The organism is Lutibacter profundi (assembly GCF_001543325.1).
Taxonomy (GTDB): Bacteria; Bacteroidota; Bacteroidia; order Flavobacteriales; family Flavobacteriaceae; genus Lutibacter; species Lutibacter profundi.
On sequence record NZ_CP013355.1, the window covers coordinates 576,715 to 634,385 of the forward strand.

The following is a 57,671-nucleotide window of genomic DNA, read 5'->3' on the forward strand; positions in this document are numbered from 1 at the left end:
AGTTGAAACATTGTTTGGAAGTATCGAAAACGATTTTAAATTAAAAGGACGTATTCAAGTGTCTCACGCTTTCTCACAAAACGCAACCACATCTAATGAACACAATTTAATTCTTGGTGAACCGAAAATCTCATTCTACCCAAGTTATATAAAGCAATCAGTAAAAAATAACGGAAATTTACAAGGGCAGTATAGGACTTTGCATAACAATAATGCAGAAATAAGTGGTCGGAAAAGATATCCTATTCAATATATATTTGAACCCAATTATATAGCACCTAATAATAATCAAAATGGGGAAGAAAATGTATCAACTTCATTTCTTGCTTTAAGAGAAAATACAAAATTTAAAACTAAAATTAATTATCATAATTTATTGCCAATTGAATTAGGGGCATTGTTATCAGCCATAACTTTTCATAACACAAATAAAACTAGACATAATATTGGTTTAGCAAAACCCTATGGTTTTGGTAGAGTCAGTATTCATATTAATAATATGGAAAAGGAAACAATTAAAAACTATATTGGTTTATATCAAAAAATAATGAATGACTTTACATCTAATAAAAGTTTAGGTGAGTGGATAAAGACAACACAATTAGTCGAATTAATATCAATGGCACATTTATTTATTGAACAAGATAAGAGGAAACTTAAATATATGCAATTACAAGATCATCAAAATATTAAAAAGAGACGAATAAATAGGGTTAATCATAACCCTAAAGCTTTACCATTATATTCAAAATTTTTAAATCATTCACTAGCGCCAAACAACATATCAACAATTATGAGTTTTGATATACAAAATTATACCTTAAAAGAAGATTTAGAACAATTATATAAAAACAAGGTAACAGAGATACAAAATATAATTAACAATTTAAATTCTCAATTAACGATTAAAAAACAACAATAAAATGAAAAAAATAACAACAATTATTTTGCTGCTATTTAGCATAGTTAGCTTTGGGCAAACAACAAAAAAGGATATAAAAGAGGTTAATGATAAGTTAGAATTATTAAAAAATGAGATAAAAGAAATTGATAATATCAATACATATCAACAAAGAAAATTAATTGAACTTGAAGAGGTTAAAACAATCAAAAGTCAATATAAAAACAGAATAGAAAGCATTAACACAACGCTACAAGAAGCTAAAGAACGTGAAAATAGTTTCTTAACATACATACAATGGTTCTTCACAATATTAGGAACTGTAATTTTGTTTTTTACAGGGAGTTCCTATTATGAAATGAAAGAATCAAGAAAAAAAATAAAAGAAGAAAAAGAACAACAATTTTCAGAACAAATCAACCTGAATAATAAATTATTTAGTGATAAAATTTCAGAATTAATTACCAAAAACGATACACATATTAAATCTATAGTTGATGAAAAAACCTGGGAATTTAGACTAATGGCTAAATCTAACATTATTGTAATTAATCCCAATTCTATTGATGATGCTAAAAATTTACAACCAATATTAAAATGGTTTCAAAAAAAAGAAGGTTCTATTAAGCATATTCCTGAAACTGATTTTAATATGAGCTCTGAAATTGAAAATAAAGTTAAAGAAAATGTTGATAATACAAAATTCAATATTGTATTATTAGAAAATTCTGATGGCAAATGGAACATAGATCATAGAAATACTTTAAGTACAGATCATATCTACAATGCTACGCATATAGCAGCTAACTTACCAGACAAAACAATGTTATTATATTTTGGTCCTAGAGAAGCTGGTGATTTCCCCAATCGTTCTGAAAATTACTATAATTATTTTAATTCAAGATATACTACTTTAATTGAAAAGAAAGACTTATCAGAAAAGGAAAAACAGGAATTGAATACTATTATAAGTCAAAACAAAGAAAACGTTAATAAAATTATTGACCATATTTCCTTTGCTAATACACCATCCAAGCTATATCCTAATTTAATAGATGCGTTAAAGTATATGGACATTATAAATCCAAATATAAATGCTTAAAACCCCCATAAAAACAATCCAATTTCTAGATCTCTGTTTTAACAACAGAGAATACTTTTTAGACCATATAAAAACAGAAGTAGTAGAATTTGCTTTAAACAAACAAGAACTCTTTAAAGCAATGGATTGCAATGCAGAGTATTTTCATAAAGACAAACACAAAACAAAAACAGTGGACGTGTTAATACACAGCTTACTAATAAACAACACCTTAACACTTAGAGCCTATACCCAAAAAGCCATTGAAACCTTAGATTTTTGGTTTACATTATATAAAAAAGAATTTCCTAAAAAATGTGTCAATGTAATTATAAGTACCGAGTTTTTTGAATACAAAACACTAAACCAACCACAAACCTATACCAGTACCAATTGGATTCCTTTTAACAATTGTGAACTTAAAAACAAAACCTATTACAACAAAGAGAAAAATATTAAACTAAACAACAACGAGTTTAAAACACAATTATTTGCCAACGTACTGTATGGTTTTATAGAAAAATTGGGTTTAGATACCCAAACCATAAAACTAAAGCCTAGCCATTTTACCATTGCACCAAAACACAAAAGTATTTTAGCACTTAAAACCAAAGTAGCAGGTAAAGAGATAAAAGTAAAAAAATACAGTTTTAAAACTACATTTACCAGCAATGTACAATTGCCAAGTTATTTTTCATTAGGGCAAAATATTGGGTATGGCAATGGTGTTTTTATAAGAGACAACTCAATTTCTAATATAAATCACCATGAAAAATCAAAAACTAACACTAAACCAAATTAAAAGAAATGACGTTTTAATAAAGAAATGTAAAACCTCCAAACAAATAGCGTCACTACTAAATTGTAGTGCAAAAGAATTGACACTTCATTCTTTTGAGCCTATATATTATCATTTTAAAGTACCTAAAAAAAGAAAAGGAGCGTTTAGATATATTGAAGCACCTTCACAAGAAATAAAACACCTACAACGTAAATTAAATTACTACCTACAATCGGTTTATTATCTTAACCAATCTAAAGCATCTTACGGTTATATTATAAAAGCCATTGGCCAAAAAAATACTAAAAATATTTATACCAATGCCTTACAACATTTAGGTAGTACTTATATGCTCAACGCTGATTTTAAAGATTTTTTTCATCAAATAGCACTAAATGATGTGGTGCAAATTTTTAAAAGTAAATTATTTAATTTCAATAAAAATACCGCTTATACCTTAGCAAAAATTTGCACCTATAAGGGTAGATTACCTATGGGAGCACCAACATCACCTGCTTTATCTAATTTGTACAGTATTGCTTTAGACCATGATTTAAGTACTTGGGCAACGCTTAATAAATTAATTTTTACACGCTTTGTAGATGATTTAAGTTTTTCCTCAAAAAACAACTTGTTAAACCAAACTCATTTTAAACAAATAAATAACATAGCTTTAAAATACCACCTTAATTTTAACCCCAACAAAACCAAATATTTCAGTAAAACGGATAAAAAAATTGTAACAGGTTTAGTATTAAACAATACCGTAGATATTGACAAAAGCTATTATAACGAACTTGACAAAGATATAAATCGTTTACAAAAAGTTATCGAAGTACATCATATTACAGGAAAAACCCAAGGGCTTGCCTTTCTTAAAGAATTTAAACAACAAATTATGGGTAAAATTAATTTTATAAGTACAATAGAAGGTAAAAACAGCAAACAATACCTTACGTATCTCAATAGTTTTCACAATGCTCTAGAGGTTAATAATGAGTTGGTAAATCGTTGGACAAAATTTTCTAATTACATATAATTATGCAAGTATTTATAGATACCAAACAGACAAGTATTGAAGTGCGTAACAATTCTTTTTTTATAAAAAACAAAACAACTAACCGTATTATAAGTCCTAAAAGAATTGAGAGTATTGCTATAACAAGCAATGCTACTATAAATGCTTCGGCAATAAAGCTAGCAGCAATACACGAAATACCCATCTATTATTACAATTACACAGGTGGTTTAATTGCCCAGTTAATAAGCCCTTCTTTTTTAAAACATGCCACATTAAGAAAGCAACAAGTTTTATTTATGAAAAGTAAACAAAGTATTTTATGGGTTATCGCACAACTTAACTTAAAAACAGATTTACAACTACAAACTTTAAAAAGAGCCACAAAAGAAAACAATTTTTTAAAAGAAAATTTAAACCCTATACTACAAAGTATTATAGAAAACAAAGATAAACTACAAAGTGTTACTTTAGAGTCTCCTATAATTAAAAACACTATTATGGGCATAGAAGGCAGTATAGCACGTATATATTATAAAGGTATTAATTATGTACTACCACAAAAATATCAATTTACAAAAAGAAGCAGACAACCAGGAGCAGATTATTATAACACAACCATTAACTATTTATATGGCATGACCTATAGCCACATAACAAAAGCCATACAAGCAGCAGGTTTAGACTCATTTATGGGTGCATTGCACACTACACCTTATAAAGAGAGTTTGGTTTTTGATAGCATAGAACCCTTTAGGCCCATTATAGACAGACTATTATTACAAATATGCAAAGAAGAGCTATTAGAAGATAAACATTTTAAAAAAATAGCAAATGGTTACTGGTTAAGTAGAGAAGGTAAAAAATTAATTATCCCTTTATATACAGACTATTTGCAGAGTAGAATAAAAATAGAAAACAAAGTTAGTAGCATAACAAACCATATATACTTAAACTCTAGAAAACTAAAAATACAAATTCAAAACCAAGAAAACCATGTACTTAATACTTTATGATATTACAGAAACACCCATACGCACCAAAGTAGCCAAACTACTAGAAAAGGAAGGGTATGAACGCATACAGTTTTCTGTTTTCATAGCGCCATTTAACCCAAGTAAAAATAGGCTTTGGCTTAAATTAGAAAAATTACTAGCAACAACTAAAGACAATAAAATTTTTTGTTTAAAAATAACTGAAGAAAATTTTTATAAGATAAAAACTATTGGTAAATTTGAGATAGATTTAGACTATTTATCTGGCAATAAAAGTTCTTTGATAATTTGAAAAAATATAGCTAATGCATAATAAACACATATTGCAAGTTTAAAAAAACCAGCTAATCACCATAAAACCTAACAAAAATAAAAAATAGGATATCCTAATACGAATAAAAAATTCCGATTAAAACAAATACCATCCATTACATCTAGTCCACCAATATTATATCCTAATACGAATAAAAAATTCCGATTAAAACACAACTGACACAATTTCTGTCCTGTCTACTTCTTATATCCTAATACGAATAAAAAATTCCGATTAAAACCTGTAAGAACAAGTAATAGTATTATCACCATATATCCTAATACGAATAAAAAATTCCGATTAAAACTTTAATTTTAATGTCAGCACTTCCATTTGGACCTGATATCCTAATACGAATAAAAAATTCCGATTAAAACTTTTAAATTTATTTATTTTTATTTTATTTATTATATCCTAATACGAATAAAAAATTCCGATTAAAACGTCAGCGAGGTGAGACACAAAAAGAACACACTTGATATCCTAATACGAATAAAAAATTCCGATTAAAACTTATTTGTCATTACTTCCATTCCCCCAAGCTCAATATCCTAATACGAATAAAAAATTCCGATTAAAACACCTAAGAACATAGTTATTAGTACTACTAATATCCTAATACGAATAAAAAATTCCGATTAAAACTTACGTTCAATAAATTCTTGCCTTCCTGATTTAATATCCTAATACGAATAAAAAATTCCGATTAAAACTAAAAGATAATACCTCTTTAGCCATTACTAATATCCTAATACGAATAAAAAATTCCGATTAAAACTTTATATTTCATCTTGGTCGGTAAAAGATACAATATCCTAATACGAATAAAAAATTCCGATTAAAACTTACTTAATTCAACATTAATTACAAACCATTTAATATCCTTACTAAAGAGAAGTTATATTTTGTATCGGGAAGTAACTACAGCAAACAAAAGAAAACAATTGCAATCTTAATTTCAAATATCACATTTTAAGAGAAATTTTATATTTTAAATTTCTCTTAAAATGTACTTTTATTGCCTCATTTTAATTGGAGTTACTTAATTGTATCAGTAAATAATACATTTTTAGAATTGTTATAAAATAAAATGTAGCTACTTAACTAAAAACTTCATATTTTGCAAAAGTTTATTTTTAATATCCTTTAAATTCTATGGAAGATTTCATTCTTGATATTGGCAAACGCATAAAAAAAATTAGAAAAGAAAAAAAATTAATTATAAGTCAAGTTGCTGATAAAGCAGGAGTGAGTAATGGATTGATTTCAAGAATTGAAAATGGGCGTACAATACCCTCATTACCTGTTCTTTTAAATATTATAGATGCTTTAGAAATTGAAGTGAGCTCCTTTTTTGATGGAATGCAAAAAGAGCATTCCAATAATTATATTGTTACAAGACATGATGCTTATGCTGAGATTGAAAAAGAAGTTGAAGCTGAAGGGTTTGTATATCAATTTATTTTCAATAAAAGTATGAATTCTATAGGGTTTGAAGCTGTTTTATTAGAAGTAATGCCTAACAGCAAACGAGATAAAGTGGTTACTGATGCTTACGAATTCAAATATATTTTAACTGGAGATATCTCTTATATTATTGATGAAGAAGAAATTAAGCTATCTGTAGGTGATTCTATATTTTTTGATGGTCGTATACCACATGTACCTATAAATAAAGGCAATATACCTTCAAAAATGTTAGTATTGTATTTTTACAATAAGGAATAAAACTTTTATACCCTAAAAAAAGACTGTTTAAACAAAGCTATTTATTAAGGATATTGTAGGTATTTAAAACCTAGGAATTCAAATTATAAGATATAAACCAATCAAAATTAAAAATTATGAAAAAACTATTATTCGTGCTACTGATTTTAATATCAGTAAATTCATTTGCTCAATCAAGTCCTCAAGATATAATAAACGTTTTTTTTGCCACGTATGAAAAAGATGCAGGAAAAGCGATAAAAGAATTATATGAGACCAATAAATGGACTGAAAGAATAAAGGATGACATTGATAAAATTATTGGAACAGTTAATGGATTTACGGAAAGTTATATGGGAAAATATTATGGGTATGAAATTATTACAAAGAAAAAGTTTGCTGAAAGCTTTGAATTATACTCATATATGGTAAAATATGACAGACAACCTATTCGATTTATTTTTAAATTTTATAAGCCAAACAATAAATGGGTATTATATTCATACGCACTTGATGATAGTTTAGATTCGGAAATTCAAGAAGCTGCAAAACTTTATTATTTAAAATTAGATAAAGAATAACGACCTCCAACAGTGGTATAATTCAGTGCTATACCTGATTTAAGTTCTGCTGTTTTTTTGTAAATTTAACTTGATCTCTATCCCGAAAACCCCAACGGATTTTCAATAACAAAATCAAAACCCAAAACTTAGTATGCTTAACTTCACATTACTAATTTAATAAACCTCTTTGTCTGTGTCAGGTAGAGCGCAGTCGAGACCTATGTAACTACATACTTACCGCTAAAATAAGTTTTACAATATACTACCCTCCATCTTTTTTCTTACTTCTAGCATCTGCGCATCTTTGTCAGTGTCAGGTCGAGCGCAGTCGAGACCTATGTAACTACATACTTACCGCTAAAATAAGTTTTACAACATACTACCCTCCATCTTTTTTCTTACTTCTAGCATCTGCACATCTTTGTCTAAAACTTTCTGAATGTGGATCAAAATTTGTAAATCTATCTATTCTAAACACTTCTGAATTTGCATATAAAGGAATTTTTAGAACCATTTCAGCTACTAACCGTCCAATACCTCCTGAACCTGCAACACCACAACCTGCACAGCCTGTTGCTGCGTAAAAACCTTTAAAATTTGGGAACGTTCCTACTGTATAATAACCATCGGGTGTGTATGTTGAAATTCCTGTAATGCAGTTTTTCATTCCAATTTCTTCAAACTGAGGAAAGTAATTGATAAATTCTTTTCCATACTTTTCTAAAATATCCCATTCATCATCTTTAGCACCTAAAAAATCAGAATTCGGTTGTGGATTTAATTCCTTTGGATGGAAATGTGGACTATTTTCTTCTCTTAAACCAAACAATAAAGCGCCATTTTCTGGTCTTGAATATGCCATAGCATCGGGCATTACAACCATAGGATGATTTTTAGGGAACAATGTATTAATACTCTCGGTAATCCAATAAATACTTCTTACTGCCGCCATGGGAATAGGAATATTTAATTGCAACGATAAAAGGTTAGACCAACAACCTGCTGCATCAATAATAACAGGAGATTTAATAATTCCTTTTGAAGTTTTTACTCCTGTAATTTCATTATCTTCTGAAAGTAATTCTAACACTTCGGTATGTTGCATTATTACAGCACCTTCCATTTTTGCTGCTTTTGCAAAGGCATTTGCTAACAAATAAGCATCTACATAAGAATCATCTTCCATAAAAGACGTTTTTTTAATAGCTGAAGTTGAAATCCAAGGTGCTTTTTCTTTTACCTCTTCAATACTAATTTCTTTATTTTTAATATGATGTTTATTTGCAATGGCCACTATATTTTCCAAGTTCTTAACCGATTCTTCTGAAGAAGCAATATGTAGTGTTCCTACTTTATTTCTACCTGTTAACTCACCTGTAAGTGTTTCTATTTCATCAATATTTTTATACGTTTCTTGAATTAAAGGTATCAATTCTTCTTTCGTCCTCACCAATGTCATTAAAGATGCAGCTTTAGAAGTATTACCACTTCCAATAGTATTTCTTTCAATTAATACCACTTTTTTTAGTCCTCTTTTTGCTAAATGCCAAGCTGTTGCGGTTCCAATTGTTCCTGCTCCAATAACTATTGCATCAACAGTATCTATAAGTATATCTTTCATTTGTATATTTAATTTTTGAGTTATACGCTTCAATTAAAATAATTTTTGAAGTAATTCGGGTAAGCTATCTATAATAAAAGTTGGGTTTACACTTTTTAATTGTTCTTTAGTATGTGCACCTGTAGTTACACCAATAGTAATTCCACATATTGCGTTTTTCCCTTCTTGAATATCTATAATTGAATCTCCAACTTTCACTACATTTCTAGCTTCAGAAATATGAAATAATTCCATCGCTTTATAAATCATATCCGCCTCTGGTCTCCCCTTTTCAACATCACTTGCAGTAATAAGTGCATCGTACTGGTTGCCTTCTTTCCAATTTAATTTATTTAATAATTGCAATGCTGTTTTTCTATTATAGCCAGTATTCAATGCTATTTTTACACCTCTTTCTTTTAGCTTCTTAAAAACCAATTCAGTTTCAGGAAATGTAGCAACTTCTAAATTCTGATATGTTATTTTTAATAGTTCAGAAAAATCATTAAAAATAGGTAATGACTCTACTTCATTTTTTTTAGTTGAAGGTTGTGACGCTATAATATCTTTAATTGCTTGGTGTTTTTCTTTACCGGCTCCGTGCAATAACACTTCTTCTAAAGAAAAATTATAGCCAAATTTATTGATGCTTTTTTGCAATGTTTTATAAACTACATTATTTTCATTAATAGTAGTTCCTGCCATATCAAACACAATCAGTTGAATCATTATTTAGTTATTTTATTAATAAGTTTAATTTAAAATGTAGTTTTTAATATTCTTAAGCCATTTGAATTTCAATACTTGCTACTTCCTTGTTTTTTTTATTCTTTTTAATGAAATATACCAAAGACATTATGGTGATAAGAATCCCTGAAACTGAAATTATATAAGTTCCATAAGTAAAAAATTGCAACCACGAAAGTGATGGCTGCCCAAAATTTTTATACAATAAAATGAACATGCTTCCTAAATATCCGAATGAATCTGCTATATAAATTAAAAATCCAGAGTTTCCTTTAATTTTAAAAACTGCAACCATTCTATCGAAGAAAATACAACCAAAAGGCACATAACAACTATACAATCCAAACCCCGTAAGTATCATCCAAACAAAAGGTGAAATAACTTGAATTTGAAATAACCAAGTACTAATTCCAATAAGGATTGTTCCAAAAAGTAATACGTAATGGTACATTAAAAACGCTTTCATGTTATTTTTAACAAATCCTAGCGAACCTAATATTACCAAAACGGCTATTGCTATTGGAATTTCGGCAGTAGTATAAACGCTTGCGTTGCCTTGATAGCCTAGCGCATCCCAAAGTTCACGAGCAAAATTATCTCTAAAATCTCTAAATGCAGTAAGTGAGGTGTAAAATAACACCAGTATAATTATTGGAAAAGCAAATTTTAAAAATAATTTTTTTCGCTCTTTAGGAGACATAGGAACCCGTTTTGTTTTTAATTTTTGATCCTCTTTATCTGGTTTTGGTAGTTTTTCAAGTAAAAAAGTAAAAAATAAAAAGGGTAAAATAAATAACGAACCTGTTACAAAAGGCATCCAATATTCTGAAATATGCCAATTATCCATTATATATTTACCAATAGTTTTTACAAACCCTGATGAAACTATAAAACTTGAACTTAAAGCAACTCCTAAAATTTCTGTAAAACGTCTTCCTTCTAAATAGGAGAATACAATTCCCCAAACCATACCAAGAGGCAATCCATTTAAAAACATAAAAATAATATTGTAGGGCTTTGGTGTAATGGCAAATAAAAGCAAGGCTAATTCAGCAATAAAAATCATTATCACTAAAAACAAACCTCTTCTTTTTGGTTTTAATTCAGAAATAACTTTAATTCCAATAAATTTTGAAAGCATATAGCCTAAAACTTGGAAAATAATCAACAATATTTTATAATCTATCCCCCAATAAGAAATAGCTTCAAATGTTGCAATGGTAAAAGGTTTACGAAAAGCATACATGCAAAAATACACACCAAAAGAGGCTATTACGGCATGTATTATATTGTATAATTTAGATTTTGACATATAGAAATTCAAAAAAAACAAACCCACCGCATAAAAATAGTAATGTGATGGATTTGAAACACTGAGAAATTAGTGTGTAATTGAAATAATTGGTGTTCCTAAATTGCTTTCTTTACTATCAACACCAATAATTTTTAAGATAGTTTCAGCAATTTGGTTGGTGTAAATTTGTGGGGAATTTTCAATTTCTCCTTTTGCTTCAATGTTAGGTCCTAATACTGCTAACCAAGTTTCATTAGCCTGTTTAACATCTTTTCCATGGCTTGTCCATAATGATTCTGGTTCGGCACCAACACCTCTACCGTGATCTGTTGTAATTATAAAATACGTATTGTCTTTATAAAAAGCATCATTTTGAACATAATTCCATAAATCTTCAATCATAGTATCTGTAGTATACAAAGATTTTATGTACATATCAAAAAGTCCACCGTGAGCAAAATCATCCGTTTCACCATAAGCTATGTACACTATTTTTGGATGATTTTTCTTAATATATTCTTTCGCATAGTGATGCGTAAACATATCCAACCTAACCGATTCCCAAATAATGGGAGCTTGTCTCTGGGTTTCATTTAAAAAGATTTCTCTTTCAGTTAAATGATTACCTGTTGCATTCATATAACCCGCATTTACAGGAACGCCACTTCTTTTATCATTAATAATATATGGAAAAACATCCCAGCTAGCAAAAGCTGCAACTTTGTTTTTATATTGAGGTTGTTGGTTTAATGTTTCTAAAATAGTTACATTCTCATTATAAATTTTACTGTTACTTGTAATGTGTTCATCATCTGCTTGTCCTGTTAAAATTTCGTTATAACCAGGGTATGAAAACACCATGTTATTGGTTAAATTAACAAAACTATTTTTAGTTCTATTTCCATAAATTTGTCCTTTTTCAACTAAAGTACTCCAAAAAAAAGGCATTAATTTTTTTCGTTTTTCTTCTAGCGTTTTCCCTCCAAACTTTTTTAAAAGTTCTTCTTTTTTATGTGTGTACTTTTTGTTGTCTAGTAGAATTGTATCTATACCTGTAAATACTTCTTGCCATCTTACCCCATCTAAAGTGATAAGAATAACATTTGGCGTTTTTGTTACTTCTTGCGCATATATACTTCCAAAAAATAGCAATAAAAAATGGCTTAATATTATTTTTTTCATATTGTTGTTTTAAATTTATGTGAAGAAGTACCCTAAAATAATTGAATTTTACGATACTTCATATTAAAATAAAGCGTTCGTTTTAAAAAATTAATTTACTTATTTTTCCCACCAACCTTTTACGTTTATATCATCACTACCCATTTTACTAACTGCGTTTTGATAGTTTTCAGTATTTAAAGTTTGCTCATTATCAGGATATAAAAACCGAACTGGTACTTGATTGTTGTTCACATTATCCTGTCCAGGGACAATAAATGAAGGAAATCCTGTTCTTCTAAAATCATACCAACTCTCTAGTCCTACTAAAAAAGAAGCCAACCATTTTTGAGTCATAATAGTTTCTAAACCACCATCATAAGCTACACCTTCTTGAGATAAATAGGTTTCAAAATCTTGACTTGTATTCCAATATTCAAATGAAGCAATCACACCATTTTCATAGAATGTTTTAGCATCTTCTAAAATAAACCCTTTTTGAGCGGCTTCAGCTAAAATAAATTGAACTTCAGCATATTGCATTAAAGGCGCTTCTACAGCATCTGGAGCATCATAAAAAAACGATTGATTTAATCTAGAAACATTATTAGCACCACCATTAAATGTTGAAGCATTATCTTCACTTAAACCATTTAGCATACCCGCAAATAAATTGGGGTCATCTTCTTTATTATCTGTTGGTTGAAACCAGCTAAACAATCTGTTATCTTCAAAATCTTTTAATAGTGTTTCGCTCGTTTTACTTAATCTATGCTCATCAAAACCGCCAATTCTGCCAATACTTATTGGCCAAGAATCTACTTGACTGTTTGCTGCATATTTTAACACCGCATTATCTGCATTACTAGTAAAAATCATACCTTCTGTAACAATTTGTCGTATTTCAGCACTCACATCTTTACGCTTAGAAACACGCATTAAATATCTCAATCTTAATGAGTTTGTTAATTTTCTCCATTTCAAAAGGTCTCCATTGTAAAGTAAATCTCCACCAAGTATTGGTTGTCCTTGTTCTAATAATGTTTCAGCGGTAACTAAATCGGCTAAAACACCTGTATATATCTCTTCTTGGCTATCATAAACTGGTGTGAAATTGCCATCAGTTTGTCCTTTTATAGCTTCAGAAAAAGGTACATCTCCCCAATTATCAGTTAAGTTTGAATAAATCCAAGATCTTAATACAAGTGCAATACCTTCATAACTTGTATTTTTAGAGGTTTCATTTCTACTAATTTGAAGAATTTGTTCTATTTCAGAAAGATTTCCGTAATAATGATTCCATAAACCACTTTCAGAACCCCAATCGTATCTATCAAATCCTGTGAAATTAATTTTTGCTGTAAGTTGTGAAACTATATTTCCATTATTCCAACCTGTTAATGCATTTCTACTAACCGTACTTGAAATTACTGTTGACAATAATAAATTTGGAGTAACTACTTCTGGTTGGTTAGGGTTCGTATTAATTGCTTCAAAATCGTTTGTACAATTACTAAGCAATAGCAATACTGAAATTAAAAATAAAAAATTATATTTTTTCATTGTTCTATTATTTTTATTATTAAAATTTAACATTTAAATTAAATCCGTAACTTTTTGAACTTGGAGTTGCCATATCTTCAACACCGGGTACTACTGTGCCTCCGTTAAAAGATAAAGTTTCAGGATCAAAATGCTTATTTTCTGTCCATAAGGCTAAGTTTCTTCCAACTACTGAAAGCGTAATAGCTTCAAATGGTGTTTTATGAATTAATTTTGATGGTATTTGGTAGCTTAATTTAACCTCTCTTAGTTTTAAAAATGAAGCGTCAAACATACCTACTTCTTCATTCCCTCTATTATATTTCCACCAGTAGTAATCTCTACCGCTTAATCTAACATCATTAGGTCTGTATGAACCATCTGCATTTTGAATAACACCTTCTGAAATAATTCCATCTTCACGTCCTACAACTGTAAAATCCATCATACCTGAAGTACCTCCAATTAAAACTGTTCTAGAATTTACAACACCACCTTGTCTCCAATCAAACAAAACACCCAACTCAAAACCTTTGTAAGAAAATGTATTTTGAAAACCTAACATAAAATCAGGATTAACATTTCCTAGTTTTTTAAGATTTGGATCACGTAAGGAAAATCCACTTTCATTATGAATTACTTGTCCGTAAAATTCACTATTAGGGTCATTAACTTCCACAAAACCAGTACCGTAAACATCTCCAACTCTACCACCCACTTTGGCTAATACTTGAATGTAGTTTTCTGAAACTTGGTAAGTATCTAAACCATCAATTAATTTTTTAACAGTTCCTCTATTACTTGAAAAATTTACAGCGGTATTCCATTTAAAACTATTTTTTAATTTTAGAGGAGTTGCATTAAGCACTATTTCTATCCCTTTATTTTCAATTTCACCTGCATTAATAATTCTTGATTGAAACCCTGAAGTTATTGAAACTGGCAACTCTAAAATTTGGTTTTTAACACTTGATTTGTAATACGTTACATCCAACCCTACGCTACCACTAAACAAACGTATGTCTGCTCCAAACTCATAAGATTGAGATTCTTCTGGTTTTAAATTTTCATTTTTCAATATTGAAGAAGCACTTACACGTTGTTCACTTCCAAATGGTTCGTCAAAAGAAAACGTATTTCTTAAGTTATATGCATTTGTATCGTTCCCTACAATAGCCCAACCTGCTCTTACTTTTGCAAATGAAATTACTGAAGGAAGCTCAACCATATCCGATACAATGGCACTAAGACCAACTGATGGATAAAAATAAGAGTTGTTATTTTTAGGTAAAGTACTAGACCAGTCGTTTCTTCCAGTAATATCTAAGAATAAGAAATTTTTGTAGGATACATTTATAAATGCATACAAGCTATTTACTGTTTTAGTATCGTCAAATTGAGTTTTAGATAAAGGTTCAGCGGCATTTTGAAAGTTAAATATCCCTGGAACGGATAATGAATTAGCACTAATTCTTCGATATCTATTTTCTTCTTTTCTATGATTTCCTCCAAATGAAGTTCCTAGTTGAAAATCTTCATTTATTTTTTTACTATATGAAAGTAAGAAATCTGTATTTTGTTCTTTTGAATAAATCATATCTTCACGATATTGACCATTTGCAAAACGTTGTGTACTAAATGCACGTTTACTAACTCTTAAATCGTTACCATAATCCATCCCTGATCTTAACATCAATGTTAAATCATCAGTAAGGTTTATATCAACTTTAACATTTCCTATAATACGATCTTTATCAAATGCATTGGTATTTTCAAACATGGTAAAGTAAGGATTGTCATGCCAGTTATAATTGTAATTAAACTGCTGAAGTCCTTCTAAACCAGGTTGCCAATAGTCTTTTAAAGAGTTCATATCTATTTGACGTCCAAACCAAACCCATAAATACATAATATTTTCTGTACCATAAGAGTTATTAGGTCTGTTTTTACTATTACTGTTAATATAATTTACAGATGACGATACCTTTAACCATTCCTTTAGTTTATAAGAGCCGTTAAAAGCGTATGTTCTTCTGTTATAATCTGTGTTTGGTAATATCCCCTCATTTTGTAAATCTGTATAAGAAATTCTTAAATTACCATCTTCATTACCACCAGTTACAGCAACATTTGTAGTTATAGTGTAACCTGTTTTAAAAAAATCTTTAATATTGTTGGGTCTAGATATCCAAGGAGTTGCAGTTGCTTCATCTGTAAAATTACCATTTTCATCTCTTGGTCTTACTGCAAAATCACCTGCTCTTAAACCACTAGATGTTGGACTGTCATGTTGCACCACTAATCTACCATCAAGCCTAGGCCCCCAGCTTTCATCAATATTATCATTAGTTCCGCCACCAAAACCATCAAAAAATTCAAATTCACCACCTGCACCTTGACCGTATTCATTCTGATATTTTGGGATTCTAAGTGCCGATTCAAAAGTAACATTCTGGTTGTATGTTACCCCAATTCCTCTACTTCCTTTACCTGTTTTAGTTGTAATTAAAATTACACCGTTTGAACCACGTGAACCATAGAGAGCTGTTGCATTTGGTCCTTTTAAAATAGTCATAGATTCTACATCATCAGGGTTAATATCCTGTGCACCGTTACCGTAATCTGTTTCTAAATTCCCTTCCGATCTATTACTAATAGTGTTGTTGTTAATTGGAATACCATCTACCACAAATAACGGAGAATTTTGTCCTGGAATTAAAGACCCTTCACCTCTAATGGTAATTAATGATGTAGATCCAACTCCTGAGCTACCTCCAACAACTTGTACACCTGCAGACCTACCTGAAAGTGAATTCGTAATGTTTGTTTCTCTTGCTGAAGTCATTTCTTCTCCTTTTAGTTCTTGAGCTGCATAGGTTAACGCTTTTGTTTCTCTTTTTATACCTAATGCAGTAATCATAACTTCCTCTAATGCTTCAGATGAAGCTTCTAAAATTATACGGCCTAAATCTAACACTTGATTTTGTACTAAATTTACCGATATAACTTTATCACTATAACCCATAAAGGTTATTAGTAATTCATAACTTCCTGGTTTTACCCCAGAAATTTGAAATTTCCCATCAAAATCTGATGTAGTACCATAATCTGTACTTTTTAGATAAATTGTAGCTCCGGGTAACGGAGAACCTGAATCTAGAATAACACCTTTTATTGTTGCTGAGCCATTCTGAGCGAATACACTTGATGCGACAAAAAATAGCATCAAATAAATGTAATTAGTTAGTTGTTTCATTAGCCAAATAAATTGATATTTTAATATTAGTTAAAAATTATACCGCAAAATTGACTAAATATTCACTATGAGTAAACTTTTTTATGTTATTGAATGATTATTATAACTTTCAATAAGAGTTAATTAAATGTTAATAAAACTTGATAGATTAATAAAATATTATGTAATATTTCAAATTTAAACTATCTCTAGTTTACAAAATTCAATTCATTTATGAGGTATTTCGCAGTACGTATGTAAAAAAGATACTATTATATTTCACAAATTTTCCTGCTCTAAAAGTGCGTTTTTAAAATAATGAGAAATTTTATTTTAACATCTCTCTAAAAATTTTAATCGAATCTATACCTTTGAAAATCTCTCATTAAAAAATAACTGAAATTTTATACTTCATGTACAATTCTCCTCTTCTAATCTATTTTAAAAAAGAAAAGTTATTGCTATGGTTTCAAAAAGTAATTTTTTAAGCTTAATTATCAAATAAGTATGCTACATAGAAATATTTTGTACTTTAACAAAATTGAAGTATTAACTTCAAAAAATTAAAAATAACGTATTACAACAACTTATTTTTAGGCAAAATAAATGATGTTAACATCTCAAATTACACCTACTGAAGTTCAAATAGCTCAACTAAAAAAGAATACTAAAACAAACCTATTGTGATGCTTAACATTTTAAAATTTAAAAAGTACTCTACAACAAATGAAACAGAACAAGAAGCTTCTGTTATCCATTTTTTAAATATGATTACTGTATCTGAATATCAAAAAATAGTAACTAACCGCTCTATTGCTTTAGAATATGTTGGTTTAATTGCTTGTAAAACTACACTGTAATGGAAGAATTTAAAACACACTACCGTACTTGCAATCTTTGTGAATCTATGTGCGGACTAGAAATAAAATACATGGATACTACGGTAATTTCAATAAAAGGAGATAAAAAAGATCCTTTAAGTCGAGGTCATATCTGCCCAAAAGCTACTGCTTTAACCGATTTATATACCGATAAAGACCGACTTAAAACACCTATTAAAAGAACAAAAAATGGTTGGGTATCTATTTCTTGGGAAGATGCTTTTGACGAAATTGAAACAGCGTTAAAACGTATTCAAAAAAAATATGGGAAAAATGCTATTGGCTCCTATAGAGGCAATCCAACGGTACACAATATTGGATTAATGTTATTTGGTGCTCCTTTTCTACAAAGTTTAGGCTCAAACCAAAAATATACGGCAACATCTATTGATCAATTACCACATCATTTTGCTTCACTATATATGTTTGGGCATTATTTAATGTTGCCAATACCCGATATTGATCGAACAGATTTTATGCTAATTATGGGTGGTAATCCGGCTGTTTCTAACGGAAGTATTATGACTGCTCCTGATTTTGCAAACCGATTAAAAGCCATTAAAAAACGTGGAGGAAAAGTAGTGGTTATTGACCCACGGTATACTGAAACTGCTAAAATTGCGAACAAACATCATTATATAAAACCTGGAACAGATGCTTTATTATTGTTAGCACTTATTCACGTAATTTTTGAAGAAAACTTATTGAATTTGGCACATCTTAAAATGCATACAAATGGATTAGAAACCATCAAAGAAGTTGCTAAAAACTATACGCCAAAAAAAGTAGCAACAATTATTGGTTTTACTTCGGAAGAAATTCAGCAATTAGCATATGATTTTACCGCTTCAAAAACAGCCGTTTGTTATGGGCGATTAGGATTATCTACACAAGAATTTGGCGGATTGTGCCAATGGCTTGTAAATGTTTTAAACTGTATTACTGGTAATTTAGATAGTGAGGGTGGTGCTTTGTTTACAAAACCTGCTATTGATATTGTTGGCCTGTCTAAAATGACTGGAAAAACAGGTAGTTTTAATAAACGACAAAGTAGAGTTCATAAATTACCTGAATTTACAGGTGAATTTCCTGTTGCTACGCTTGCCGATGAAATTTTAACTCCAGGAGAAGGACAAATAAAAGCTATGATTACTATTGCTGGCAACCCTGTTTTAAGCGCTCCAAATGGTAAACAACTTGAAAAAGCATTAGAGTCGCTAGAATTTATGGTTTCTTTAGATATTTATTTAAATGAGACTACAAAATATGCTACTATAATTTTGCCAACAACAACTGGGTTAGAAACACCGTTATACGATTTGGTTTTTCATCAATTTGCTATTAAAAATACGGCTAAATATTCCGAAGCGCTATTCGAAAAAACAGCTGAACAAAAGCACGATTGGGAAATTTTAAAAGAACTAACAAAGCGTTTTACAGGAAAAGAAAATTCGCTAAATTTAGAACAAACATTAGATTATATGTTGCAGTTTAGTAACTATAAAAATCCTAAACTCTCAATTTCTACACTAAAAGAACATCCTCACGGAATAGATTTCGGCTCATTAAAACCGCAATTACCCAACCGTTTATTTACTACTGATAAAAAAATAGAATTGGCACATCCCCTATTTATAGCAGATTTAGAACGCTTAAATAAAAAATTAAAGTTGTTAAAAATCAACGCAATTTCAAAATTTCCTTTTTCTTTAATTGGTAGGCGTCATTTACGTTCAAATAATTCTTGGATGCACAATAGCATACGTTTGGTAAAAGGAAAAAACCGTTGCACACTACTTATAAATCCTATTGATGCAAATTCTTTAAATTTAAAGGAAGGACAATTTGTGAAAGTATCATCTGATGTTGGTCAAGTTAAACTTCCTATTGAAATAACTAACAATATAATGTATGGTGTAGTGAGTATTCCACATGGTTGGGGGCATCATAGAAAAGGAACCAACATGAAAACTGCACAACAACACGCCGGAATAAGTTTCAACGATTTAACCAATGAACAAAACATTGATAACTTAACCGGAAATGCTGATTTTAGTGGAACAAAAGTTAAAATTGAAGGAGTTAAAGGGGTTTAAATGGGGTTAAACTTACCTTCAATTTTAACTTGATTATTGAGTAGCCAAAGCTAAACCTTTAATGGCTGAAGCATCTGTTGGTTTATTCAGTAATACTTTTTGAAACAATACCTTTGCTTCTTTTTTATTTCCTAATTGAAGATTACTCCAAGCGTACATTAACAAACCATCATAATCAAACGGGTATAAATCTGCTACCTGTTTAAAATAAGAAATAGCCTTATCATATTGTGAATGGTTGTAATAAATAGTACCTAAATAGTACATTGCCTTTGTGTTATGAGGTGAGTTTTCTAATATTTGCTTGTATATTTTTATTACCTCATCCCAATTTCCTAACGCAGCAAAAGGAGCTATATATCCAAATTTTGGCTCATCAGCATACGGCATTAATTCAATGGCTTTTTTATAAAAAATAATAGACTCCTTAAAATTCCCTGCCATATAATTTAACCACCCTAAACGTAAATTTGTTTCATAAGAGGTATCTTTATAAACTGCTTTTAGTTCATTGGCTGCTAATTTATAATCTCCCTTGGCTTCTAACGTATAACTATTGCTAAACGCTTTTTGTAAATTTAAAAAAGTAGTTTGTGCATTAACAAACGGACTGGTAGTTAAAATAAATAGTCCTATAAACAATGTTTTTCTTAAAATTTCCATATAATTCCTGCTATAATATTTTGTTGGTTAAAATTAAATATTTTTGATGTTATTTCCTGATTTTGATTGCTGTAATTATCTTCCATTTCCATAAAAGAGTAACCTATTTTTACAATGGCGCTTTTAGTATAAAATTGAAGTGTTAAACCATATTCACTCAAAGCGGTTTCAGTTTGGTTATATATAATAGCACCATTATTGGCTATAAAATTTCGTATATCTCCAATATTTCCATAACCGGTAATTGACATTTTTTCAGTATTTAAGGTCAATCCTCCTGTATAAACTAAATTTGAGTTTGAGTTTTCATTTTGATATTGAATAGCACCAAAAGGCACTAATAAAGTACTTCCTAATGGATATAGTGACAACGTGTACCCTCCTTGAAATTGGTTGTAACCATTTAAATTTGATACAGAAACATTTACGGTATTTCTCACGTAATAAGAGGCTTTAGTTAAAGCGCCTCCAAATACAAAATTTGAATACCTTACAGTTGGAGATGTTGAAGTGGTTGTACCTCCTCTTGGGTCTCTTCCACTTAGCTCATTATCAATATTTAAATTATCGTAGTTACCAAATAGAATATTAAAGTATGTATCTAAGTATAATCTATTTCCTAAAGCAACAGTTACATTTGCGTAGTAACGTGTTTCTGTTCCTTTGTATGCTTTGTTCACCAATTCTCCTGATACATTTTCTTGTTGAAATGAGGCTGTTGGCAATACAGAAATACGTTGATAAAAATTAACTTTTTTTGAAAGTGGATGACTCATTCCCAAAGAAAATAACTGATAATTTTCAGTAAAATAACGAATATCTCCTAATTCTGATGTCTCAGCTGTTTCCAATAATTTATTGTAATCTAAATTATTTGTTGCCAAAACACTAAAATCTATAGCAGTTACAAAAGGCAAGTCTAACTTAATTTTATCTTGTAAACTTTTAGATATTTTGGTATAAAATAATCGAGATTCCAACGCTAAACCTCCAAACCTATATGCCCAGTACAAATACTCTTGCACAACAACATCATAAGAGTCAATTTTATTCGCTGCCTCTAAAAATTTAATTGCACGTAACATTTTTCCTTCTTTATAATATGCAATTCCCATGCGCACCTTTAAATAATAAAAATCAATTCCTTCGGCTCGAGATTTCTCGCCTAGTTTTATTAATGATTTCCAATCTTGTTTTAAATATAATGCATACGATGTACTGTCAACTTGTTTAAATGACAAGGGTGCTTTTTGTGCATTGGCTGTTGTTACAACAATGCATAATATCAATGTTAATAAACTCTGTTTACCCATTTTAAATTAATTTTAATTCTTTTTTTTGTGTTACTCTCAATATCAATTTCAGTATTTTTATGAACTGTAATAGCAGCTGAAAAAAGTTCCTTTTTATTACTTCCTATAATTTGAGACTTCAGTGTTATTTTTTGAGGATTAAATAGTTGATCTGTTTCTTTATAAGACAAACTATAATTTCCTTTTAGAAAAATTTTTATTGGTACCAAAAAATCTTGAAGTGTTAATAGCGGAAAACGATATAAATGATGTACAGGAAATTTTGTTTCTACTAAAAGATCATTGTATTCACTTAGAACTACTTTATAAAAAGCACGGTAAAAATAAAACAAAGCGCTTTTTTTAGACCCCACATAATTGAGTGCTGAAAATGTTTTACCATTATTTTCATAATACATTTTTGCTCCAGTTTTCAAACAAACAAGTGAAGAATGGTTGTAAATATCAATTTCGTTACGAATAAGAAAGGTATCACTAATTCCATCATCTGTTTTTATACTTAATTTAAACTCATCTCCCGGATTCCATTTAAAAGCAGTTTGTAATATTGAAGATGTAGCAATATTAACTATGGTTTCATTCTCTTTAGGAATTCCTTTTTGTACAAACCCAATGTTAGATGTACTTTCTACTAAATATTCAGATAGTGGCCAAAAAATAGTTGCTCCACCAATTATTGCAGAAGATTGTAATTGAAAATGCAAATGAGGATACGGAGAACGACCTGAATTACCACACTTACCAATGTACTGACCTTCAACTACAAAATCGCCTATATTTACTTCAATAGTTCCTTTTTTTAAATGACTTAATTTTGAAAACAAATAAGTATCGTGTTGTATTACTACCGTATTACCCCAATTTTGATGTAAGTTAGTAGCGCCAATTTCATTATCTTCAACAGTATTAACTACTGCAACTACTGTTCCTAAAGCAGGTGCAACCACAGGTTTATCATAACAAAAATAATCGCTTAATAACAGTCCGTCTCCTAAATATTCTTTCCCTGATGTTTCATCTTTTATAATAAAATCCCATGCGTATTTAAAAAATTCTTTGTGTGTATATTTTCCCTCATGACCCTGATTTACTGTCCACTTCCCCATAAAAGGCAGACGTATTGGCATAGTAAAAGCCGCATATTCTTTTGCGGGTTGGCTATGATATAAATAGGCGTTTGTTTCTGGGTTTTTTTGTTGAATTACAGTTAATATGGGAGGGATTGTTTGATTGTAACGTATTTTAAATGCATATAAAATACCAATAATTACCATATTAAAAGGCAGTGAAAAAACCGATAATTCGAAATAAGAGAATAACCTATCTGAACCTATTGTAGTTACAACCAAAACGGGTATTAACAACAAATTCCATAAAAATGATTGTCGTGATGGAATTAAAAAATAACCGCCAATAGCAATAGCCGATAAAATAAAATTAAATCCGTAATACGTATAATTTAATGATCCTGTATACATCCCCAAGAATGAATACAACCAAAAGGCTACAAAAAAACCAATTAATGAAAACAAGAAATTTATACGTGAGTGAATTATTAAACCTATTGCAATAAGGATGCCTGCCAAAATATTAAATTGAAAAAATATAGCTCCTAGCGATAAAAAATATGTATCAAACCCAGTATCTTTAAAAAAATTATTTAAACCATCAACTATAACAACAAGCGTATTTCCTCCTAATTTAAAAAACATATTTGAAGGATATAATGCTTCTGTATTAAGTGCAATTCCTGAAAATGATGGAAAGGCCAACAACAATAGCCACATGGCTAGCAAAAACGGAATACTCAAGAACGGTAAGCCGTATTTTGCAAATAACCCCATTAAAAAAACAGTGCTAAAAAAGGCAATAGCACCACCCATTACAATTAACAACAATACTTCTAACCCCGGCGAAAAATAAGTACCAACACCTAACCCAACCAATAAAGCATTGAAACTAAATAAGCCTTTTTTAAGTGTTACAGGTGAATAACCCAAAACTTCAGCTAAAGTAACAGCAGTTATAACAGCTATTAAACCACTTAAGCCAGTCCACCAATCAATAAAACTTACAACAAGTAAAATTGTTGCTAAAATTTTATTCCCAGTGAAAAATATTTGTGAGTAGCTTGTTAAAATAGCTTCTCCTAAAAAACGGCTTTTACGTATTAATTTTTGCTTCATTTATTGATTTACTTTTTTTGAACTTCTATCCGTCATTGCGAACGCAGTGAAGCAATCTGTTACTTTTGAACTACAATTTAACAGATTACTTCGTCGCTTATGCTCCTCGAAATGACGTTTATTTTAAATGTTTAGGTACTAATTCCTGTCTTCTAAATACTTCTTTATCTTCTGCTTTACGTATCAAATGCACCTCTCCTTGTTCATCAATTAAAACAATATTTGGGCGATAGGTTATAAACTGCATCCACTGTGTCATGGTATAAGCTCCCACACGTTTTATAACAAAATGGTCTCCTTTATTAAGCATTGGAAAGTCTATATTTTTCCGAATTACATCAATATTCATACATAAAGGGCCGTAAATTGTAGTAGGTTCAGACTGGAAAGTTGTTTCTTGTACTGGATAAATTTCGTGATCATACCAAAAAGCGGTAAACATTAAATTTACACCCGTATCAATAATCATTGCTCTACGCCCATCAGCTAACCTTTTATTTGCTAAAACGGAACCTGCTAGCCAACCAGCATCATCAATTAACGCTCTACCTGTTTCTAAAATAAGTGTTGGTTTTTCGTTATTTGGAAAACTAGCAGCTGTCATGGCTGTAGTAATAGCATGTGCATAATCATCAAAACTTGGAGTGGTATCCGTTGCAGGCATATAAGCACCTTGCAAGGTATTTTGTGATGCAAAACCGCCTCCAGCATCAATATAACCTATACTTGTTTGAAAACGATCAAATATTTTATTTGCCAAAGCTGCTAATTTTTCAATTGCAGTAGCATAAGCTTCAGACATGGTAATGTAGGTGCCAATATGAATATGCAATCCTACCAAATCTATTTTTCCTGTTGAAAGAATTCTATTCACAGCATTCCAAGCACTACCATTTTCATAATTAAACCCAAAACGATCCCATTGAGGGTAAATTCCTGTATCCATATTTACTCTAATAGCCACTTGCGGACGCTCTTTTAACTCATCTATTAAACCAATAATTGTATATAATTCATCAAAATGATCAATATGAATTAAAGATTTATTATTAATTGCTCTAATTAAATCTTTCTCACTTTTATCAGGGCCATTAAAAATAATTTTATTCCCTGGTATGTTGTTATCTAGTACTTTTTCATATTCAAATCCTGAAACCACTTCTGCCCAAGCGCCTTCTTCATGAAAAATACGACAAACGGCATCTAAATAATTGGTTTTGTATGACCATGCAAATTGCACTTTTGGATAACGTGTTGAGAAAGCACGATAAGCCATTCTGTACGTTTCTCTAATTGTTTTTTCAGAAAGTATAAATACTGGTGATCCATATTTTTTAATAATGCCATCAATTGGCACATTATCTATGGTACTAATTGGATTTAATTTTTTGATAGTTCCAAATTTATTTGGAATTCCTTCTACTACTTTTCTTAATATTGGACGTTCGTATATTTTTTTACTCATTTTTTTAGTTTTTATAATTCACCTAACATTATTATTTTCTCAAAATCTTTTATATCGCCAATTAAATCCCATGAATAGCGTATAAACATTTTACCATATTCATAAGTTTTTAGAGGTTTCACCTTTTTACCCATAGCTAACTGGCATATCATTTCAGGAATATTTTGTCCTGCTCCAACAGCTAAATATACCCAAGCAGGTATACGTGGGTTTATTTCAATAAGGTGATATTCACCATCATCAGTTTTTATCATTTCTAATTCCATAGCACCACGCCACTTTGTTTCATTAATAATATTGTGTGTAATTTTCAACAAACGTTCATCATTCAATGTTATACCTCCCCACGCTTTACCTTTATCTGTAATGTATTGTTTACGCATGGCAACAGCGGCAATAGTATTCCCTTCACCATCACCCAAAGCTATTACATTCACTTCAGTACCTTTAATTGCTTGTTGCACCACAACAGGAAGTCCCCATTTTGATGATAATTGATTGAAATAAAAAACAGCCTGATTGTAATTATCAACTTTATAGGCTTCGTAAAATTTACCTTTAATAAAATATGGGTAAGATATTTCATTTGGTAAATCAGCCAATTCATTACTGCTTAAAACAGCTTTACTCTTTGGAACAGTAATTTTATATTTTTTTGCAAATTCAGGTAAATTATCTTTTTGTCGTTCTTCAAATTGTTTTAACGTTGGCAAAAAAGTATGAATTCCCATTTTTAACAACGTATCACTAAATTTTATAAATAAATACAATTCTGAATCAAAATTTGGAATAATAATATCTATTTTCTCTTGCTCGTGAATATAGGTTAAACGATCTAAAAAAGATTCACTACCAACTGAAGGATATGGTATTAGGTATGTTTTATCTACCAAACCTGGCATATAAATTCCAGGTTCTAAATTTTCGTATGCCAAGCCAATAATTCGAACGTTCATTCCTGAATCTTTGATACCTCTAATTACTGGCACACCAGGTCCTGGACTATCAATATTATTAAGTCCTGTTATTGCAATAGTTAGTTTCTTTTGAGTCATAATTAATCAATCATTTTTTCAGTTCTTAAAAAATCAAGGTAATCATATAAATCACGTTCAGCAGTGATAGCATCTACTTCAAACTCTTCAGTAATTGCACTAATTATTTCCTCGTTTGATTTTCCTTCTTTTAATAAATTAATTATAACTAAACCTAAATCATTTGTAGTAAAAGACTCTCCTGTTGAAGGTTTAAAAATAAATCCGTTGTCACTTATAGCTAGTGAATTTAATTTGCTCATATTTCAGTGTTTTTTATTGATGAGGTTTATTGTTAATATAAGTATAACAGTCTAACCTTTTAATTCCCTACCTTAAAGTAGTATTTTTTTTGTTTTAAAAAAAAATAATTCACTTTCAAAAATAATTAACTGATAATTAACTTATTACACAATAAATTAATAAACTTATAATTTAGTGTTAAATATATTCTTTTTTAGCCTTAGAAAATCTTTCAACTGTCGCTCAAGACAGGTAAAACAATCTCAAGATATAAACTACAAAGATTCTTTTTTATTAAATATTTTAACTTCTATCCTTTTTTGCATTGTCCAAAAAAGAATGAAAAAAGTTTAGGCTTATGATACTTTCTCTAAATTTTTTATTCAATTTCTAAATCTTCATTGCAAATTTTATAAGAAAGTTTCGATAGGCCAGTTTAAATATATGAAGTAGCAATAGTTTCAACTAAAAATTTAGTCTTTGTCTTAGTTTTAGTTTTAGTAAAATGTTGATAAAGAGATTCCCTAAATAAATACTATATTTAGCTTTTTTTAAATTTAAGTATTTTTATGGCAAAGCAAGAAGAACTATTATGGGGGCACCCAAAAGGATTGTATATTTTATTTTTTACTGAATTATGGGAGCGATTTTCATACTACGGAATGCGTGCTATTTTAATACTTTATTTAACTGCAAAAACTACCGATAGCAATGCCGGATTAGGATGGGACAGTGTTTCGGCTCTACAGCTATATGGTTGGTATACAATGATGGTATATGTAATGTCGGTTCCTGGCGGATTACTTGCTGATCGATTGCTAGGTCAGAAAAAAACGGTTATGTTAGGTGGTTTTTTACTTGTTATTGGGCATTTTATTTTAGCTTTTGATGAAGTTTGGGCTTTTTATACAGGTATTGTTTTAATTGTTTTAGGCGTTGGCGCCTTAAAACCCAATATTTCAACAATGGTGGGTGGTTTATACAATAAAGGTGACGCCAAAAGAGATACCGCTTTTACCATTTTTTATATAGGAATAAATATAGGAGCCTTTGCTGCACCTATAGCTGTAGGCTATTTGGGTGAAGTTATCAACTGGCATTATGGCTTTGGTTTAGCTGGTATTGGTATGGCAATTGGGCAAGTTGTATATATATGGGGACAAAAATATTTAACTGAAGTAGGAAACTTTGTTCCTGTTAAAACAGTAGCAGGTACTAATAAAAAAATAGGATTAACTGCTATTGAAAAAGATAGAATGATTGTTTTAATACTGTCATTTATAATTGTTATTGTTTTTTGGGGTGCATACGAACAAGCTGGCGGATTAATGAATTTATATGCTCGTGATAAAATTGATAGAGTGCTATTTGGTTTTACCATTCCAACAAGTTTTTTACAATCGTTACATGCTTTTTATGTAATTTTAATTGGATTACCTATTGCTTATTTATGGACGCAATGGCGAAAAAAAGGCAACGAAAACTCCTCTCTTTTTAAAATGGGAGTTGGTACTATTATTACTGGTTTAGGTTTTTTATTACTTGCAAGAGCTGCTGTTGAAACTACTGTTTCTTTAGACGGAAAAGCATCTATTTATTGGTTATTTGGTGCTTACCTTTTGCACGTAATTGGAGAATTAAGTATTTCCCCTGTTGCTTTATCTTTTATCACTAAACTGGCTCCTGTAAAATATGCTTCATTAATGATGGGTGCTTACTTTATGGTTTCAGGATTAGGAAATAAGCTTGCAGGTGCACTTGGTGAAGCTGCCCAAAGTGCAGGTGAATACACTATTTTTATGGGTATTTTTATTTTTTGTGCATTGTTTGGATTGGTACTAATTGTTTTTGTAAAAAAACTAAAAAAACTAACTCATGGAGCTGATGATGTAAAAACAATTCCAATTGTAGAAGCTGAGTAATTATTTTGTTTTATGCAATACTTTTCCATTGATGAAAAGTATCCAAAAATCTAGGCTTACGATACTTTCTCTAAATTTTTTATTCAATTTCTAAATTTCAGAAACTCGCTTTGGTGGTTTTGGTTTATTTAAATCATTTATATTGCTCAAACAGTCTGAAATTTGTTGCGAAATTTTCATTGCAAATTTTATAAGAAAGTTTCGATAGGCCAGTTTAGATAGATGAAGTAATAGTTTCAACTAAAAATTTTAGTCTTTGTTTTTGTCTTAGTTTAATATACCTCATTATTACAAGCCTGTCTGTTGGCAGATAGATGAAGCGATATAATTTCTTTGTTTTATGCAATACTTTTCCATTGATGAAAAGTATCCAAAAATCTAGGCTTACGATACTTTCTCTAAATTTTTTATTCAATTTCTAAATTTCAGAAACTCGCTTTGGTGGTTTTAGTTCATTTAAATCATTTATATTGCTCAAACAGTCTGAAATTTGTTGCGAAATTTTCATTGCAAATTTTATAAGAAAGTTTCGATAGGCCGGTTTAGATATATGGAGTATCAATAGTTTCAACTAAAAATTTTAGTCTTTGTTTTTGTCTTAGTTTAATATACCTCATTATTGCAAACCTGTCTGTTGGCAGATAGATGAAGCGATACAATTTCTTTGTTTTATGCAATACTTTTCCATTGATGAAAAGTATCCAAAAATCTAGGCTTACGATACTTTCTCTAAATTTTTTATTCAATTTCTAAATTTCAGAAACTCGCTTTGGTGGTTTTAGTTCATTTAAATCATTTACATTGCTCAAACAGTCTGAAATTTGTTGCGAAATTTTCATTGCAAATTTTATAAGAAAGTTTCGATAGGCCGGTTTAGATATATGAAGTATCAATAGTTTCAACTAAAAATTTTAGTCTTTGTTTTGTCTTAGTTTAATAAACTTCATCATTGCAAGCCTATCTGTTGGCAGATAGATGAAGCGATACAATTTATTTATTTTATGCAATACTTTTCCATTGATGAAAAGTATCCAAAAATCTAGGCTTACGATACTTTCTCTAAATTTTTTATTCAATTTCTAAATTTCAGAAACTCGCTTTGGTGGTTTTGGTTTATTTAAATCATTTATATTGCTCAAACAGTCTGAAATTTGTTGCGAAATTTTCATTGCAAATTTTATAAGAAAGTTTCGATAGGCCGTTGAAGTTCTTATTGATACATTCGTGTAAACTTAAAGTAAGTGCAGGTTGGTTTTAGTTAAATTATGACAAAGAGACTCCCTTTATTGTGTTGTTGTGTGGTTTTGTAGTTTTTACTTCTCACTTGTTAAATAGAGTCTCTAAATAAATACTATATTTATCGCCAATTTCAATTTTTAAATGAAAGAGAAAAAACAGCCTTCAACTATAGATGTTTCCATTTTTGAAAAGAATGGTAAAAAAGAGTTTGCTACATTAATCAAAAAAAACAGGTTAAAAACTACAAAGGCATTGAATGAATTTTTTGTTGGTATAAAAAATGAAGCCTTAGACACCAAAGAAGCATCACGAATTATTTATAAATTTATTTTAGAGCAAAATATTACAAAAGAAGAAGAAAAACATTTAAAAATTCAAGTTTACGATTTACTTAAAATACTTGGAATTGGTGTACCTTTTATGTTAATTCCTGGGGCAACACTACTTATTCCCTTTATTTTAAAAGCTGCAGAAAAAAAAGGGATGAATTTATACCCTTCAAATTTTGACAGTAAAAAGAATAAAAATCTATAAAAATTTATATACTTCTACTGCCCTCTTTATAAGTTGTAATAGCCTTTTTTAATCTACGCTTTATAGCTAAAGAAGGTTGATAATTTAAATGATATTTTTTTATACTTCGTTTTGGTGTTAAATTACGAGCATTATCTTCAGCTTTACATTTAAAACCAATTTTAAATTTACCAATATCTTCTAAATCAACTATCTTTCCTTCCTCTAAATGAAACTGCATTTTAATACCTAAAGCTATCAATACCGCTTTTACATCAACAATACTTAAACTACTTTCTATACTAATTTCTTTACTAATCCTTTCAATTCCTACAGTGCCTGTATTTACAGCTTGCATTATAAATTGCTCTTTTTTTATATTTGAAATACTATTTACTCTTTTTGTTATTCTATATCTAATAGCCATCGTTTTATCTGTTATTCATTTTAATTTAAATTACCCCCAACTTGTTAATAAAAATACTACAAATTAAAGTTATTTAGATCTTTTTTTTATACATTTAATTTTTACTAAACTATCCTTTTTTAGCGTAGTTTACCTATATACTCTAAAAATACTACTATTTTTATAAATATTAACTACTATATTTAAAAAATTATACTACTATATTTAATAATATTATATAGTATATTTACAAATAAACAACTGTGCTATGATTGACCTTTACAAGTAGTTCCTAAATTTTGTACGGTTGGCTTGTTTAATTGTACTTAACTAAATTAAATTTCCATTTTCTCTTTTATGTTAAAAATAAATGTTATTTTTGAAATGCTATGAAAACTTCTTCAACCTTAAAACCTACCATATTATTAAAAAAGGTACTGCACAGAAAAAAGGTGCAATTACTTTTAGTATTTCCGTATAATGATTTTATTATTTCAAAAATTAGAAAAATAAATGGTTATACTTGGAGTCAAACATTGAAAGGCTGGTATATTAATTATACTATAAAAAATGTAGAATTTATTAAAGAAACACTTAGAAATGATGTTTATTTTAAATTAGACACCTCTATTTACAATGTAACACATACCAATAGAACAACAAAACGCAGACCTAGACAAATTTCAGACGAGAACAAAGAAATTATTAGAGCCTACACTAAATATTTAAGAGGCAAGTGCTACAGTGAAAGTACTGTTAAAACATACTTTACCTTTGTAGCTGATTTTTTTGATTATATTAAAGATAAGCCGCTTACTACATTAAGCAATAGGGACGTTGAAAAATTTTTAGAAGACGTTTTTATACCTAGAAAATACAGTATTAGTACGCATAGGCAATTTATAAGTGCCATTAAGTTATTTAAGGCTTTTTATCCTGAATGTAAGATTGAAGAGGTTGGATTAAAAAGACCGAAAAAGAGTAAAATACTTCCTACTGTTTTATCAAAAGAAGAAATTATAGATTTATTACGTTACACTAAAAACTTAAAACATAGGGCTGTTTTAGCTATGATATATTCGGCCGGATTACGTATTAGTGAATTATTAAATTTAGAATTAAATCATATTGATATTGACAGGAGACAAATTGTAGTAAAAAACAGTAAAGGACGTAAGGATAGGAATATAATTTTGGCACAAAGTTTTATTCCATTAATGCAAAATTATTTAATGAGTTACGAACCAAAAACATACTTTGTTGAAGGAAAACCATTTCAAAAATATAGTGCAGAAAGTATTCGGTCATTTTTACATAGAGCTACCAAAATTGCCAAGATAAATAAAAGAGTTACACCACACACTTTACGACACAGTTACGCTACACATTTATTAGAAAATGGTATTGATTTACGTTATATACAAGAATTATTAGGACATGCTAAACCTGAAACCACTATGATTTATACCCATGTATCAAAAAAAGATTTACTAAATATTGAGAGTCCGCTAGACTTAGCCATAAAAAGTTTAGTTGGCACTGATAAAAACAACAAAAACCTACGTTTATCCGGAAACTATTAACTATAAATAGCTATATTTGAAAGCATATAACAAGTTGGGTGCAATAAGGTAAAATGATGAACTTCAAAGAAATAATTGCTGATTATAAAAGGAATAGTAATCATAAACATTGTTTTTATCACAATCACAAAGATTGTACTAAGAAAATAAAAAAAGCTCACAGCATTCAGAAAGAAAAAATTTTAGTTCAACTTGAAAAGGAAATAAATGGCAATAGAATGCTGTACTCTTTAAATAGTACTTCAGCAGATGAAAATTTATCAACAAATGGGCTAATTCCAATTGGAAAGAAAAAAGCATCTATTTTCACAGGGTTTTGTGATTATCACGATTCCAAATTATTTTCTCCAATTGAAAATTTTGATTTTAACTTTAGTGATGAACATCTATTTTTATTAACATATCGATCATTTGCTCATAGTTTTCAACAGATTATTGAGATTTATAAATATTACAATAGTAATGGAGATTTCGTAAAAACTTTTCCAAAGCAATATTTAAAAGAACATATCCAGTTTACAGAAAAAAGAATCAAAGAACTATTATTGTATAAAAAAGTATTAGACAATATAATTCAAACAAAAGATTATTCTGCACTAAATTATCATACTCGAGTAATTGAGCCATTTGTTCCAATAGCTAGTTCTACTATTTTAAGTCCCACATATTCTTACAAAAATGAATATCTATACCCAAATGAAAAAGAATCAAATGTAATTTTAAATGTTTTACCTGATAATAATCGTACAATAATAATTTTATCACATTTTGAGAAAGATACCAAAGGAAAAATATTATTTAATGAGTTAGCTGATTTATCAATTAATGATTTTACAAAAGCAATTTCATCACTAATGATTTATTGTACGACAAATACGTTCTTTTCTCCAAGTTTATGGGATAATTATACCAAAGAGGAGAAAAAACAATTATTTAAGGAAATTGACTTTTGTATAAGATTTGGTGGAAGTATTAAAAAATTCTTTATAAGTAAGATTGATTTTTTCAGAATCAAAATTACTGCACCCAACACCTCATAAAATTTATGCTTACATTTAAACTAAATTACGAACCGACAAACATTCAACTAACGATTTGCTACGTCCGAAAAATCTCCGATTTCCCAGTCGCACAAATCTTATAAAAACTCGTTGGGGGTAATGCAAAAAAAAGAGCCAGCCGCACAAATTGCACATTTGGTTTTTGCCGACACACAAGCCAACGCTATAAAACCAAAAGAGCAATTTTTTGCCACCGCTTGAAAGACAGATAAATATGAAACGAAAAATAAAAGGAAATAAATGATTACAAAAACAAACTTAAAAGACATACTGAAATCGTTAAATTTCAAAGAGAATGGAGATGTATTCAGTAAAAAGTTTGATGCCTTTGACTGCTTGTTGAAAGTGGACTTTAAAAAAGGAGCAATCACTTATCCTGAAAACAAAGGACTAAAAATAAACGAAAGACAAACTTGTAATCTCAAATCAAATGAAAATTTTGTTGTCCTTGAATGTGTAAATAGACTACTTGAAAAAGGCTACAACCCAAAACATATTGAATTAGAGCCAAAATGGAAAGTTGGACACGGAGCAAGTGGCGGTAGAGCAGATATTTTAGTTAAAGACAATTCGGATAAAGCGTTATTAATTATTGAATGTAAAAATGCTGGAACAGAATTTACAAAGCATTGGAAAGAAACACTTGAAAACGGAAGTCAATTATTTGGTTATGCACAACAAGAAGGAAATGCAAAATTTATTTCACTTTATGCTTCCGACTTTACAGACAAAAAAGTAGTAGCAAATTATTACCTAATCACATTAGTAGATAACGAGCAATATTTAGAAGATAATCCTAAACTATTAGCATTTAAAGATGCTAAAATTCGAGAAGAAATATTCAACGTTTGGAAACATACCTACCAAAAGGATTATACTACAAAAGGACTTTTCGAAAAAGATATACAAGCCTACAACATTGGTAAGAAAAAGTATTCTGTTGAAGATTTAAGTTTAGTTGATAGCACTACCAAGCAAAGTAAATATCACGAGTTTGCTACTATTCTAAGAAAATACAATGTCTCAGGTCGTGAAAATGCTTTTGATAAATTAGTTAATCTTTTTCTATGTAAAATTGTTGACGAAAAAAACAATCCGAAAGATTTACAATTCTATTGGAAAGGAATAGCTTACGATACGCCATTTGAAATTCAAGACCGTTTACAGAAACTATATAAAGTTGGTATGGACGAATTTCTGAAAGAAGAAGTAACCTATATTGACAATAAACAAATTGACCAAGCATTTTGGGCTTTTAAAAACGACCCAGATGCAACAAGAGAAACCATAAAAGGTTATTTCAAACAACTAAAATTCTTTACCAATAACGATTTTGCATTTATTGATGTTCACAATGAACGTTTATTTTACGAAAATGCACAAGTACTTATTGATATTGTTCGTCTGTTTCAAGACACTAAAATTAAGAGCAATACCAAAAATCAGTTTTTGGGTGATATGTTCGAAAACTTTTTAGATGGTGGTATAAAACAATCAGAAGGACAATTTTTTACACCAATGCCAATTACTCGTTTTATCATTCAATCCTTACCACTTGAAAATATAATCAACGATAGTCAACAACCACCAAAAGCCATTGATTATGCTTGCGGTTCAGGTCATTTCCTAAATGAATTGGCTTCACAAATGCGACCATTTATTGAAGCGACAAAAGATGCTCAAATAGAAGATTACCTCAAAGAAATTTACGGTATCGAAAAAGAATATCGTTTGAGTAAAGTCGCCAAAGTATCGGCTTTTATGTATGGGCAAGACAACATTGATTTAACCTATGCGGACGCATTAGCCAAAAACGACAAGTTCAAAAACAACAGTTTTAAAATATTGGTTGCTAATCCACCATACGCAGTAAAAGGTTTTCTAAGCACATTAGACCAAGACAGCAAAGACACCTACACCTTACTTAATACAATTGATAGTAAAGCGATACAAACCAACAACTCAATTGAGTGCTTTTTTATAGAAAGAGCCAAACAACTTTTAGAAGCTGATGGTGTAGGAGCTATTATTGTTCCTTCCTCAGTTCTATCAAATGCAGATGCAACTTATCAAGAGACAAAAAGCATTCTATTAAAGTATTTCCATATTGTAGCTATTGCCGAATTTGGATCAGGTACTTTTGGTAAAACAGGAACAAACACAGTAACGCTATTTATAAAACGCAGAAACGAAAACCCCGAAAAGTCCAAACATTATAAAAACCGTATAAACAGTTGGTTTGCAAACGACACTAAAAAGCAAAAGGTCTTTGAAGATGAGCACTATATTATCTCCTACTGCCAACATTTGGAATACGATTTTGACGATTACAAAACACTATTGAAAGGAATACCTAATGATAATCTATTGAAAACAGAAATGTTTGATGATTATAGAAATGCATTTGACAACCTTACCAGTACCAAAAACAAGAAGAAGCAAACTAACTTTAAAAAACTTAGTCAATCAAAGAAAGAAGAAGAATTAACCGACTTATTCTACACGTACTTGACTGAAATAGAAAAAGAAAAACTGTATTATTTCACATTAGCAAGCACTAACCAAAGTGAAGTTGTAATTGTAAAAGGACCAAGTGACAACAAAACAAGCAAGAAATTTTTAGGATATGAATGGAGTACTGCCAAAGGAAACGAAGGAATAAAACTCTACACAGATGCTAATGGAAAGCACCGCACGCCTTTGTATGATGAAGATAATAGAAGCAATCAAGATAAAATAAATTACTACATACAACAAGCATTTGAAAACCAAAACCCTGTAATTCCAGAAGAATTAGCTTCTTTTGTAAGTCGCAGTAGTTTGATAAATATGCTTGATTTTAAACGTACTGAATTTGATAAGCATATATCATTAACGCCAAAAAAGACAGTTAGAATTCAATCAAAATGGAAATTGGTGCGATTAGAAGATATCGCAAAAGATATGTTTGCAGGTGGTGATGTTCCTAAAAATAATTTTTCAGAAAATAAGACAGCTAAGTTTAATATTCCAATTTTTGCAAACGGTTTTGAGAACAAAGGGCTTTATGGTTACACAGATAAAGCAAGAGTTGTCGAGAATTGTATTACAATTTCAGCAAGGGGTACATTGGGTTATACCGAAATTCGCAAAGAACCTTTCTTTCCAATTGTACGCCTTATCGTTTTAATACCAAATGACTTAATAAAATTAGAATATCTAAAGAGCATTATTGGTTTATTAGATTTCACTGATAGTGGAGCTGTTATCCCACAATTAACTGTACCAAAAGTAAAACCTTTAAAAATACCATTACCACCAAAAGACATACAAGAAAAAATAGTAAAAGAGTGCAAGAAAATAGATAAGGAAAAAGAAAAAGCAGAACAAGGTATTGGGAAAGCAAAAACTGTAATTCAAAAACTGGTTGATGATGCGTTTGGTAAGGACAAAAAAGATAAGATAAGTAAGCTTTTTATAATAAACTCAAAAACCAAAAACCCAACAACAAAACCTGATGATACTTTTACTTATGTAGATATTGATGCAGTAGGAAAAGGAACTGGAATAATTAGCTACAACAATAAGGTTTTAGGCAAAGATGCACCTTCAAGAGCAAGAAGAATAGCCGAAAAAGGCAATTTTATTATTTCTTCTGTTCGTCCATATTTAAAAGGTTTCGCTTACATAGATAAGGACGTTTCAGATTGTGTATTTTCAACAGGTTTCTTTGTGCTAAACAGCAAAGATGAAAAAGTTATTTTAAACAAGATTATGTTTTATGCTTTTATGTATTTCGAGCCATTAATGCAGCAGATAGAGGCAAAAATGGGAAAAGGACAATATCCAAGTATCAATAAAACGGACTTAGATAATTTTACAATTTCAGTTACAAACATTAATGACCAAAAGAAAATTATAAAATCCATAGAAAAACAAGAAACGGAAATAGAAAAATCAAGAAAAATTATAAACGGAATAGCAGAACGAAAACAAAAGGTATTAACGAAATATTTGTAAAAGCCACCGCAAGAGCAAGCACATTTGCAATTCACACGAGCCAACGCTTGACCAAAAATTGCAAAAGAGCTTACTCTGCCAACGCTGATGAAAAGAAAGCACATACCCCCAACAAAGTGTATAAATCATTGGGCAATAAGTGGTTAAATGAAAACTATAGATATAAATAAAATTTACGGTAAACTGAAAATGAAGTGCTTAGAAATGCCCAACGCTTCATACACAAACACGTTGGCATTCATTAGAACAGACCTCATAACAAAGAAGAAAATATGGCATACGAAACAGCACTAAAGATTAAAGACGTAGTAGAAAGCATTCATAAAAAGAAATACTTACTTCCTGCAATCCAAAGGGAATTTGTTTGGAACACATACCAAATCGAAAGATTATTTGATAGTATAATGAGGAACTATCCTATTAGTTCTTTTCTATTTTGGCAAGTGGAAAAAGAAAATGTAACGGATTTTAAATTTTACGAATTTTTGCGAGAATATCACGAAAGAGACAATCGGCATAATTCCAAAGCAGACGTAAATGGAGAAGAAGAAATTACAGCAATTTTGGATGGACAACAAAGATTGACTTCTATTTATGTTGCTCTAAAAGGAACTTTTGCTGAAAAATTACCAAGAAAAAGATGGGACAATGATAAAGCATATCCAAAAACAAAACTGTATTTGAATTTGGTCTCAAAATCAGAACATAGCGAACTTGAATTTGATTTTGCTTTTTGACTGAAGATGAAGCAAAAGAAAATGATGATAATTCTTTTTGGTTTAGTGTTGGCGAAATTTTGAATTTAAAAAAACCAGGAGAGGTAAACAGTTATCTAATTCAAAATGGGATTTTTCAAAACTACACTCAAGAACAAGCAAATTTTGCAAACAATACTCTATTTCAATTACATAATGTTATTCATATAACACCTCTTATTAGTTACTACAAAGAGAAAAGCCAATCTTTAGACAAAGTATTAAATATATTTATAAGAATTAATAGTGGTGGAACAATTTTGAGTTATTCCGATTTATTATTATCAATTGCTACAGCACAATGGGAAGAAAAAGATGCAAGAGAGGAAATAATAAAATTTGTAGATGAAATAAATGATATTGGGAATGGATTTAATTTCAATAAAGACTTTGTCCTGAAATCCAGTTTAGTAATAAATGATTTTAGCGATTTTGCATTTAAAGTTGATAATTTCAACAAAGCCAATATGCTTAAAATTGAACGGAATTGGGAAAACCTTACTGATGCAATTAGAATAGCAGTAAAACTTGTTGCAAGTTTTGGTTACAACAGAGAAACATTGACTTCAAATAATGCTATAATTCCTATTGCTTATTATCTACATAAAATTAACGCCACCGAGAGTTATCCAGACTCTAATAATAATTTAGAAGATAAAGAAAAAATACGCAAATGGTTAATTCTAACTTTAGTTAAAAGAGCATTTAGTGGTCAACCAGACAATGTATTGAGACCAATCCGAAAAATCATTAAGGAAAATGACACCATTTTTCCACTTGACAAAATTGTTGAGAAATTTAAAGGAACTAACAAATCACTATTGTTTTCAGATGAAGATGTTGAAAATCTAACCTATTACAAATATGGTCAAGGTTTCACTTTTTCTGTCCTATCGTTATTGTATCCACATTTAGATTATAATAATCAATTTCACATAGACCATATATTCCCTAAAAGTCTTTTCACAAGGACAAAATTGAGAAAAAGAGGAATTGAAGAAGAGAAAATAGATAAATTTATTGATTACCTAAATTACATTGGAAACCTTCAATTACTTGGAGCAATTCCAAATATTGAGAAAAAAGATACCGAATTTAAAGTTTGGCTTGAAAAAACCTATCCAAATACTGACAAACAAAACGAATTTAAAAACACTCACAATATTCCAAATGTTGATTTAGAATTTGAAAATTTCATTGAGTTTTTTGAAGAACGAGAAAAAATACTCGTTACTGAATTTGGAAAAATATTACAAATTGAAATTGAAAAAACAGAAGCGGAATAAAATAACGAAATGCCAACAATGGCTATAGTTAATACGGGTTTTGGTGCTTAATTCAAAGTGAAGTGCCTTGAACAAAGTCCGCAAAATTTTCAATTTTGCGTGTCTATTAAATAAAGAAAAAATTAAAAATTTGGCTAAGTGCTTAATCGAAAGTTCAGTCCTTCGAAATCCCGTACTAACCATAGCCGAGACGTTGGCATTCATTAGAAAAAAAATAATATGGCAAAAACACCAAAAAAGACAACGACAAAAAAAGTAGTACCTAAAAAAAGTACGACAAAAAAAGTAATAAAAGAATCGAGAAAATTTTCGAAAAAGAATAAAGGAACAGGTGATGGCGGACCAAGAAACAAATAAAAAAACTATTGACGACTATAAAAAGGACTATGAATATTTCACAGGTAAAGCGAGTGAAATAAATAGAAGTCTTGCTTTAGGAGGAATAGCAATAATTTGGATTTTTAAAACAACTTCAAATAATGTGACTTCAATTCCTGACATCTTAATCCTTCCGCTAATTTGGCTTGTTGTTGCTCTTGGACTTGATTTATTACAATATATTGTCGGTGGAATAATTTGGTGGATTTATTACAAGTTCAAAGAATCTGAAGTTAAGAAAGGAAAAATATTGGCAGATGCAGATATTAAAGCACCTTCTATTCTTCCTGGAATAATTCATCTGATTTATTGGTCGAAATTGACGTCTACAATAATTGCATATTATTTTTTGTTTGCATTTTTATATTCAAAATTTATCGAACCTGTTTCATCATAAAACTATAAAATGGCATTATATAAAATAGAAAATAAATTAGAGTACATAAAAGAAAAACCATTTCGACTTGAAAAGGAAATCCAAGAATTAACAGAAAATAATCTGAAAACAATTTTCGGACTTGAATTTGTAAAATCTGAATTTGCCTTAAATAACTTCCGAATTGACACTCTTGCTTTTGATAAAGAAGCAAATGCTTTTGTAATAATCGAATATAAACGAGACAAAAATTTTAGTGTAATTGACCAAGGTTATGCTTATTTGTCTTTAATGCTAAATAATAAAGCGGACTTCATTTTAGAATTTAACGAAAATCTTGACAAAACTCTGAAAAGAACTGATGTAGATTGGTCACAATCGAGAGTTTTATTTGTTTCTCCTGCATTTACAAACTATCAAAGAGAAGCAATAAATTTTAAGGACTTACCAATTGAATTATGGGAAGTTAAAAGATTTGAAAATACAACCGTTTCATACGAACAAATTCAAAAGGCTGGAGCACAGGAAAGTATTAAAACAATTTCTAAAGCGGACAAAACGATTGATAGTGTTGCAAAAGAAATTAAGGTTTATTCAGAACAAGAACATTTAGAAAATGTGAGTGATGAAATAAAAGAACTTTATGAAAAATTTAGAAATGCAATTCAGAATTTAGACAATCTCGAAATTAAACCAAAGAAAAAATATATTGCCTTTGTTGCTGGTCGAAATGTAATTGACATTTTACCACAGAAAAAAGCATTGAAAATGTGGATTAATATGAGCAAAGGAGAACTTGACGACACTAAAGGAATTACCAGAGATGTATCGACAACTGGACATTGGGGAAATGGAGATTATGAAATTCAAATCAGAGATGATGAAAATCTGGAATACATATTAAGTCTTGTAAAACAGTCGATTAAAAAGAATAAAAAATAACGAAATGCCAACAAAGTATAAAAATAATAGCCGAAAATAGTAGTAAATATGAACATTGTAGTTCGCAATAAAATTAGTAGTAAATTGAAAAATTCTGCTCACGAAATCGGCTACTATTCTTATACCAACCGTTGCCAACAATACGAAAAATGAAAATCGGAACTAAAATATTAATTCTTTTCTTGATTTTAAATTTGCTTTCCTGCAAAGGAAATGCACAAGAAACGGAAACTAAAAAACTGACAACCGAAATTGATTTTTCGGAAATGGAAAAAAGTTCTATTCCAAAACCAATTGGAATTATAAATGATTACGGACAAATTTTTACGGAATCACAACGAACTGAATTATCGAAAATTCTTTATGATTATGATATTGAAACGACAAGACAAATTGTGGTGGTTACAATTGACAGCATAAAACCTTATAATGACATCCAAAAATACGCAACGGAATTAGCACAAACTTGGGGAATTGGAACTGCCGAAAAAAATAATGGATTGACAATAGTTGTGTGTAATCCTTGCAGACAAATCGGAATTGCAACAGGAACTGGAACCGAATTGATTTTGACTGACGAAATTTGTAAAAAAGTAATTGAAGAAAAAATAATACCTGAATTTAAAAACGGAGAATTTTATAGCGGAATTAAAAAAGGTGTGATAGAATTAATAGAAAAGTGGAAATAAGTACTGTTGGCAACAACGTGTATAATTAATGGCTAGTTATCGCTTACTTACGAAAATCCTCACGGATTTTCTATTCGGTTTTTATTTACTAAATTAGGTGCTTAAACACGCCACTAATCATACACAAGACCGTTGGGCTTCATACGGACAAAAATACCTGAATTCAAGAACTTAACGCAACAAATCATAATCTTAGATTTGTTGTATGAAAGCAAATAAATATAAGCGACTAACATTAAAAGAACGTGTTGTAATAGAAACCTTATTACAAGAAAACAAGACCAAAAGCTATATCGCAAAAAGACTAAATCGGTCACGTTCTACCATCACCAGAGAAGTCAATAAATGGGGTGGAGATTACAATGCAACTCTTGCAAATTGGTCTGCAAAAGACGATTATTTAAACAAAAGAAATAAGGATAAAATAAACACCTATAATAGACTAAAAATATTCGTTTATCGAGGACTATTAAGCGGTTGGTCACCCGAACAAATTTCAGGTAGAATAAAGCTAAAATATCCAAATGACCCTGTAATGTCTATCTCTTATGAAGCCATTTATATGCATATTTACGCACATCGCCAAGCGCGTTTAAATCGTAAATTGATAGCATTATTACCCTATCAAAAAAGCCAAAGAAGAAGAGCAAATGCTAAGAGTAAAAGAGGTGTAAAAATAAAAGATCAAACCAGTATTGATGATAGACCAAAGCACATCGAAAACAGAGAAGAAATTGGACACTGGGAAGGAGATTTAGTTATCGGAAAAGGACAGCAAAGTGCCATAGGTACTCTAGTTGAGCGAAAAGCACGATATACATTTATTGTAAAACTTAAAAGCAGAAAATCAGCAACCGTTAGAAAAGGTTTTGCTAAAGAGTTTAATCAAATAGCCCCCCTTTTTACAAAGTCTCTAACCTACGATAATGGAATGGAAATGGCAGAGCACAAACAGTTCACAAATCACACATCAATGCCAGTATATTTTGCACATCCATATTCCTCGTGGGAGCGAGGAACCAACGAAAATACAAATGGACTCATTAGACGCTTTTTCCCAAAGGGAACTGACTTTAGTAAGGTAACCGAAAAAGAACTAAAGATAGTGCAGGAAAAGCTAAATAATAGACCAAGAAAAGTACTCGGATATAGAACTCCAAAGGAAGTTTTTTATTCTGAAATAGTAAACCATAAAATTAAAAATATGATGCTAATGTAACGGCTTGTTGAACTGGAAATAACTCGACCGTAGGAAGAGTTATTCTATTTCAACAATGCACCGTTTTAAAATAAAAATTAAACTCGTATATTTGAGTAATGTTTAACCAAAATTAATAACGTTTTGTTGCGTTAGAACCTTGAATCCAAGATATTCACTGATTAAAAATGTAATTTATATTTTTTGTAACTTTGACTAAAATATGATAAAAATGAATGTTCAAACTTCTAAAATAGAGTTACTAAAAATGATTCTCAACATTGAGAATGACAAATTCATTGAGAAAATAACAGAATTTATTCAAAAAGAAAAAGTAGATTTTTGGAGTGAGTTGAGTTTATCTGAACAAAAAGAAATTCAAAAAGGGATTAAAGAGTTGAATAAAGGAAAAAGAGTTGAGTATTCTGAGTTTTTGAAAAAGATTTCTTAATGAAAGTATTTTTATCAGAATTAGCTGAAACTAAACTTCTAAAACTGAGCAATTTTTTATTAGAAAATTGGAATTTAAAAGTTAGGAATGATTTTATTAAAAAACTGACTTCTAAAATTGACCAAATTTCTGAACAACCTGAAAGCTGTCCACAATCATCTGAATTTAACGGACTTTTTAAATGTGTTGTTACAAAACAGACAACTTTCTACTACAGAATAAACCCTGACAGAAATGAAATTGAGATTATTACTGTTTTTGACACAAGACAAAATCCAAATAAATTAGAAAAAGATATAAAGTAAGTACGAAAGCCCAACACCTCATAAAATTTATGCTTACATTTAAACTAAATAACAAACCGACAAACATTCAACTAACGATTTGCTACAACCGAAAAATCTCCGATTTTTATGTCGCACAAATCTTATAAAACCCGTTGTGCTTCATACATAAAAACCCATATATAATTAATGGCAAAACTAATTCCTTCATATGACAAAATACTTTCACTGAAAGTAAAACCTGAAGAAGGAGAATTGCATTTGCTAAAGTTCTTAGACTCTGAACTTGATAATTCATTTGAAGTGTATTTTAATCCATATATGAATGGAGACCGTCCAGACATTGTGGTTATGAAAGAAGGACAAGGAATTTTAATAATTGAAGTTAAGGACTATGATTTGAACAGCTACGAACTTGACAAAAAAAAGAACTTCGTAATTAAGAGCAATAAAGCTAAAACTCACAAATCCCCTATTTCACAAGTCCTTAAGTACAAGGACAACCTTTTTGAACTGCACATTGAGAATCTTCTTGAGAAGAAAATAAAAGACATAAGGCATTTCAATACAGTATCGTGTGCAATATATTTTCACAACGCAACTTCTCAAAAAATCAATGATTTGCTCATTGAGCCATACAAACACGACAAAAAGTACATAACGTTTCTTAAATACAATATTGACTTTATCGGAAGAGATAATCTCAATGAGTATGACCTGAAGGAATTGCTCAAAAAAAGATATTTGATTTCAGAAAGACCGTCATTTCTTTTCACAGAAGATATTTACAAAAGCATAAAAAGGTTTCTTAAGCCACCAGTTCATCTAAAAGAAGAAGGAGAAGATATTAGGTACAGTAAAAAGCAACTCGAAATCATTTATGAACCTAACAAGAAACAACAAAGAATTAAAGGAGTTGTAGGTTCTGGTAAGACAACTGTACTTGCAGCAAGAGCTGTTCAAGCACATAAACGTTCAAAAGGGAACGTTCTGATTTTAACTTACAATATCACGCTTAAAAATTTCATACGAGATAAAATAAGTAGGGTGCGTGAAGAATTCGGATGGGAAAACTTTGTTATTTCAAATTATCATTTATTCATCAACTCAGAGTTGAACAATCTTGAAATTCCTATTAAAATTCCTAAGGGATTCAATAAATATAGTGAAGAAGAAAAGGACAGATATTTTGAGAAAGAATACTATTCCAATAAGCAGTTATTCATTGACAATAAAGACAAAATAAAGCCTTATGATGTAATTCTAATTGATGAAATCCAAGACTATAAAAGAGCTTGGATGGAAATTATAAAGGAATGTTTTTTAAGTGAAAATGGAGAATATGTTTTGTTCGGTGACGTAAAGCAGAACATTTACAACAATAAGACCGAAGGGAAAGATGTATCCACCAACGTTAAAGGTGTAACAGAATTAAAATATTGCTTTCGCTCTGATTTCAAGATAAAAGACTTAGCGATTTTATATCAGAAAGATATTTTTAAGGACAAATACGAAATAGACAACTTTAATCAGAAATCACAAGCATTAGAACTTGCATTTGAAAGAAATCAGCAAGGTAGTCTCAATTATATATTTCTACCAAATGCTGATAGCGTCAGTAGCCTATATACAATAATTCACGAAAATGCTATAAATAAAGATATTCCGCCAAACGACATTACCATTTTAGGAAACTCTATCTCACTACTTAAAAAGTTTGATGCCTATTATCGCTATTCTTCCAACGAACGGACGAATACTATGTTTGAGACGTTTGAAATGGTTTATAGAATGGGTTTGAACTATTTAAAAAACGATAAACCTGAATGGTTAAAGAACGGAATAAAATTGATTAATCGACATAATGACAGGTCAGAAGCAAGAGCATTTAATCAACTAAGTATTCTTTTCACCATAAACGACCTTTATGGAGAATATCCAGATAGATTCAAGAAAAAATTTGAAATCTTTTGTCAGAAGTTTAATACTAACATTTCAAATTTCTTGAAGTACCTAAAACAATATGAAAAGAAACTTGATGAATTCAAAAAAGACTATGGACCAGAAAAACAGAGCAGTAATTTAAAAATGATTCGTAATAACAAAAAGATTCATTTTTATATGAATAGCGGTACTGTAAAAGTATCGACTATTCACAGCTTTAAAGGTTGGGAAAGTGAAACTGTCTTTTTGATTTTGGAGAACTTTAATTTCCAAATGACTTTTGATGAAATTCTGTATACAGGAATTACCCGAACTCGAGCAAATCTGATTTTAATAAATTATGGCAATACAGAATATCACAACAAATTAAACGACTTGATTGAAAAAGTAAAATAAAAGTACGAAAGCACAACAAAAAATATAGTGCATTTGGCAGATAGTACTAAAAATGAATATGATAGCAATAAATAAACATAGTAGTAAATTGAAAAATTGGAGCGTTGAAATGCCAAACGCACCATATTCAAACCGTTGGCAAATATGGCGGATTATGCTCAAATTTTATAAAAGTTCTTTAAAATGGAAATTTAGAAAGCCGACAAATTTCAGATTATTTTTCTAAAGTTATGATATGAGAAATGAAACGGTCAGATTGATTTTCAGAACGCACAGATTTGAGAATTGAAACGTAAAACTGTTGAATTGAACAGATTTTAGAAATGAATAGCACAAAATGAGAAATGACACGAACAGAGAAATGAATCCGATTTTATGTTCATAGCGGAGAAAACTATGATTGAAAAATTGTAACTAAACCGATAAAAATAGCAGGATTTTATTCTCATTACGCACAAACGGAGAAAAAATTGACAAAAAAATATAGAATATAAATAGGGACATATTGATATGATTAAAAACCACATTAGCCAACAAATCATAAAATTTATGCTTAAATTTGGATTTAGTACGAAATGACAAACATTTTAACAAACCGATTTGCTACAACCGAAAAATCTCCGATTTCTCAGTCGCACAAATCTTATAAAAGCCGTTGTGTTTCATACACCAAAAACTACCTGAATTAAAATATGACTACAGAATTAAATAAAAGTGAATTGTTCAGATTAGCGGCTGTATTATACGCAGATAATAACTATGAGGTATCTACAAGAGTTATACACAGAAAAATTTTAGATTCTGCTCTACTTGATTGTGACAATAATGATTTGACAATTCATAAAATAATTGATTACATAGAGGATAAATACTCTTTATTAATAGGGGAAAGTGAAATAAATGATATTATTGAAAAATATCCTGATTCATTTTTAACAAACTATCATAAAGATTCCAAAACTATTTGTTTATCGCCTAAAAGAAGAGGGAATTTAGAATCCAAGATTAAAAAAAACAATATTGACACTTATATAAATTTATACATTTTAGATAAAAAAGGAAAAGGAGAAAGCATAAAAAAAACTTTATATGATTTTCTTTATCATATGTTTAGTATAAATACGGCAAGTTTTCAAAAATTATTCGATAGCAAAAAAGATATTTCTACATTAATTTCTCTTCAAGATTCAAACTTTAGCACCGAACAAATAGATATAATTAATGATTTTCTTAATTGGGACAATACAGATAAAAATAAAGCAATATTTGATATTTCGAGTTATGCATTAGAATTCTGTTTGTTAACAAATAAAAAAGGAAATTCTAATTTAAGACTAAATAATTTAAAAAATAAATCCTTTTATCTTGACACAAATGTTATTTACAGAGCAATTGGAATTAACGGTTATGATAGAAAAAAAAGAACTTCTACTTTTTTAAACAAATTCAAAGAGGCAGGTGAAAATCTTTATATCTCAAGCATTACAGATGAAGAATTTAAAAACAGTATTAAATTTTATATAGATAAACTTAAAAGTGCTATTAATCCAAAAAGCAGTTCTAAAGTTTTTTTGGAATTTCGTTCATTAAAAGATATACATTCATATTATCACAATTGGAGAAAAGACAAAACCAATTCAAATTTGGATTTATTTCAAGCATATATATTAAGTGAATATCAAATTTTTATAGAACATTTTAATATAAAATTAGACTATAAAAAACCTTACGACCTTGATGATAAAGAAACAGATGAATATATTAAAGATTTAACTTCTGGAATTAGCAATTCAAAGCCTGAAGGAAAAAGAAACTACTATCAAAGCACATTGAATGATGCTGAAAATATTTTATGGATTGAAGAAAAAAGAGATGGAAAAGTTGAAAATATTTTTGATACCAAATATTTTTTCATCTCTAGTGATAATCAATTAAGGAAATGGGATTATTATAGAGGGTTTAAAACCCCCATTGTTCTTTTACCTAGTCAATGGATGAGTATTCTTTTGCGATATTTCGATAGAACAAAGGATGATTATAAAAGTTTTGTGAGTTTTTTAAATTTAAGAAATAATGAAAAAGTTATTGAAGGTGAAAAATTGAATTTAATTCTAACAGGAATAAGTGAAATGACATCTAATGTTGAACAACAAAGATATTTAGTGTCACACCTAATAGAAAAAGATTTTGAAGGTATTATCACTAGTAATTCTTCTGATTCTGACATTATAAATAAGTCAAAAGAATTTGCGAAAACTCTACTTGAAAAACAGGTAAGTAATCTTTCTAAAAAAGTAGAAAATTTAGAAATTGAAACAACTAAAAAAGAACAGATTATTGGTTCAACAATTAAAACTGCAAAATCAAAAAAAATTCACAATAAAGAATTAGAGAATGAACTAACTCTAGCAGAAAAATTAAATAAGAAATTAATAAAAGAAAACATTAAACTAATAATTGAAAAAGGCATTTCGAAATGGAGAAGAATTTTATGGTTATATATTCCTTTGTCATTAATTTTAATTGCTTTATACATCTTAGCATTATTCTTTGATGATTCTAATATTAATATTGGTAGAAAAATATTAAACCATATTGACGGACAAACAAGTGAATCGACTAAAAACTTGTTAAATACGTTATTCTATTTACCTATTGCTGCTGCTGGTTGGATGTTATGGCAAAGTGTAAATAAATTCAATAATGAAAAGGTCGATAATAAAAGAAAAGAATTAAAAGAAAAGTACGAAAACACAACAATGGCTATAGTTAATACGGGTTTTAGCGATAAAAACAAAGGTTAGTTCATTTAACAAACTTAGTGCTTAATCGAAAGTTCAGTCCTTCGAATTCCCGTACTAACCATAGCCGAGACGTTAGCATAAATGGGGTATGATAAAGGGACATCGTTTACAAAGTTAAAGAGACATAGTTTACACTTTTTAGGTTGTAATTTGAGAAATAAAATCAAATTATTATGCCTTGGAAAGAAACAACAACTATGGAACAAAAAATTGAATTTATTTGTGAATGGAGAACTGGAAAATATACCATCACAGAATTATGTAAAAACTTTGAAATCTCAAGACCCACCGCCTATAAGTTAATAAATAGGTTTGAAAAACAAGGTTTTGAAGGCTTAAAAGAGCAATCAAGAACTCCAAAGGAACATCCAAATGCGACAAAGGAAAATATTGTTGATGGGATACTTAAATTAAAGAAAAAACACCCACGCTGGGGAGCTAAAAAAATCAATAAACTATTGTTTAACGATTTTACAGAAAATGAGATCCCCTCGGTGGTTACTGTTCACAACATACTCAAAAGACACGGTTTAGTATGCCCTCAAAAAAGGTTAAGAAGAGTCAAACCTGTATATCCTATTTTTGATCCAAAAGTGTGTAATGAAGTATGGAGTGCAGATTACAAAGGAAAGTTTTTAATGGGTAATAAAGTGTATTGTCACCCACTGACCATTGCTGATTCCAAAAGTAGATTTTTATTCACAGCTAAAGGACATTATAAAGAAACTTTAAAGTACGCAAAGGCTGAATTTACAAAGGTTTTTAGGAAATATGGAATCCCTAAACAACTCCACACAGACAACGGAAGTCCCTTTGGGTCTGTTCGTGCTATTCAACGATTTACACAACTCTCCTATTGGTTTATTGAACTTGGAATTATACCCGTTTTTTCTGACCCAGCACACCCAGAACAAAACGGAAGACACGAACGTATGCATCGCGATTTAAAAGCGGCTTGTGCCAAACCTTCAGCCTATGACTTAAAAGCACAACAAAGACGTTTAAATCACTTTGTAAAAGAATATAATCACATAAGACCTCACGAAGCCTTAGGGATGGAAACACCTGCTTCAATGCATAACTTTTCCACCAGACCTTTTCCTGAAAAAATACCTAACTTTGACTATAATTCAAATCTCAAAATTTTAAAAGTAACTCAAAATGGAGCAATCAGATGGAAGTCGTATTATTGGGTATATTTAACAGCAGCTTTAAAAGGAAAATACGTAGGTATTGAAGATTTAGGTAATGGAATTTGGAAAGTCTTTTATAGAGACGTATTTTTAGGTTTCTTTAATGAAACACAATTAAGAAATAAAGAAAAGTCAATAAGGTTAGAAACTAATTTAGTGTAAAGTCTAATCTTTAACTTGTGTAAACTATGTATCTTAACGAACATGGCTCGACTGATTTTTTCGCCCGACAAATTACAGTAGAAAAAGTAGTTTAAAATACTAAGATTTTGAGTATTAAAAATGAGTAAATAAGACAAATTAAACTAGTCCGATAAATTTTAAATGGAAAATGAGTAAATAAGACAATTTGAACAATTATGACAAATTTTAGATTATCCTCTACTCTACCGAATTGAAAATTGAAATGTAAAAACTTATCGAATAGCACAGATTTAAGAGCTGAAACGAAAAATAAGCTGAACCAATACAAGTAAAATGAAAAATTGTAACAAAACCGATTAAAAACAATGGATTTCGCTAAATGAATGTAATAATTGAAATGCTGGATTTAAAAGTTGTTATGGATAATACTACAACAGACAAAACTCAGATAATAGAAAAATTTAATTATTCCCATAACGTTTCGCCAAATATGCTAACAACTCATAAAATTTATGCTTAAATTTGGATTTAGTACGAAATGACAAACATTTTAACAAACCGATTTGCTACAACCGAAAAATCTCCGATTTCTCAGTCGCACAAATCTTATAAAAGCCGTTGTGCGTCATTGGAAAACAGAATATCAGAATACAAAAATTTAAAATAAATAAAATTTTTACACAGCCGAAAATTGACAAAATAAAATGGGATTAGTAACAATTAGAACATTTGAAAATGGCCCAGAAGCACATCTTTTTAAAACTAAATTATTGAGTTTAGGAATTGAATGTTTCATTTTTGATGAACAAACGATTACGCTTAATCCAATTATGGGAGTCGCAATTGGTGGAATTAAATTGAAAGTGAATGAGAATGATTATGAAAAGTCTAATCAAGTAATTACTGATATTGAAAACACTCCATTGACAAATGAAAAAGACGAAATTTTAAAATGTCCGAAATGTAATTCAATTGAGTTATACACTGGATTTAAATCTATGAAAGGAGTAAAAGGAATAATCTCAACTATAACTTCATTTTTATTTATGATTTATCCAGTATATTTTAAGAATGTCTATAAATGCAAAGATTGTGGAAACGAATTTGACAAAGAATAAAAACATAATGGAATTAAAAAAACGTCGCACAACACCTCATAAAATTTATGCTTACATTTAAATTAAATAACGAACCGACAAACATTTTAACAAACCGATTTGCTACAACCGAAAAATCTAACGATTTTTATGTCGCACAAATCTTATAAAAACTCGTTGGCATTAATAGTTCCGATGAAAATTTTAGTTTTACTGAAAACGACTCACAAGCCATTTAATTTCGATTTTTAAAGATACATTTAGTTGAAATTCCTTTTTGGGGATTTAAACGCGTCGAAAACTGTCTTGTACTTTTAACTTAGGATTGATTTGCCCGAAAAATGGTGGTCTATTTGGAAACAGAATGATAAACCTCAACGGAATGTTTTTAATCTACCAAGTTCTGATTCATCTTGTACTTATAACTTGGTCTTGTAAGCGTTCTGATTCAATCTATTTCCCAAAAAGGTGTAAGTGTAAAATAATTATTTTTTTGCCATCTAAACGCAAGAAAATGTGCTGTTTATTTACAAATTGATTTGCTGTTTAATTGTTAAGTGATTATTTATAAACACCTGCGCTGGCGTTCTGATTCGATTGGCAAAAAAACACGTAGGGTGATTTTTTTTATGGTGTTTTAATAGCCAAATGTTTAATGTGTCTCTACTAAAGCCAACAATGTATAACCAAAATTGCTTAATTCTAACTAAATTGAAAATTATTACAAATAAAAAACTATATTTATAAATCCGAAAATTGCGCTTTCAAAATAGCAACTTTCGTTATACTAAACCGTTGTGCAATATATAAAAACAAAAATATGAAAAATACATTTACTACAATAGTATTAATAATTTCAACAGTTTATTTTGGATTTTCTCAAACGAAAAATTTTATAGACCAACCATTTATAGAAACAAGATCAAAGGTTGACACATTAATAACTCCTGACAGAATCTATTTGTCAATTTTAATAACAGAGAAAGACACAAAAGGACGAATTTCAGTTGAAGAACTTGAAAATAATATGGCTGTAAAACTTAAAGATTTAGGTATAGATTTAGATAAGCAAATCTCATTATCTGACTTATCAAGTAATTTTAAAAAATACTTTTTAAGACAAAAAGATGTTTTAAAAAGTAAAGCGTATTCGTTGATTGTTTATGACGCATTAACAGCTGGAAAAGTAATTATGGAATTAGAAAAAATTAATATCTCTAATGTTTTTCTTGAAAAGACAGAATATTCGAAAATTGAAAAATTGAAACTTGAATTGAAATCTAAAGCAATTGAAAAAGCTAAAAGAAATGCTATAGCAATGTTAAATCCATTAAATCAAATAGTGGGAAATGCTATTTTTATTTCAGATTTAGGATATATTTCAACTCAATTGTCTGGAAGAGTTGCTGGAATCCAAATTAGAGGAATGAGTAGTCTGAAAGAAAATAGATTTAAACCTATCGATATTGAATTTAAAAAAATTAAAGTTGAAAGTGAAGTTTTAATTAAATTTAAAATCGAATAAGATAAATACATTGCACAACACCTCATAAAATTTATGCTTACATTTAAACTAAATAACTAACCGACAAACATTAAACTAACGATTTGCTACAACCGAAAAATCTCCGATTTTCCAGTCGCACAAATCTTATAAAAACTCGTTGGCAACAATTTGGAAATGATTCATAATTGGTGTATATTTGCATCAAATAAATGAATTATGGCAAGACAAAGTATATCATTCACAAAGCCGAACGATGAATGGCTAAAATCTCAAGTGGGCAAAAAAGAATATTCCAGCAAGAGTGAACTTGTAAATGACTTAATTAGACAAGCCCGAAAGCAACAAGTTGAAATTAACTGGATTCGTGCTAAATTTGAGAAAGCGGAAATTAGCGGATTTACAAGTGAAAGTAAAAATGAAATTTTAGCTCAATCAAAGTCTTTGCTTAATGAATAAATACAGATTAAGCAATGAAGCGAAAAATGACTTGATACGGATTCATCATTATGGTATTAAAAAATTTGGAATGACTCAAGCGGACAAATATTTTGAATCATTTTTTGAATATTTCGACATTATTTCCCAAAGACCTTTTTCATTCGAGTCGGTTGATTATATAAAAAAAGACTATAGACGCTGTGTTTGTGGAGTTGATAGTATTTACTTCAAAGTAAATGAGAATGTTGTTGAAATAATAGCAATTGTAGGAAGACAAGATTTGTATGAAAAACTATAAAAATTAATAAAAACTGTTGCCAACAATGGCTATAAGTAATTGCTTGTTCTCATCTACTTTTGAAAATCCTCGCGGATTTTCAGTTAGGTGTGTAGTTGCAAAGTTAAGAGCTAACCCACGCAACTACTCATAGCCGAGACCGTTGCCCACTATTACGAAGAAACTATGAAAAAACTAACAAACATTATCGGATTTATTCTACTTATTTCAGTTTTAGGTTGTAAAAACTATGAGCCAGATACAATGAATCTCGGAGCAATGAAAATGGAAGATGATGAACAGACTATTATAAATAATATAGAAACAGAATCAGAAACCCAAATAGATAAAAAACTGATTAAAAACGGAGATGTTGAATTTGAATCAGAAAATCTAACTGAAACTAGAGAAAATATTTTAAAGGCTATTGAAAAATTTAAAGGCTATTCATCGTCAGATAATGAATATAAAAATTCATACGAAATAAGCAATACTATAAATATTAGAGTTCCTTCAGAAAATTTTGACAAGTTACTAAACGAAATTACATTTGGAGTTGACAGATTTGACCGAAAAGAAATTAATGTAAAAGATGTTACGTCTAAATTCCTAGACATTGAGGCGCGCTTAAAAACTAAAAAAGAGCTTGAAAATAGATATTTAGAAATTTTAAAAAAAGCGAATAAAGTAAGTGAAATTCTTGAAGTTGAAAAGCAAATCGGAGAATTACGTTCTGAAATTGAATCTATTGAGGGAAGATTAAAATATCTTAATAATCAAGTTTTATTTTCAACTTTGAATGTTAGAATTTATCAGACAATCTCTAAACAGACAGAATTTGGTAAAAAATTTAAAAATGGATTTAAGAATGGTTGGAATAACTTGATTCTATTTTTTGTATTTTTAGTTAACATTTGGCCTTTTATTTTAATAATTTTTGGAGTTCTGATTTTAATTAGAGTTTGGAGAAAAAAGAAAAGAAAAGAAAAATAACAGTGGGCAACACCTCATAAAATTTATGCTTACATTTAAACTAAATAACGAACCGACAAACATTCAACTAACGATTTGCTACAACCGAAAAATCTAACGATTTTTATGTCGCACAAATCTTATAAAAACTCGTTATCTGCAATAAAAACGGAGACCGCTGAAAACCGAATAGAGTAAGCACAAAAAAATATAATATGGCAATATCAGACGTACAAGAAAAAGGAAGTTGGTTATATGTAATCGACAGTAATGGGAAAAAATCTGCAACAATTTCAAGTTCTCAAGGAGACTTAATGGGAATTGGTATGGACTTTATCGTTTTACTAAAAGGAAGTTGGTACTACACTTTTGACGAAAAAGGAAAGAAAATCGGAACACTTTCAAGTTCTTCAGGCGATTTTAAAAATGCAGCAGGAAATTCATTTAACTTAAAAAAAGGAAGTTGGATTTATACTTACGATAAAAAGTGTAAAAAGACAGGGACAAGGGCGGCTTAATTATGAATACTCAACTTGACATAGAATTTAATAATGTAAAAAATCAAAAGTGGTTGCCATTTATTGGCGACCATTATTTGACAATTCCAGAGGATAGAAAACTTTTGATAGTCGGAGAAAGCCACTATCACGATAACTCTCAACAATCTATTGAAAAACACAATTCACCTGATTTTACTAGGCAAGTAATTGAAGAACTTGCTATTAAAAGATGGTATTGGGGAACTAAAATATTTCCCAATTTTCATAGAGCAATGTTCGCCAATGATGAATTTAATACTGAAAAATTTTGGAATTTAACTTCTTTCTATAATTTCGTTCAACGACCTATGGAAACAAACAAAGGCAGACCGAATTATGATGATTTTCATAATGGTTGGTTGACTTTTTTTGAGACGATTAAGATTACAAAACCAAGTACTTGTTTATTTATTGGAACGGAAGCCTCTAACTCACTTCGAGACGCAATAAATGAAAGTGATTTTGAAGTAGTCGATTTCACAAGAGACGATAAAATTAGTAGAACATATCCAAGAAGAGCGACTATAAAAAATTCAGATAACCAATTAATAGAATTGATATTTATTCAACATACAAGTCAGTATTTTAGTTGGGGAAAATGGAATGATTATATTAAACAGAAATTAAGCCAACAATTGGAATGGTTTGAAGGAAAAATGAAAGAATAAAGCAGATAACACGGTGTATAGTTAATGGCGGTTTTGTGCTGAAAATCAAGTTTTTAGCCCTTAATAAAAATAGTGCTAAACTGAAAAGTAAATGCTTTAAAACCCGCCACTAACCATACACAAACCGTTAGCATAAATGGCTCGACTGATTTTTTAGCCCGACAAATTACAGTAGAAAAAGTAATTTAAAATACTAAGATTTTGAGTATTAAAAATGAGTAAATAAGACAAATTAAACTAGTCCGATAAATTTTAAATGGAAAATGAGTAAATAAGACAATTTGAACAATTATGACAAATTTTAGATTATCCTCTACTCTACCGAATTGAGAATTGAAACGTAAAAACTTATCGAATAGCGCAGATTTAAGAGCTGAAACGAAAAATAAGCTGAACCAATACAAGTAAAATGAAAAATTGTAACATAACCGATTAAAAACAATAGATTTCGCTAAATGAATGTAATAATTGAAATGCTAGATTTAAAAGTTGTTATGGATAATACTACAACAGACAAAACTCAGATAATAGAAAAATTCAATTATTCCCATAACGTTTCGCCAAATATGCTAACAACTCATAAAATTTATGCTTACATTTAAACTAAATAACGAAATGACAAACATTTTAACAAACCGATTTGCTACAACCGAAAAATCTAACGATTTTTATGTCGCACAAATCTTATAAAAGCCGTTGTGCTTAATTTAAAGAATAAAATGAAAAAAAAACAAGTTGAAGAATTAATATCAAAAGTTACTGACATTGAAAAACTAGCAGAGTTATTTTTTCAGAAAATCCAAGTTAAATATTCACCATCAGGCAGTAGTGGGGTTATTGTTTTAGGATTTTCGGATTATTCTTGGGTTGAGCCTAATGGAGAAATTCTAAAAATACAATTAGATTTAATTGATAAGTATGAAGACTGGTATTCACAAGCAAACCAAATAATTTCATCTTTTATACCAGACAGAAGACCAGACTTTGTTGATTTATATGAAAAGAACAAAGACATTATTGAACTAAAAGAACAAATTTGGAGTCAAGATACTAGCAAGTTTAAGAATAATTTTTTAAGAAATATTGGCAAACAAAAAAGTATGCTTTCATCGACAATTTCGATAATTGGAGTCAATTCAGATGATAAACAGAATGAAACAAATATTTCGACACAATATAGTAATATGAATAATAGAGTTGATATGTCATTTTATATTGATTTAAAATCACAAATGACTATTTTATCTCAACAATATTCAAGAATAGAATCAGATATTAAAGATTTAGCCCAGAAAATTGAAGGCATTGGCAGAATAACAATTAATAATCTTAATCAAAATACTGCAAAAACAGGAAATATTTCAATTTCAAACGAAAATATTATAAAATGGGTAAAGCCTGACTTAGATGAAGAGTTGAAACAACTCAAAAATGAGTTAAAAACAAAAAATATAGAAAAGTCTGATAAAAAAATAATTGATGATATAATTGATACTATTTTAAAAGAAAAACATCCAAAAATTGATTGGCTAAAAGATAAAGTTTCGAAACTAATGTATTGGGGAACAAAAGCCGGCATAGTTTTACATAAATTAAAAGAATTTGCTGATGCACTTGGAATAAGTTAACAACTAAGCACAACAAAAAATATAGTGCATTTGGCGGATAGTACTAAAAATGAAGATGATAGCAATTAATAAAATTAGTAGTAGTTTGGAAATGAAGTGTTTCAAAATGCCAAACGTACCATATTCAAATCGTTGCACTTAATTAAGGTATGATAAAGGGACA

General features: G+C 29.6%; 48 protein-coding genes and 1 CRISPR repeat array (1 of these 49 running past the window's edge). Of the genes, 35 read left to right on the forward strand and 13 right to left on the reverse strand.

Annotated features, from left to right (window positions below):
- The 8 genes from Lupro_RS02550 to Lupro_RS02585 all read left to right on the forward strand — a co-directional run.
- Window positions 1-922, forward strand: the end of a protein-coding gene (locus Lupro_RS02550; protein WP_068206009.1) for a TIGR03986 family type III CRISPR-associated RAMP protein. It extends 1,055 nt beyond the left edge of the window; the window shows 922 of its 1,977 coding nt (coding positions 1,056-1,977); the start codon falls outside the window, past its left edge; the stop codon is at window positions 920-922.
- Window position 923: 1 nt separating this feature from the next.
- Window positions 924-2,003 (forward strand): hypothetical protein, encoded by a 1,080-nt coding sequence (locus Lupro_RS02555; protein ID WP_068206011.1) that lies wholly within the window; start codon window positions 924-926, stop codon window positions 2,001-2,003.
- The gene (locus tag Lupro_RS02560) at window positions 1,996-2,784 is read left to right on the forward strand and encodes a hypothetical protein (protein WP_068206013.1); all 789 of its coding nucleotides are present in this window, start codon (window positions 1,996-1,998) and stop codon (window positions 2,782-2,784) included. Before Lupro_RS02555 ends, Lupro_RS02560 begins: the two co-directional genes overlap by 8 nt.
- Window positions 2,750-3,802, forward strand: a complete 1,053-nt coding sequence (locus Lupro_RS02565) for a reverse transcriptase family protein (protein ID WP_068206016.1) — start codon at window positions 2,750-2,752, stop codon at window positions 3,800-3,802. Before Lupro_RS02560 ends, Lupro_RS02565 begins: the two co-directional genes overlap by 35 nt.
- Window positions 3,803-3,804: 2 nt before the next feature.
- Window positions 3,805-4,797, forward strand: a complete 993-nt coding sequence (gene cas1 / locus Lupro_RS02570) for a CRISPR-associated endonuclease Cas1 (protein ID WP_068206017.1) — start codon at window positions 3,805-3,807, stop codon at window positions 4,795-4,797.
- Window positions 4,778-5,068: a CRISPR-associated endonuclease Cas2 gene (gene cas2, locus Lupro_RS02575; RefSeq protein ID WP_068206019.1), complete on the forward strand. Its 291-nt coding sequence runs from the start codon at window positions 4,778-4,780 to the stop codon at window positions 5,066-5,068. The genes cas1 and cas2 overlap by 20 nt, the downstream gene beginning before the upstream one ends.
- A gap of 89 nt (window positions 5,069-5,157) precedes the next feature.
- Window positions 5,158-5,934: a CRISPR direct-repeat array (repeat unit 35 nt; unit sequence ATATCCTAATACGAATAAAAAATTCCGATTAAAAC).
- A 310-nt stretch (window positions 5,935-6,244) separates the two neighbouring features.
- Window positions 6,245-6,817 carry a helix-turn-helix domain-containing protein gene (locus Lupro_RS02580; RefSeq protein ID WP_068206021.1) on the forward strand — a complete coding sequence of 191 codons (573 nt, stop codon included), beginning with the start codon at window positions 6,245-6,247 and terminating at the stop codon, window positions 6,815-6,817.
- A 116-nt stretch (window positions 6,818-6,933) separates the two neighbouring features.
- Window positions 6,934-7,377, forward strand: a complete 444-nt coding sequence (locus tag Lupro_RS02585; protein ID WP_068206023.1) for a hypothetical protein — start codon at window positions 6,934-6,936, stop codon at window positions 7,375-7,377.
- Between the two features lie 361 nt (window positions 7,378-7,738).
- Here Lupro_RS02585 and Lupro_RS02590 read toward each other — a convergent pair whose 3' ends face one another.
- The 6 genes from Lupro_RS02590 to Lupro_RS02615 all read right to left on the reverse strand — a co-directional run bounded on the left by Lupro_RS02590 (window position 7,739) and on the right by Lupro_RS02615 (window position 16,959).
- Window positions 7,739-8,980, reverse strand: a complete 1,242-nt coding sequence (locus Lupro_RS02590; RefSeq protein ID WP_144439096.1) for an NAD(P)/FAD-dependent oxidoreductase — start codon at window positions 8,978-8,980, stop codon at window positions 7,739-7,741.
- A gap of 33 nt (window positions 8,981-9,013) precedes the next feature.
- Window positions 9,014-9,688: a phosphonatase-like hydrolase gene (locus tag Lupro_RS02595; protein ID WP_068206027.1), complete on the reverse strand. Its 675-nt coding sequence runs from the start codon at window positions 9,686-9,688 to the stop codon at window positions 9,014-9,016.
- Between the two features lie 52 nt (window positions 9,689-9,740).
- Entirely contained in the window at window positions 9,741-11,018 is a 1,278-nt protein-coding gene (locus Lupro_RS02600) for a DUF5690 family protein (RefSeq protein ID WP_099092388.1), read from the reverse strand.
- A gap of 69 nt (window positions 11,019-11,087) precedes the next feature.
- The gene (locus Lupro_RS02605; protein ID WP_068206028.1) at window positions 11,088-12,182 is read right to left on the reverse strand and encodes a phosphoglyceromutase; all 1,095 of its coding nucleotides are present in this window, start codon (window positions 12,180-12,182) and stop codon (window positions 11,088-11,090) included.
- Window positions 12,183-12,281: 99 nt separating this feature from the next.
- Window positions 12,282-13,724, reverse strand: coding sequence for a SusD/RagB family nutrient-binding outer membrane lipoprotein (locus tag Lupro_RS02610; RefSeq protein ID WP_158499545.1), 1,443 nt, complete (start codon window positions 13,722-13,724; stop codon window positions 12,282-12,284).
- A gap of 19 nt (window positions 13,725-13,743) precedes the next feature.
- Window positions 13,744-16,959, reverse strand: coding sequence for a SusC/RagA family TonB-linked outer membrane protein (locus Lupro_RS02615; protein ID WP_068206034.1), 3,216 nt, complete (start codon window positions 16,957-16,959; stop codon window positions 13,744-13,746).
- 665 nt (window positions 16,960-17,624) lie between these two features.
- Between Lupro_RS02615 and Lupro_RS13505 the strand changes: the two genes are divergently transcribed.
- On the forward strand, window positions 17,625-17,798 hold the full coding sequence (locus Lupro_RS13505; RefSeq protein ID WP_158499546.1) for a hypothetical protein: 174 nt from the start codon (window positions 17,625-17,627) through the stop codon (window positions 17,796-17,798).
- On the forward strand, window positions 17,798-19,915 hold the full coding sequence (locus Lupro_RS02620) for a molybdopterin-dependent oxidoreductase (protein ID WP_068206035.1): 2,118 nt from the start codon (window positions 17,798-17,800) through the stop codon (window positions 19,913-19,915). The genes Lupro_RS13505 and Lupro_RS02620 overlap by 1 nt, the downstream gene beginning before the upstream one ends.
- Before the next feature lie 33 nt (window positions 19,916-19,948).
- Here Lupro_RS02620 and Lupro_RS02625 read toward each other — a convergent pair whose 3' ends face one another.
- The 6 genes from Lupro_RS02625 to Lupro_RS02650 all read right to left on the reverse strand — a co-directional run bounded on the left by Lupro_RS02625 (window position 19,949) and on the right by Lupro_RS02650 (window position 26,839).
- Window positions 19,949-20,578 carry a tetratricopeptide repeat protein gene (locus Lupro_RS02625; protein ID WP_082703844.1) on the reverse strand — a complete coding sequence of 210 codons (630 nt, stop codon included), beginning with the start codon at window positions 20,576-20,578 and terminating at the stop codon, window positions 19,949-19,951.
- Window positions 20,566-21,891, reverse strand: a complete 1,326-nt coding sequence (locus Lupro_RS02630; protein WP_068206037.1) for a hypothetical protein — start codon at window positions 21,889-21,891, stop codon at window positions 20,566-20,568. Before Lupro_RS02630 ends, Lupro_RS02625 begins: the two co-directional genes overlap by 13 nt.
- Window positions 21,870-24,077, reverse strand: coding sequence for an urea transporter (locus tag Lupro_RS02635; RefSeq protein ID WP_068206038.1), 2,208 nt, complete (start codon window positions 24,075-24,077; stop codon window positions 21,870-21,872). The genes Lupro_RS02630 and Lupro_RS02635 overlap by 22 nt, the downstream gene beginning before the upstream one ends.
- A 118-nt stretch (window positions 24,078-24,195) precedes the next feature.
- Window positions 24,196-25,542: a type III PLP-dependent enzyme domain-containing protein gene (locus tag Lupro_RS02640; RefSeq protein ID WP_068206040.1), complete on the reverse strand. Its 1,347-nt coding sequence runs from the start codon at window positions 25,540-25,542 to the stop codon at window positions 24,196-24,198.
- 11 nt (window positions 25,543-25,553) lie between these two features.
- Entirely contained in the window at window positions 25,554-26,597 is a 1,044-nt protein-coding gene (locus tag Lupro_RS02645) for an ATP-grasp domain-containing protein (protein ID WP_068206041.1), read from the reverse strand.
- 2 nt (window positions 26,598-26,599) lie between these two features.
- On the reverse strand, window positions 26,600-26,839 hold the full coding sequence (locus Lupro_RS02650) for a PqqD family protein (protein WP_068206043.1): 240 nt from the start codon (window positions 26,837-26,839) through the stop codon (window positions 26,600-26,602).
- 549 nt (window positions 26,840-27,388) lie between these two features.
- Here Lupro_RS02650 and Lupro_RS02655 point away from each other — a divergent pair.
- Both Lupro_RS02655 and Lupro_RS02660 read left to right on the forward strand, forming a co-directional pair.
- Window positions 27,389-28,741 carry a peptide MFS transporter gene (locus tag Lupro_RS02655; protein WP_068206044.1) on the forward strand — a complete coding sequence of 451 codons (1,353 nt, stop codon included), beginning with the start codon at window positions 27,389-27,391 and terminating at the stop codon, window positions 28,739-28,741.
- Window positions 28,742-30,121: 1,380 nt separating this feature from the next.
- Window positions 30,122-30,514 carry an LETM1 domain-containing protein gene (locus Lupro_RS02660; protein ID WP_068206045.1) on the forward strand — a complete coding sequence of 131 codons (393 nt, stop codon included), beginning with the start codon at window positions 30,122-30,124 and terminating at the stop codon, window positions 30,512-30,514.
- A gap of 4 nt (window positions 30,515-30,518) precedes the next feature.
- On the opposite strand, the gene Lupro_RS02665 is transcribed toward Lupro_RS02660, so the two are convergent.
- Window positions 30,519-30,920, reverse strand: a complete 402-nt coding sequence (locus tag Lupro_RS02665; RefSeq protein ID WP_068206046.1) for an HU family DNA-binding protein — start codon at window positions 30,918-30,920, stop codon at window positions 30,519-30,521.
- Window positions 30,921-31,288: 368 nt separating this feature from the next.
- On the opposite strand from Lupro_RS02665, the gene Lupro_RS02670 reads away from it, so the two are divergent.
- From Lupro_RS02670 to Lupro_RS02770, 23 genes are all read left to right on the forward strand, one after another.
- Window positions 31,289-32,482, forward strand: a complete 1,194-nt coding sequence (locus Lupro_RS02670; RefSeq protein WP_068206049.1) for a tyrosine-type recombinase/integrase — start codon at window positions 31,289-31,291, stop codon at window positions 32,480-32,482.
- A 53-nt stretch (window positions 32,483-32,535) separates the two neighbouring features.
- On the forward strand, window positions 32,536-33,522 hold the full coding sequence (locus tag Lupro_RS02675; RefSeq protein WP_068206051.1) for a hypothetical protein: 987 nt from the start codon (window positions 32,536-32,538) through the stop codon (window positions 33,520-33,522).
- 261 nt (window positions 33,523-33,783) lie between these two features.
- Window positions 33,784-37,542, forward strand: a complete 3,759-nt coding sequence (locus tag Lupro_RS02680) for a restriction endonuclease subunit S (protein ID WP_082703845.1) — start codon at window positions 33,784-33,786, stop codon at window positions 37,540-37,542.
- Between the two features lie 272 nt (window positions 37,543-37,814).
- Window positions 37,815-38,279 carry a DUF262 domain-containing protein gene (locus Lupro_RS13650; RefSeq protein WP_227807468.1) on the forward strand — a complete coding sequence of 155 codons (465 nt, stop codon included), beginning with the start codon at window positions 37,815-37,817 and terminating at the stop codon, window positions 38,277-38,279.
- Entirely contained in the window at window positions 38,276-39,583 is a 1,308-nt protein-coding gene (locus Lupro_RS02685) for a GmrSD restriction endonuclease domain-containing protein (protein ID WP_227807469.1), read from the forward strand. The genes Lupro_RS13650 and Lupro_RS02685 overlap by 4 nt, the downstream gene beginning before the upstream one ends.
- Window positions 39,584-39,802: 219 nt before the next feature.
- On the forward strand, window positions 39,803-39,940 hold the full coding sequence (locus Lupro_RS13510; RefSeq protein ID WP_158499547.1) for a hypothetical protein: 138 nt from the start codon (window positions 39,803-39,805) through the stop codon (window positions 39,938-39,940).
- Window positions 39,918-40,358 carry a hypothetical protein gene (locus Lupro_RS02690; RefSeq protein WP_068206055.1) on the forward strand — a complete coding sequence of 147 codons (441 nt, stop codon included), beginning with the start codon at window positions 39,918-39,920 and terminating at the stop codon, window positions 40,356-40,358. Before Lupro_RS13510 ends, Lupro_RS02690 begins: the two co-directional genes overlap by 23 nt.
- A gap of 9 nt (window positions 40,359-40,367) precedes the next feature.
- Window positions 40,368-41,279 carry a DUF5655 domain-containing protein gene (locus Lupro_RS02695; RefSeq protein ID WP_068206057.1) on the forward strand — a complete coding sequence of 304 codons (912 nt, stop codon included), beginning with the start codon at window positions 40,368-40,370 and terminating at the stop codon, window positions 41,277-41,279.
- 149 nt (window positions 41,280-41,428) lie between these two features.
- Entirely contained in the window at window positions 41,429-41,968 is a 540-nt protein-coding gene (locus Lupro_RS02700; RefSeq protein WP_068206059.1) for a TPM domain-containing protein, read from the forward strand.
- A gap of 205 nt (window positions 41,969-42,173) precedes the next feature.
- On the forward strand, window positions 42,174-43,187 hold the full coding sequence (locus Lupro_RS02705; protein WP_068206062.1) for an IS30 family transposase: 1,014 nt from the start codon (window positions 42,174-42,176) through the stop codon (window positions 43,185-43,187).
- A 211-nt stretch (window positions 43,188-43,398) separates the two neighbouring features.
- Window positions 43,399-43,617, forward strand: a complete 219-nt coding sequence (locus Lupro_RS02710) for a hypothetical protein (RefSeq protein WP_068211379.1) — start codon at window positions 43,399-43,401, stop codon at window positions 43,615-43,617.
- Window positions 43,617-43,922, forward strand: a complete 306-nt coding sequence (locus tag Lupro_RS02715) for a type II toxin-antitoxin system RelE/ParE family toxin (protein ID WP_068206064.1) — start codon at window positions 43,617-43,619, stop codon at window positions 43,920-43,922. The genes Lupro_RS02710 and Lupro_RS02715 overlap by 1 nt, the downstream gene beginning before the upstream one ends.
- A 168-nt stretch (window positions 43,923-44,090) precedes the next feature.
- Window positions 44,091-46,241, forward strand: coding sequence for a nuclease-related domain-containing DEAD/DEAH box helicase (locus Lupro_RS02720; RefSeq protein WP_068206068.1), 2,151 nt, complete (start codon window positions 44,091-44,093; stop codon window positions 46,239-46,241).
- A 692-nt stretch (window positions 46,242-46,933) separates the two neighbouring features.
- Window positions 46,934-49,045: a hypothetical protein gene (locus tag Lupro_RS02725; RefSeq protein WP_068206070.1), complete on the forward strand. Its 2,112-nt coding sequence runs from the start codon at window positions 46,934-46,936 to the stop codon at window positions 49,043-49,045.
- Window positions 49,046-49,218: 173 nt separating this feature from the next.
- Complete coding sequence (locus Lupro_RS02730; RefSeq protein ID WP_068206071.1) at window positions 49,219-50,400, forward strand: integrase core domain-containing protein; 1,182 nt, start codon at window positions 49,219-49,221, stop codon at window positions 50,398-50,400.
- Window positions 50,401-51,086: 686 nt separating this feature from the next.
- A complete protein-coding gene (locus tag Lupro_RS02735; RefSeq protein ID WP_068206073.1) occupies window positions 51,087-51,500 on the forward strand; it encodes a putative signal transducing protein in 414 nt (137 codons plus the stop codon).
- A gap of 799 nt (window positions 51,501-52,299) precedes the next feature.
- The gene (locus Lupro_RS02740; RefSeq protein WP_068206074.1) at window positions 52,300-53,004 is read left to right on the forward strand and encodes an SIMPL domain-containing protein; all 705 of its coding nucleotides are present in this window, start codon (window positions 52,300-52,302) and stop codon (window positions 53,002-53,004) included.
- Window positions 53,005-53,202: 198 nt separating this feature from the next.
- Window positions 53,203-53,442 (forward strand): ribbon-helix-helix domain-containing protein, encoded by a 240-nt coding sequence (locus Lupro_RS02745; protein ID WP_068206075.1) that lies wholly within the window; start codon window positions 53,203-53,205, stop codon window positions 53,440-53,442.
- Window positions 53,435-53,722, forward strand: coding sequence for a type II toxin-antitoxin system RelE/ParE family toxin (locus Lupro_RS02750; protein WP_068206076.1), 288 nt, complete (start codon window positions 53,435-53,437; stop codon window positions 53,720-53,722). The genes Lupro_RS02745 and Lupro_RS02750 overlap by 8 nt, the downstream gene beginning before the upstream one ends.
- Before the next feature lie 165 nt (window positions 53,723-53,887).
- Window positions 53,888-54,694: a DUF4349 domain-containing protein gene (locus Lupro_RS02755; protein WP_068206078.1), complete on the forward strand. Its 807-nt coding sequence runs from the start codon at window positions 53,888-53,890 to the stop codon at window positions 54,692-54,694.
- Window positions 54,695-54,888: 194 nt separating this feature from the next.
- Window positions 54,889-55,191 carry a hypothetical protein gene (locus tag Lupro_RS02760; RefSeq protein WP_068206079.1) on the forward strand — a complete coding sequence of 101 codons (303 nt, stop codon included), beginning with the start codon at window positions 54,889-54,891 and terminating at the stop codon, window positions 55,189-55,191.
- Between the two features lie 2 nt (window positions 55,192-55,193).
- A complete protein-coding gene (locus tag Lupro_RS02765; protein ID WP_068206080.1) occupies window positions 55,194-55,880 on the forward strand; it encodes a hypothetical protein in 687 nt (228 codons plus the stop codon).
- Between the two features lie 719 nt (window positions 55,881-56,599).
- Window positions 56,600-57,508, forward strand: coding sequence for a hypothetical protein (locus Lupro_RS02770; RefSeq protein WP_068206081.1), 909 nt, complete (start codon window positions 56,600-56,602; stop codon window positions 57,506-57,508).
- Window positions 57,509-57,671 lie beyond the last annotated feature (163 nt).

Excerpts from the sequence above, each read along its gene's own strand:
- Lupro_RS02555 (WP_068206011.1), top strand. The coding sequence starts at position 924 with ATGAAAAAAATAACAACAATTATTTTGCTGCTATTTAGCATAGTTAGC.
- Lupro_RS02560 (WP_068206013.1), top strand. The coding sequence starts at position 1,996 with ATGCTTAAAACCCCCATAAAAACAATCCAATTTCTAGATCTCTGTTTT.
- Lupro_RS02565 (WP_068206016.1), top strand. The coding sequence starts at position 2,750 with ATGAAAAATCAAAAACTAACACTAAACCAAATTAAAAGAAATGACGTT.
- cas1 (WP_068206017.1), top strand. The coding sequence starts at position 3,805 with ATGCAAGTATTTATAGATACCAAACAGACAAGTATTGAAGTGCGTAAC.
- cas2 (WP_068206019.1), top strand. The coding sequence starts at position 4,778 with ATGTACTTAATACTTTATGATATTACAGAAACACCCATACGCACCAAA.
- Lupro_RS02580 (WP_068206021.1), top strand. The coding sequence starts at position 6,245 with ATGGAAGATTTCATTCTTGATATTGGCAAACGCATAAAAAAAATTAGA.
- Lupro_RS02585 (WP_068206023.1), top strand. The coding sequence starts at position 6,934 with ATGAAAAAACTATTATTCGTGCTACTGATTTTAATATCAGTAAATTCA.
- Lupro_RS02590 (WP_144439096.1), bottom strand. The coding sequence starts at position 8,980 with ATGAAAGATATACTTATAGATACTGTTGATGCAATAGTTATTGGAGCA.
- Lupro_RS02595 (WP_068206027.1), bottom strand. The coding sequence starts at position 9,688 with ATGATTCAACTGATTGTGTTTGATATGGCAGGAACTACTATTAATGAA.
- Lupro_RS02600 (WP_099092388.1), bottom strand. The coding sequence starts at position 11,018 with ATGTCAAAATCTAAATTATACAATATAATACATGCCGTAATAGCCTCT.
- Lupro_RS02605 (WP_068206028.1), bottom strand. The coding sequence starts at position 12,182 with ATGAAAAAAATAATATTAAGCCATTTTTTATTGCTATTTTTTGGAAGT.
- Lupro_RS02610 (WP_158499545.1), bottom strand. The coding sequence starts at position 13,724 with ATGAAAAAATATAATTTTTTATTTTTAATTTCAGTATTGCTATTGCTT.
- Lupro_RS02615 (WP_068206034.1), bottom strand. The coding sequence starts at position 16,959 with ATGAAACAACTAACTAATTACATTTATTTGATGCTATTTTTTGTCGCA.
- Lupro_RS13505 (WP_158499546.1), top strand. The coding sequence starts at position 17,625 with ATGCTTAACATTTTAAAATTTAAAAAGTACTCTACAACAAATGAAACA.
- Lupro_RS02620 (WP_068206035.1), top strand. The coding sequence starts at position 17,798 with ATGGAAGAATTTAAAACACACTACCGTACTTGCAATCTTTGTGAATCT.
- Lupro_RS02625 (WP_082703844.1), bottom strand. The coding sequence starts at position 20,578 with ATGGAAATTTTAAGAAAAACATTGTTTATAGGACTATTTATTTTAACT.
- Lupro_RS02630 (WP_068206037.1), bottom strand. The coding sequence starts at position 21,891 with ATGGGTAAACAGAGTTTATTAACATTGATATTATGCATTGTTGTAACA.
- Lupro_RS02635 (WP_068206038.1), bottom strand. The coding sequence starts at position 24,077 with ATGAAGCAAAAATTAATACGTAAAAGCCGTTTTTTAGGAGAAGCTATT.
- Lupro_RS02640 (WP_068206040.1), bottom strand. The coding sequence starts at position 25,542 with ATGAGTAAAAAAATATACGAACGTCCAATATTAAGAAAAGTAGTAGAA.
- Lupro_RS02645 (WP_068206041.1), bottom strand. The coding sequence starts at position 26,597 with ATGACTCAAAAGAAACTAACTATTGCAATAACAGGACTTAATAATATT.
- Lupro_RS02650 (WP_068206043.1), bottom strand. The coding sequence starts at position 26,839 with ATGAGCAAATTAAATTCACTAGCTATAAGTGACAACGGATTTATTTTT.
- Lupro_RS02655 (WP_068206044.1), top strand. The coding sequence starts at position 27,389 with ATGGCAAAGCAAGAAGAACTATTATGGGGGCACCCAAAAGGATTGTAT.
- Lupro_RS02660 (WP_068206045.1), top strand. The coding sequence starts at position 30,122 with ATGAAAGAGAAAAAACAGCCTTCAACTATAGATGTTTCCATTTTTGAA.
- Lupro_RS02665 (WP_068206046.1), bottom strand. The coding sequence starts at position 30,920 with ATGGCTATTAGATATAGAATAACAAAAAGAGTAAATAGTATTTCAAAT.
- Lupro_RS02670 (WP_068206049.1), top strand. The coding sequence starts at position 31,289 with ATGAAAACTTCTTCAACCTTAAAACCTACCATATTATTAAAAAAGGTA.
- Lupro_RS02675 (WP_068206051.1), top strand. The coding sequence starts at position 32,536 with ATGATGAACTTCAAAGAAATAATTGCTGATTATAAAAGGAATAGTAAT.
- Lupro_RS02680 (WP_082703845.1), top strand. The coding sequence starts at position 33,784 with ATGATTACAAAAACAAACTTAAAAGACATACTGAAATCGTTAAATTTC.
- Lupro_RS13650 (WP_227807468.1), top strand. The coding sequence starts at position 37,815 with ATGGCATACGAAACAGCACTAAAGATTAAAGACGTAGTAGAAAGCATT.
- Lupro_RS13510 (WP_158499547.1), top strand. The coding sequence starts at position 39,803 with ATGGCAAAAACACCAAAAAAGACAACGACAAAAAAAGTAGTACCTAAA.
- Lupro_RS02690 (WP_068206055.1), top strand. The coding sequence starts at position 39,918 with ATGGCGGACCAAGAAACAAATAAAAAAACTATTGACGACTATAAAAAG.
- Lupro_RS02695 (WP_068206057.1), top strand. The coding sequence starts at position 40,368 with ATGGCATTATATAAAATAGAAAATAAATTAGAGTACATAAAAGAAAAA.
- Lupro_RS02700 (WP_068206059.1), top strand. The coding sequence starts at position 41,429 with ATGAAAATCGGAACTAAAATATTAATTCTTTTCTTGATTTTAAATTTG.
- Lupro_RS02705 (WP_068206062.1), top strand. The coding sequence starts at position 42,174 with ATGAAAGCAAATAAATATAAGCGACTAACATTAAAAGAACGTGTTGTA.
- Lupro_RS02710 (WP_068211379.1), top strand. The coding sequence starts at position 43,399 with ATGAATGTTCAAACTTCTAAAATAGAGTTACTAAAAATGATTCTCAAC.
- Lupro_RS02715 (WP_068206064.1), top strand. The coding sequence starts at position 43,617 with ATGAAAGTATTTTTATCAGAATTAGCTGAAACTAAACTTCTAAAACTG.
- Lupro_RS02720 (WP_068206068.1), top strand. The coding sequence starts at position 44,091 with ATGGCAAAACTAATTCCTTCATATGACAAAATACTTTCACTGAAAGTA.
- Lupro_RS02725 (WP_068206070.1), top strand. The coding sequence starts at position 46,934 with ATGACTACAGAATTAAATAAAAGTGAATTGTTCAGATTAGCGGCTGTA.
- Lupro_RS02730 (WP_068206071.1), top strand. The coding sequence starts at position 49,219 with ATGCCTTGGAAAGAAACAACAACTATGGAACAAAAAATTGAATTTATT.
- Lupro_RS02735 (WP_068206073.1), top strand. The coding sequence starts at position 51,087 with ATGGGATTAGTAACAATTAGAACATTTGAAAATGGCCCAGAAGCACAT.
- Lupro_RS02740 (WP_068206074.1), top strand. The coding sequence starts at position 52,300 with ATGAAAAATACATTTACTACAATAGTATTAATAATTTCAACAGTTTAT.
- Lupro_RS02745 (WP_068206075.1), top strand. The coding sequence starts at position 53,203 with ATGGCAAGACAAAGTATATCATTCACAAAGCCGAACGATGAATGGCTA.
- Lupro_RS02750 (WP_068206076.1), top strand. The coding sequence starts at position 53,435 with ATGAATAAATACAGATTAAGCAATGAAGCGAAAAATGACTTGATACGG.
- Lupro_RS02755 (WP_068206078.1), top strand. The coding sequence starts at position 53,888 with ATGAAAAAACTAACAAACATTATCGGATTTATTCTACTTATTTCAGTT.
- Lupro_RS02760 (WP_068206079.1), top strand. The coding sequence starts at position 54,889 with ATGGCAATATCAGACGTACAAGAAAAAGGAAGTTGGTTATATGTAATC.
- Lupro_RS02765 (WP_068206080.1), top strand. The coding sequence starts at position 55,194 with ATGAATACTCAACTTGACATAGAATTTAATAATGTAAAAAATCAAAAG.
- Lupro_RS02770 (WP_068206081.1), top strand. The coding sequence starts at position 56,600 with ATGAAAAAAAAACAAGTTGAAGAATTAATATCAAAAGTTACTGACATT.